52 protein-coding genes and 2 pseudogenes are annotated in these 56,248 nt (G+C 68.2%); 39 read left to right on the top strand and 15 right to left on the bottom strand.

Annotated features, from left to right (window positions below; genetic code table 11):
* The 4 genes from ABNQ40_RS32670 to ABNQ40_RS32685 all read left to right on the top strand — a co-directional run bounded on the left by ABNQ40_RS32670 (nt 1) and on the right by ABNQ40_RS32685 (nt 4,507).
* Nucleotides 1–1,473, top strand: a complete 1,473-nt coding sequence (locus ABNQ40_RS32670) for an aldehyde dehydrogenase (RefSeq protein WP_109049164.1) — start codon at nt 1–3, stop codon at nt 1,471–1,473.
* 27 nt (nt 1,474–1,500) lie between these two features.
* Nucleotides 1,501–2,544 (top strand): tartrate dehydrogenase, encoded by a 1,044-nt coding sequence (locus ABNQ40_RS32675; RefSeq protein ID WP_109049163.1) that lies wholly within the window; start codon nt 1,501–1,503, stop codon nt 2,542–2,544.
* A 44-nt stretch (nt 2,545–2,588) separates the two neighbouring features.
* Nucleotides 2,589–4,046: an NAD-dependent succinate-semialdehyde dehydrogenase gene (locus ABNQ40_RS32680; protein ID WP_109049162.1), complete on the top strand. Its 1,458-nt coding sequence runs from the start codon at nt 2,589–2,591 to the stop codon at nt 4,044–4,046.
* A 161-nt stretch (nt 4,047–4,207) separates the two neighbouring features.
* Nucleotides 4,208–4,507, top strand: a complete 300-nt coding sequence (locus ABNQ40_RS32685) for an AAA family ATPase (protein WP_109049161.1) — start codon at nt 4,208–4,210, stop codon at nt 4,505–4,507.
* Nucleotides 4,508–4,679: 172 nt separating this feature from the next.
* On the opposite strand, the pseudogene ABNQ40_RS32690 reads toward ABNQ40_RS32685, so the two are convergent.
* Both ABNQ40_RS32690 and ABNQ40_RS32695 read right to left on the bottom strand, forming a co-directional pair.
* Nucleotides 4,680–4,871: pseudogene (locus ABNQ40_RS32690) on the bottom strand (IS6 family transposase); the annotation flags it as partial.
* Between the two features lie 213 nt (nt 4,872–5,084).
* Nucleotides 5,085–5,465: a tautomerase family protein gene (locus ABNQ40_RS32695; protein ID WP_109047224.1), complete on the bottom strand. Its 381-nt coding sequence runs from the start codon at nt 5,463–5,465 to the stop codon at nt 5,085–5,087.
* A 94-nt stretch (nt 5,466–5,559) separates the two neighbouring features.
* Here ABNQ40_RS32695 and ABNQ40_RS32700 point away from each other — a divergent pair, with 94 nt between their 5' ends.
* On the top strand, nt 5,560–6,417 hold the full coding sequence (locus ABNQ40_RS32700) for a LysR family transcriptional regulator (RefSeq protein WP_391349368.1): 858 nt from the start codon (nt 5,560–5,562) through the stop codon (nt 6,415–6,417).
* A 127-nt stretch (nt 6,418–6,544) separates the two neighbouring features.
* Nucleotides 6,545–6,736, top strand: a pseudogene (locus tag ABNQ40_RS32705) (IS6 family transposase); the annotation flags it as partial.
* A 227-nt stretch (nt 6,737–6,963) separates the two neighbouring features.
* On the opposite strand, the gene ABNQ40_RS32710 reads toward ABNQ40_RS32705, so the two are convergent.
* Nucleotides 6,964–8,238, bottom strand: coding sequence for an FAD-binding oxidoreductase (locus ABNQ40_RS32710; protein ID WP_109050237.1), 1,275 nt, complete (start codon nt 8,236–8,238; stop codon nt 6,964–6,966).
* Nucleotides 8,239–8,285: 47 nt separating this feature from the next.
* Nucleotides 8,286–8,954, bottom strand: a complete 669-nt coding sequence (locus ABNQ40_RS32715; RefSeq protein ID WP_109050236.1) for a haloacid dehalogenase type II — start codon at nt 8,952–8,954, stop codon at nt 8,286–8,288.
* A gap of 357 nt (nt 8,955–9,311) precedes the next feature.
* Between ABNQ40_RS32715 and ABNQ40_RS32720 the strand changes: the two genes are divergently transcribed.
* The 8 genes from ABNQ40_RS32720 (at nt 9,312) to ABNQ40_RS32755 (ending at nt 18,167) form a co-directional block, all read left to right on the top strand.
* Complete coding sequence (locus ABNQ40_RS32720; protein WP_109050235.1) at nt 9,312–10,193, top strand: GNAT family N-acetyltransferase; 882 nt, start codon at nt 9,312–9,314, stop codon at nt 10,191–10,193.
* Nucleotides 10,194–10,206: 13 nt separating this feature from the next.
* The gene (locus ABNQ40_RS32725) at nt 10,207–11,583 is read left to right on the top strand and encodes an aspartate aminotransferase family protein (protein ID WP_109050234.1); all 1,377 of its coding nucleotides are present in this window, start codon (nt 10,207–10,209) and stop codon (nt 11,581–11,583) included.
* A gap of 251 nt (nt 11,584–11,834) precedes the next feature.
* The gene (locus ABNQ40_RS32730) at nt 11,835–12,569 is read left to right on the top strand and encodes an HAD-IA family hydrolase (RefSeq protein WP_109050233.1); all 735 of its coding nucleotides are present in this window, start codon (nt 11,835–11,837) and stop codon (nt 12,567–12,569) included.
* 65 nt (nt 12,570–12,634) lie between these two features.
* Nucleotides 12,635–14,257 carry an ABC transporter substrate-binding protein gene (locus tag ABNQ40_RS32735; RefSeq protein ID WP_109050232.1) on the top strand — a complete coding sequence of 541 codons (1,623 nt, stop codon included), beginning with the start codon at nt 12,635–12,637 and terminating at the stop codon, nt 14,255–14,257.
* 106 nt (nt 14,258–14,363) lie between these two features.
* Nucleotides 14,364–15,314 carry an ABC transporter permease gene (locus ABNQ40_RS32740; protein ID WP_109050231.1) on the top strand — a complete coding sequence of 317 codons (951 nt, stop codon included), beginning with the start codon at nt 14,364–14,366 and terminating at the stop codon, nt 15,312–15,314.
* Complete coding sequence (locus tag ABNQ40_RS32745; protein WP_098734890.1) at nt 15,311–16,165, top strand: ABC transporter permease; 855 nt, start codon at nt 15,311–15,313, stop codon at nt 16,163–16,165. Before ABNQ40_RS32740 ends, ABNQ40_RS32745 begins: the two co-directional genes overlap by 4 nt.
* The gene (locus tag ABNQ40_RS32750; RefSeq protein ID WP_109050230.1) at nt 16,165–17,814 is read left to right on the top strand and encodes an ABC transporter ATP-binding protein; all 1,650 of its coding nucleotides are present in this window, start codon (nt 16,165–16,167) and stop codon (nt 17,812–17,814) included. The genes ABNQ40_RS32745 and ABNQ40_RS32750 overlap by 1 nt, the downstream gene beginning before the upstream one ends.
* 149 nt (nt 17,815–17,963) lie before the next feature.
* Nucleotides 17,964–18,167 (top strand): hypothetical protein, encoded by a 204-nt coding sequence (locus ABNQ40_RS32755; RefSeq protein ID WP_109050229.1) that lies wholly within the window; start codon nt 17,964–17,966, stop codon nt 18,165–18,167.
* A gap of 44 nt (nt 18,168–18,211) precedes the next feature.
* Here the strand turns inward: ABNQ40_RS32755 and ABNQ40_RS32760 are convergent, their stop codons facing one another.
* From ABNQ40_RS32760 to ABNQ40_RS32770, 3 genes are all read right to left on the bottom strand, one after another.
* Nucleotides 18,212–19,591, bottom strand: coding sequence for an aspartate aminotransferase family protein (locus tag ABNQ40_RS32760; protein ID WP_109050228.1), 1,380 nt, complete (start codon nt 19,589–19,591; stop codon nt 18,212–18,214).
* A 42-nt stretch (nt 19,592–19,633) separates the two neighbouring features.
* Nucleotides 19,634–21,127: an NAD-dependent succinate-semialdehyde dehydrogenase gene (locus ABNQ40_RS32765; protein WP_109050227.1), complete on the bottom strand. Its 1,494-nt coding sequence runs from the start codon at nt 21,125–21,127 to the stop codon at nt 19,634–19,636.
* A 143-nt stretch (nt 21,128–21,270) separates the two neighbouring features.
* A complete protein-coding gene (locus tag ABNQ40_RS32770) occupies nt 21,271–21,777 on the bottom strand; it encodes an Lrp/AsnC family transcriptional regulator (protein ID WP_109050226.1) in 507 nt (168 codons plus the stop codon).
* 89 nt (nt 21,778–21,866) lie between these two features.
* On the opposite strand from ABNQ40_RS32770, the gene ABNQ40_RS32775 reads away from it, so the two are divergent.
* From ABNQ40_RS32775 to ABNQ40_RS32885, 23 genes are all read left to right on the top strand, one after another.
* Entirely contained in the window at nt 21,867–23,252 is a 1,386-nt protein-coding gene (locus ABNQ40_RS32775; protein ID WP_109050225.1) for a PLP-dependent aminotransferase family protein, read from the top strand.
* A gap of 122 nt (nt 23,253–23,374) precedes the next feature.
* Nucleotides 23,375–24,160 carry an ectoine/hydroxyectoine ABC transporter ATP-binding protein EhuA gene (gene ehuA, locus ABNQ40_RS32780; RefSeq protein ID WP_109050224.1) on the top strand — a complete coding sequence of 262 codons (786 nt, stop codon included), beginning with the start codon at nt 23,375–23,377 and terminating at the stop codon, nt 24,158–24,160.
* Nucleotides 24,161–24,241: 81 nt separating this feature from the next.
* On the top strand, nt 24,242–24,901 hold the full coding sequence (ehuC, locus tag ABNQ40_RS32785) for an ectoine/hydroxyectoine ABC transporter permease subunit EhuC (protein WP_109050223.1): 660 nt from the start codon (nt 24,242–24,244) through the stop codon (nt 24,899–24,901).
* 11 nt (nt 24,902–24,912) lie between these two features.
* Nucleotides 24,913–25,569 carry an ectoine/hydroxyectoine ABC transporter permease subunit EhuD gene (gene ehuD, locus ABNQ40_RS32790; protein ID WP_098734882.1) on the top strand — a complete coding sequence of 219 codons (657 nt, stop codon included), beginning with the start codon at nt 24,913–24,915 and terminating at the stop codon, nt 25,567–25,569.
* Nucleotides 25,570–25,610: 41 nt separating this feature from the next.
* Nucleotides 25,611–26,396: an ectoine utilization protein EutA gene (gene eutA, locus ABNQ40_RS32795; protein WP_109050222.1), complete on the top strand. Its 786-nt coding sequence runs from the start codon at nt 25,611–25,613 to the stop codon at nt 26,394–26,396.
* Complete coding sequence (eutB, locus tag ABNQ40_RS32800; protein WP_109050221.1) at nt 26,393–27,379, top strand: hydroxyectoine utilization dehydratase EutB; 987 nt, start codon at nt 26,393–26,395, stop codon at nt 27,377–27,379. Before eutA ends, eutB begins: the two co-directional genes overlap by 4 nt.
* Nucleotides 27,367–28,371: an ectoine utilization protein EutC gene (gene eutC, locus ABNQ40_RS32805; protein WP_109050220.1), complete on the top strand. Its 1,005-nt coding sequence runs from the start codon at nt 27,367–27,369 to the stop codon at nt 28,369–28,371. The genes eutB and eutC overlap by 13 nt, the downstream gene beginning before the upstream one ends.
* Nucleotides 28,372–28,405: 34 nt before the next feature.
* The gene (gene doeA / locus ABNQ40_RS32810; RefSeq protein ID WP_109490973.1) at nt 28,406–29,593 is read left to right on the top strand and encodes an ectoine hydrolase DoeA; all 1,188 of its coding nucleotides are present in this window, start codon (nt 28,406–28,408) and stop codon (nt 29,591–29,593) included.
* Nucleotides 29,594–29,595: 2 nt separating this feature from the next.
* A complete protein-coding gene (gene doeB / locus ABNQ40_RS32815; protein ID WP_109050219.1) occupies nt 29,596–30,618 on the top strand; it encodes a N(2)-acetyl-L-2,4-diaminobutanoate deacetylase DoeB in 1,023 nt (340 codons plus the stop codon).
* A 144-nt stretch (nt 30,619–30,762) separates the two neighbouring features.
* Complete coding sequence (gene ehuB / locus ABNQ40_RS32820) at nt 30,763–31,608, top strand: ectoine/hydroxyectoine ABC transporter substrate-binding protein EhuB (RefSeq protein WP_109050218.1); 846 nt, start codon at nt 30,763–30,765, stop codon at nt 31,606–31,608.
* 311 nt (nt 31,609–31,919) lie between these two features.
* The gene (locus ABNQ40_RS32825) at nt 31,920–32,879 is read left to right on the top strand and encodes a flavin reductase family protein (protein ID WP_109050217.1); all 960 of its coding nucleotides are present in this window, start codon (nt 31,920–31,922) and stop codon (nt 32,877–32,879) included.
* Nucleotides 32,880–32,915: 36 nt separating this feature from the next.
* Entirely contained in the window at nt 32,916–34,427 is a 1,512-nt protein-coding gene (locus ABNQ40_RS32830) for an aldehyde dehydrogenase (RefSeq protein WP_109050216.1), read from the top strand.
* Nucleotides 34,428–34,473: 46 nt separating this feature from the next.
* Nucleotides 34,474–35,589 (top strand): LLM class flavin-dependent oxidoreductase, encoded by a 1,116-nt coding sequence (locus ABNQ40_RS32835; protein WP_109050215.1) that lies wholly within the window; start codon nt 34,474–34,476, stop codon nt 35,587–35,589.
* Nucleotides 35,590–35,591: 2 nt separating this feature from the next.
* A complete protein-coding gene (locus ABNQ40_RS32840) occupies nt 35,592–36,419 on the top strand; it encodes an alpha/beta fold hydrolase (protein ID WP_109050214.1) in 828 nt (275 codons plus the stop codon).
* Nucleotides 36,412–36,810 carry a carboxymuconolactone decarboxylase family protein gene (locus tag ABNQ40_RS32845; RefSeq protein ID WP_109050213.1) on the top strand — a complete coding sequence of 133 codons (399 nt, stop codon included), beginning with the start codon at nt 36,412–36,414 and terminating at the stop codon, nt 36,808–36,810. The genes ABNQ40_RS32840 and ABNQ40_RS32845 overlap by 8 nt, the downstream gene beginning before the upstream one ends.
* Entirely contained in the window at nt 36,807–37,121 is a 315-nt protein-coding gene (locus tag ABNQ40_RS32850; protein WP_109050212.1) for an NIPSNAP family protein, read from the top strand. Before ABNQ40_RS32845 ends, ABNQ40_RS32850 begins: the two co-directional genes overlap by 4 nt.
* Before the next feature lie 157 nt (nt 37,122–37,278).
* Entirely contained in the window at nt 37,279–38,490 is a 1,212-nt protein-coding gene (locus ABNQ40_RS32855) for a glycine betaine/L-proline ABC transporter ATP-binding protein (RefSeq protein ID WP_109050211.1), read from the top strand.
* Nucleotides 38,483–39,418, top strand: coding sequence for a proline/glycine betaine ABC transporter permease (locus ABNQ40_RS32860; RefSeq protein WP_109050210.1), 936 nt, complete (start codon nt 38,483–38,485; stop codon nt 39,416–39,418). The genes ABNQ40_RS32855 and ABNQ40_RS32860 overlap by 8 nt, the downstream gene beginning before the upstream one ends.
* A gap of 83 nt (nt 39,419–39,501) precedes the next feature.
* A complete protein-coding gene (gene proX, locus ABNQ40_RS32865; protein WP_109050209.1) occupies nt 39,502–40,539 on the top strand; it encodes a glycine betaine/L-proline ABC transporter substrate-binding protein ProX in 1,038 nt (345 codons plus the stop codon).
* A gap of 98 nt (nt 40,540–40,637) precedes the next feature.
* Nucleotides 40,638–41,231 carry an amino acid synthesis family protein gene (locus ABNQ40_RS32870; protein WP_109490972.1) on the top strand — a complete coding sequence of 198 codons (594 nt, stop codon included), beginning with the start codon at nt 40,638–40,640 and terminating at the stop codon, nt 41,229–41,231.
* A 62-nt stretch (nt 41,232–41,293) separates the two neighbouring features.
* Nucleotides 41,294–42,241, top strand: coding sequence for a glyoxylate/hydroxypyruvate reductase A (locus tag ABNQ40_RS32875; protein ID WP_247879829.1), 948 nt, complete (start codon nt 41,294–41,296; stop codon nt 42,239–42,241).
* Complete coding sequence (locus tag ABNQ40_RS32880) at nt 42,241–43,503, top strand: MFS transporter (RefSeq protein WP_109050208.1); 1,263 nt, start codon at nt 42,241–42,243, stop codon at nt 43,501–43,503. Before ABNQ40_RS32875 ends, ABNQ40_RS32880 begins: the two co-directional genes overlap by 1 nt.
* A gap of 81 nt (nt 43,504–43,584) precedes the next feature.
* Nucleotides 43,585–45,393 (top strand): helix-turn-helix domain-containing protein, encoded by a 1,809-nt coding sequence (locus ABNQ40_RS32885; protein ID WP_109050207.1) that lies wholly within the window; start codon nt 43,585–43,587, stop codon nt 45,391–45,393.
* 42 nt (nt 45,394–45,435) lie between these two features.
* On the opposite strand, the gene ABNQ40_RS32890 is transcribed toward ABNQ40_RS32885, so the two are convergent.
* The 3 genes from ABNQ40_RS32890 to ABNQ40_RS32900 form a co-directional block, all read right to left on the bottom strand.
* The gene (locus ABNQ40_RS32890) at nt 45,436–45,759 is read right to left on the bottom strand and encodes a cytochrome c (RefSeq protein ID WP_109050206.1); all 324 of its coding nucleotides are present in this window, start codon (nt 45,757–45,759) and stop codon (nt 45,436–45,438) included.
* Between the two features lie 72 nt (nt 45,760–45,831).
* Nucleotides 45,832–47,049, bottom strand: coding sequence for a PQQ-dependent sugar dehydrogenase (locus ABNQ40_RS32895; protein WP_391349434.1), 1,218 nt, complete (start codon nt 47,047–47,049; stop codon nt 45,832–45,834).
* A gap of 385 nt (nt 47,050–47,434) precedes the next feature.
* Nucleotides 47,435–48,238: an NAD(P)H-dependent oxidoreductase gene (locus ABNQ40_RS32900; protein ID WP_109050204.1), complete on the bottom strand. Its 804-nt coding sequence runs from the start codon at nt 48,236–48,238 to the stop codon at nt 47,435–47,437.
* A 124-nt stretch (nt 48,239–48,362) separates the two neighbouring features.
* Here ABNQ40_RS32900 and ABNQ40_RS32905 point away from each other — a divergent pair, with 124 nt between their 5' ends.
* Nucleotides 48,363–49,301 (top strand): LysR family transcriptional regulator, encoded by a 939-nt coding sequence (locus ABNQ40_RS32905; RefSeq protein ID WP_109050203.1) that lies wholly within the window; start codon nt 48,363–48,365, stop codon nt 49,299–49,301.
* Nucleotides 49,302–49,344: 43 nt separating this feature from the next.
* On the opposite strand, the gene ABNQ40_RS32910 is transcribed toward ABNQ40_RS32905, so the two are convergent.
* Nucleotides 49,345–49,821 carry an Lrp/AsnC family transcriptional regulator gene (locus ABNQ40_RS32910; RefSeq protein WP_109050202.1) on the bottom strand — a complete coding sequence of 159 codons (477 nt, stop codon included), beginning with the start codon at nt 49,819–49,821 and terminating at the stop codon, nt 49,345–49,347.
* A gap of 248 nt (nt 49,822–50,069) precedes the next feature.
* Here ABNQ40_RS32910 and ABNQ40_RS32915 point away from each other — a divergent pair, with 248 nt between their 5' ends.
* Nucleotides 50,070–51,395, top strand: a complete 1,326-nt coding sequence (locus tag ABNQ40_RS32915) for an FAD-binding oxidoreductase (RefSeq protein WP_109050201.1) — start codon at nt 50,070–50,072, stop codon at nt 51,393–51,395.
* A 29-nt stretch (nt 51,396–51,424) separates the two neighbouring features.
* Here ABNQ40_RS32915 and ABNQ40_RS32920 read toward each other — a convergent pair whose 3' ends face one another.
* The 4 genes from ABNQ40_RS32920 to ABNQ40_RS32935 all read right to left on the bottom strand — a co-directional run bounded on the left by ABNQ40_RS32920 (nt 51,425) and on the right by ABNQ40_RS32935 (nt 56,026).
* Entirely contained in the window at nt 51,425–52,321 is an 897-nt protein-coding gene (locus ABNQ40_RS32920; protein WP_109050200.1) for a LysR family transcriptional regulator, read from the bottom strand.
* 39 nt (nt 52,322–52,360) lie between these two features.
* Nucleotides 52,361–53,353 (bottom strand): DUF4862 family protein, encoded by a 993-nt coding sequence (locus tag ABNQ40_RS32925; RefSeq protein ID WP_109050199.1) that lies wholly within the window; start codon nt 53,351–53,353, stop codon nt 52,361–52,363.
* 90 nt (nt 53,354–53,443) lie between these two features.
* The gene (locus ABNQ40_RS32930) at nt 53,444–54,844 is read right to left on the bottom strand and encodes an MFS transporter (protein ID WP_109050198.1); all 1,401 of its coding nucleotides are present in this window, start codon (nt 54,842–54,844) and stop codon (nt 53,444–53,446) included.
* Nucleotides 54,845–55,039: 195 nt separating this feature from the next.
* Nucleotides 55,040–56,026, bottom strand: a complete 987-nt coding sequence (locus ABNQ40_RS32935) for a 2-hydroxyacid dehydrogenase (protein WP_199235342.1) — start codon at nt 56,024–56,026, stop codon at nt 55,040–55,042.
* Between the last annotated feature and the right edge of the window lie 222 nt (nt 56,027–56,248).

Here is a 56,248-nt window from a genome sequence, read left to right on the forward strand (position 1 = left end):
ATGAGCCTGTCCTTCGATCCGGACCGCCTGCCGCTGCCGATCGGTCACTTCATCGGTGACCGCCTGATCCCGGCGGAGGACGGGCTGCCCCGGCTGCCGATGCACCGCCCATCGGACGGCCGGGCTTATGCCGACTGCCCGGTCGCCTCGGCCGACCTCGTCGATCAGGCTGTCGCGACCGCGCAGGCGGCGCTGAAATCCAGCAACTGGGGCGGCCTGCGCCCGCGGGACCGCACCGCCGTGCTCCAGCGCTGGGCCGCCCTGATCGAGGAGGAGGCGGAAACTCTGGCGAAGGTGGAGGCGCTGTCCTCCACCCGCCCGGTCGGCCAGCTGGTGGCTGGCGACGTGGCGGTCACCGCCGAGCAGATCCGCTTCTTCGCCGAATTCGCCGACAAGGAGGGCGGCGACCTCGTCCCCACCGACGACGGCAGCCTCGGCATGGTGATGACCGAGCCCTATGGCGTCGTCGGCGCCATCACGCCCTGGAACTTCCCGCTGTCGATGGCGGGGTGGAAGCTCGGCCCCGCACTGGCCGCCGGCAACGCGGTGGTGCTGAAGCCGTCGGAGATGACGCCCTTCTCCACCGTCCTGCTGGCGCAGCTGGCGGTGAAGGCGGGGGTTCCCGCCGGGCTGATCAACATCGTCCAGGGCGACGGCCCGACCACGGGCGCCGCCATCACCCGCCATCCCGGCATCGCCAAGGTCAGCTTCACCGGATCCACGGCGGCAGGCTCGGCGATCATGGCCGACATCGCCCGCAGCGGAGTCAAGCCGATGACGCTGGAGCTGGGCGGGAAGAGCCCGCAGATCGTCTTCGCCGACGCCGACCTCGACAAGGCGGCGGCGGCCATCGCCACCAGCGTCCTGTCCAACGCCGGACAGGCCTGCGTCGCCGGGTCCCGCCTGCTGGTCGAAACATCGGTGGCCGAGCCGTTGATCGAGCGGATCCTGGGCCATATGCGCGCCGTCCGCCCCGGCCCGACCTGGGACGCGGAGACGCGCTATTCCCCAATCATCTCCGAACGGCAGCGCGCCCGCATCCACGCCATCGTGTCGGCGTCGCTGACCGGGCCGGTGGAGTGCCTGACCGGCGGCGGCCCGATGGACGCCGAGGGGTATTTCTACGCGCCGACCCTACTGGCCGGGGTCGATCAGACCTCCCCCGCCGTGGTGGAGGAGATTTTCGGCCCGGTGCTGACCGTGCAGAGCTTCGACAGCGAGGAGGAGGCGATGGCCCTGGCCGACCATCCCACCTACGGGCTCGCCGCCGGCCTCTACACCCGCGACCTGTCGCGCGCCATCCGCCTGACCCGGCGGCTCCAGGCCGGAACGGTGTGGGTCAACCGCTATGGCCGCTCCCGCGACCACATCCTGCCGACCGGCGGCTACAAGCGCTCCGGCATCGGCAAGGATCTGGGACGCGAGGCCTATCTCGCCAACCGCCGCAGCAAAAGCGTGCTGATCGGCCTGTAATCCAATCAAAAAGACAGGGGACGTTCGATGAAGACCCACAACATTGCGATCATCAAGGGCGACGGCATCGGGCATCCCGTGGTCGACGCGGCCTGGGAGGTGTTGCAGGCCGTGGCGACGCAGTCGGGCTTCGCGCTGACCGGCACCGAACTGCCCTGGTCCTGCGCCCATTACAAGGAAACCGGCGTGATGATGCCGGCCGACGGCATCGACACGCTGCGTAAGTACGACGCCATCCTGCTGGGGGCCGTCGGCTGGCCGGCGGAGGTGCCGGACGCGGTGTCGCTGCACGGGCTGCTGCTGCCGATCCGCAAGGCGTTCGACCAGTATGCCAATGTCCGCCCGCACCGGCTGCTGCCGGGGGTGGAGGGTCCGCTTCGCCGCGGCGGCTTCGACATCCTGTGCATCCGCGAGAACACCGAAGGCGAATATGCCGGCGCCGGCGGGCGCATCCATCAGGGAACGCCGCAGGAGGTGGCGGTGGAGACCGGAATCTTCACCCGCATGGGGGTGGAGCGGATCCTGCGCTTCGCCTTCGCCCAGGCCCGCGCCCGGCGCGGCAAGCTGGCCTCCGTCACCAAGTCGAACGCGCAGAAATACTCGATGGTGTTCTGGGACGAGATCACCCGCCAGCTGGCCGCCGAACATCCGGACGTCGAGGTCACCAGCTATCACGTCGACGCCATGGCGGCGCGCATGGTGACGGCACCGGAAAGCCTGGACGTGGTCGTCGCCTCCAACCTGTTCGGCGACATCCTCACCGATCTGGGGGCGGCGATCCAGGGCGGGCTGGGCTTCGCCGCCTCGGCCAACCTGAACCCCGACCGCAAGGCGCCGTCGATGTTCGAGCCGGTGCACGGATCGGCCCCCGACATCGCCCATCTCGGCATCGCCAACCCCATCGCCGCCATCTGGTCGGGTGCCATGATGCTGGAGCATCTGGGGGAAAAGGCCGCCGCCGACCGCGTCATGGCCGCACTGGGCGACACCACGGGCCGCGGCATCGGCACCGTTCCCGGCAAGGACAGGACGGACGCGATCACCGCCGCCGTGCTGTCGGCCCTCTCCTAACGCCGGCTCCCTCCCCAACCACACGCAGCGGAAAACACAAGACCATGATCCATCACCTGACGGACTCCTCCCTGTTCCGCGAACGCGGGCTGATCGGCGGCCGCTGGTGCGACGGGGCTGCCGGCCGGACCATCGGCGTCCAGAATCCGGCGACCGGCGGCACCCTCGGCAGCGTTCCCGACATGGACGGAACGGATGCCCGCGACGCCATCGCCGCCGCGGCCGAAGCCTACCCCGCCTGGAGGCGGCGCACCCATGCCGACCGTGCCGCTCTGCTGGAGCGCTGGCACGCGCTGATGATCGAGAATCTGGAGGATCTGGCCCGCATCCTGACGCTGGAGCAGGGCAAGCCGCTGGACGAGGCGCGCGGCGAGATCCGCTATGGCGCCTCCTTCGTCAAGTGGTTCGCCGAAGAGGCGCGCCGGATCGGCGGGACCACCATCCCCTCCCCCACCCCCGACCGCCGCATCGTCGTGCTGAAGGAGCCGGTCGGGGTCTGCGGCATCATCACGCCGTGGAATTTCCCCAACGCGATGATCACCCGCAAGGTCGCCCCGGCGCTGGCCGCCGGCTGCACCGTGGTCATCAAGCCGTCGGACTTCACGCCCTATTCGGCGCTGGCGCTGGGCGTGCTGGCCGAGCGGGCGGGCATCCCGGCCGGCGTGGTCAACATCCTGACCGGCCGGCCGGAAGCCATCGGCGAGGAGCTTCTGGCGAACGAGACCGTCCGCAAGATCTCCTTCACCGGCTCCACCCGCGTCGGCTCGCTGCTGATGCGCGGCGCCGCCGACGGCATCAAGCGGCTGAGCCTGGAGTTGGGCGGCAACGCGCCCTTCATCGTGTTCGACGACGCCGATCTGGATCAGGCGGTGGAGGGGGTCATCCTCTCCAAGTTCCGCAACGGCGGGCAGACCTGCGTCTGCGCCAACCGCATCCTGGTGCAGTCGGGCGTCTATGAGGCGTTCCGCGACCGGCTGGTCGCCCGCGTCAATGCCATGCGGGTGGGATCGGGGCTGGAAGCGGGGGTCGCCATCGGCCCGATGATCAACGCCGCCGCCGTCGCCAAGATCGAGCGCCACGTCGCCGATGCGGTGTCCAAGGGGGCCAGCATCGCGTCGGCCGCCGTCGCGGCGGCGGGTGCGCAGTATGTCGCCCCGGTGGTGCTGACCGACGCCACCACCGACATGCTGCTGGCGCATGAGGAGACCTTCGGCCCGGTGGCGCCGCTGTTCCGCTTCGAGACGGAGGAGGAGGCCATCGCACTCGCCAACGCGACGCCTTTCGGGCTGGCCGCCTATTTCTACACGCAGAACCTCGCGCGGTCCTGGCGGGTGGGAGAGGCGCTGGAGGCCGGCATGATCGGGCTGAACACCGGCGCGATTTCCACCGAAGTCGCCCCCTTCGGCGGCGTCAAGCAGTCCGGCCTGGGCCGCGAAGGCGCGCAGGTCGGCATTGAAGAATATCTGGAAATGAAGACCTTCCACATCGGCGGGCTGGGGTGAGCGGCGTCATAGGCCAGTGACGATCCCACAAAGGCGCCCGGCACGCCGGGCGCCTTTTCTCCAGTCGGCTTTCTCCAGTCGGGCAACCGGCTTTTTCCACGATATCTAATAGCCTTTTTCCGCTGTCCTGACGTTGGGCAGAGTGGAACGCGAGCAGGATCATGGCACCCATCCCGAGGCATCTCATACCCAAGGTCGAGCGGGCGCTCGCCTCGTCCCGGGTCGTCAACGTCATCGGTCCACGCCAGGCCGGGAAGACCACCCTCGTCCGCGACCTCATCGACTCCGCCGTCTACGTTACGCTCGACGCAGACGATCTGCGCTCTTCACTCGACAGCGACCCTTATGGGCAATTGCAACTGCTATCCAAGGAAGGCGCGGCCAAGCAACTGCCCATAGTGATCGATGAAGTGCAAAGGGTGTTGTCGACTTCGCTGGCTGAAGACGAACTGAAAGTTTGAACAACCTGCTTTCGGTTCCGCTCAGGCGGCCAGCGCGAGACCGACCGCCTCGCGCCACGCAGTGAAGGCGCGAGCGCGGGCGGCGCGGTATTCGGAGGCGGAGAGGCGGTGACGGCGCAGTTGGAAGCGGTTATGGATTGGGCTGTGGGTAGAAAGAAACCGTTGGGTGGGTGTTGGCGAACTCCCGTCCGAAGCGCAGACCCCACTCCCGGATCGTCTCGTAGCTCACTTCGATGCCGCGCGCCGCCAGGATCAACTCGACCTCCCGCAGGCTCAGACTGAAGCAGTGGTACAGCCACACGGCCTCGCTGATGATCTCGGCCGGGAAGCGGAAGCCGCGGTAGGGGTTGCGGGTCGTGTTCATGTCCGCGAACATGCCACGAGAGTCCCGCTCCCGCCAATCTGACAGCACCTTGCCACGATGCCAAGCCGGCCACACCATCCGATGCCGCCGACGTCCAGCTTTCAGCACGCGGCCCACTGCTCCCGCAAGGCAGCCCACAGGCGACGCTTACGATGCGGCCGTCTTCGAAGCACTTGATTTTATCCGCCTTGCGGTGGGAACAGACTCTCCGCTTCAAGCATATTGCGCGACGCCGTTCCCGAGCGACCAATTTTCCTTTGCCACTTCAACGATGTTCACGAAGACATCCTGTGGCCGTATGCCAGGGTTCTCGCCGAGCAGTTCCATAATCCGCTGGAATAGCGCCTTCTTCTGCTCCACGGTCCGAGTGTTGTTCGCAGTGATCTGGATGTAAACGAGGTCGTCGCTTCGATCGACTCCAAGATAAGATGCGCCATAGCGGAAGTTTGTGGCGCCGTGCTCAGTGATGGCCATGAACTGATCGTCTTCGGGCACGTTGAAGGTCTCGTGCATTGCGCGGTATAGACCATCGAAGATTGCCTGCCGATACGCTTCCGATTTTCCGGCGCGCAGTGAGATGTGAACGAGTGGCATTGTAAGTCCTTTCCGTTATGTCGGCCTTGACAATAGCCATGGGGCAGTCATTTTCATATGCTATGAGTTTCAATATCTGAGATAACGTTTTGAAATGATTGGGGCGCCTCTCGACCTTGATGCGGTGCGGGCTTTCGTACGCATCGCCGAACTGGAGAGCTTCACGCGCGCGGCAGAGGCCACCGGGACGACGCAGGCCGCGGTTAGCTTGAAGCTGAAGCGCCTTGAAGAGCGGCTCGGCTGCCGCCTCTTCGAGCGGACGCCGCGTTATGTTCAGCTGTCGGCACGCGGCGCCGCCTTCCTGGATCATGCCCGCGACTTGTTGGAGGCCCATGATCGTGCGCTTGCCTCGCTGACGCGGGGACGCCAGCGCATCGCCATCGGCATCAGTGACCATGTAGCAGGACCGGAGCTCCCCGCGCTGATCGCCCGGATGAACGCACAGGATCCGCAGTTGGTGATCGAAATCCGGATTGGATCATCGGGTGACCTGCTTCAGAGCTTTGACCGGCGGGAACTCGACACGGTGATCGTCCGCTTGCACGCCGGGAGAACCGACGGGGATCTCCTCACCGAAGAGCAGTTCGGCTGGTTTGCGGCGCCAAGCTGGCAACATCGGGCGGACGAACCGTTGCCGATCGCCACGATGGCCGAGCCCTGTGGAGTGCGGGCGTTGGCGGGGGAGCTTCTCGACACGGCAGGCATGCCATGGACGGAGATTTTTGTCGGCGGCGGCGTGACCGCGGTGGCGGCAGCCGTGATGGCCGGTCTCGGCATCGCGGCATTGTCGCCGCGCATGGTACCGTTCGGCGCCGTCGACGTCGGTCCGCGGCTGGGGCTTCCGGCCTTGCCGCGCCTGCCCGTGATCCTGCACACCAGGGTCAGAGATGGACAACCGCGTGCCGCGCTCGCTGCCCTGTCGGCAGCCTTCAGGAGCGCGGTTCGAGGCTGATGAGCTCCTTCAGCAGCGCACGTTTCGTTAAAAGGCCCGCCAGTCGTTCGATCATACGGTCGGCCATGGGCTGCGATACGGTGCTGTCAGGTTGGCGGGAGCGGGACTCTCGTGGCATGTCGCGGACATGAACACGACCCGCAACCCCTACCGCGGCTTCCGCTTCCCGGCCGAGATCATCAGCGAGGCCGTGTGGCTGTACCACTGCTTCAGTCTGAGCCTGCGGGAGGTCGAGTTGATCCTGGCGGCGCGCGGCATCGAAGTGAGCTACGAGACGATCCGGGAGTGGGGTCTGCGCTTCGGACGGGAGTTCGCCAACACCCGCCCAACGGTTTCTTTCTACCCACAGCCCAATCCATAACCGCTTCCAACTGCGCCGTCACCGCCTCTCCGCCTCCGAATACCGCGCCGCCCGCGCTCGCGCCTTCACTGCGTGGCGCGAGGCGGTCGGTCTCGCGCTGGCCGCCTGAGCGGAACCGAAAGCAGGTTGTTCAAACTTTCAGTTCGTCTTCAGCCAGCGAAGTCGACAACACCGCCTCCCGCCGATCACTGGATGCGGTCGAGCGCCTTGTAATACAGCCCGACCAGCGGCAGGAACCAGGGCTTGCCGAAATGGCCGGGGACGGCGGGCCAGGACATATCCTTCAGCGGGTTCCGGTCCTCGCGCCCCAGGATCGCGTCGGCCATGGTCATGCCGAGATGGGTCGACAGCTGCGCCCCGTGGCCGGAATAGCCCATGGCGTACCACAGCCCGTCCTGGTAACCGGCGCGCGGGTAGCGGTCGCTGGTCATGTCCACCAGCCCGCCCCAACAGTAATCGATGTCGATGCTGGCGATCTGCGGGAAAATCCTTGCGAGGCTCGCGCGCAGGATCGCCCCGCTCTTGGCGTCGGACTGCTGATCGGACGTTGCCGAGAAGCGGGCGCGGCCGCCGAAGATCAGCCGCCGGTCGGGCGACAGGCGGAAGTAGTTGCCGATGTTCATCGATGTGACGTAGGTGCGGTTGCCCGGCACCACCGATGCGATCTCGCCGTCGCTGAGCGGACGGGTGGCGATGATGAAGCTGCCGACCGAGATGATGCGGCGGCGGAAATGGCTGAAATTCGGCGTGGTGTAGGCGCCGGTGGCGACCAGCACCTCCCTGGCGGTGACCGTGCCGCGCGGCGTGGTCAGCGTGTGGCGGTCGCCCGTGCGGGCGATGGCGCCGACCGGCGCGTTTTCGACCAGAACCGCGCCATGGCGCTTGGCGGCGTCGGCCAGCCCGACCACGAAGCGGCCCATATGCATCATGGCGCTCTTGCGCGACAGCATCGCACCAAAGAACGGCGAGCCGACCTCTTCCTTCAGCTCTTCGGCGGTCAGCAGGGCGGTGTCGGGATCGACCTCGCGGTGTACCACCTCGAAGTTGCGGGCGATGGCGTCGAAATGCGCCGGCTTGGAGGCCAGCTTCAGCTTGCCGGCGCGGCGGAAGCTGCAATCGATCCCCTCTTCGGCGATCAGCGCCTCCAGCGTGTCGATGGACTGGTCGAAGGCCCGGTAGAGCGCGACGGCGCGCTCCGTCCCCAGCGCGGTCTTGGCGGCGATGAAGCTGTGGGCCAGACCGTTGTTGAGGTGCCCGCCGTTGCGCCCCGAAGCGCCGCCGCCGATGCGGTCGGCCTCCAGCACGATCACCCGCGCCCCGGCCTTGGCGAGCTGGCGGGCGGCACCCAGGCCGGTGAACCCTCCTCCGACGACGGCGACGTCGTAATGGCCCTCGACGGTTCCTTCGGCTCCGCCCGTGAAGGCCGGGGCGGTGTCGTGCCAGTAGGAGACGAATTTCATGACCTGGGTCCTTGTCGTTGCAGCCCGAACCTCGAAAGTTCCGCCCCTTACAGACCGACCACGCCGGGCAGGCCGGAAATGTCGGAAATCTCGACATAGCCGTAATAGGGATTGGCCGGTTCGTGGCCGCGGTTGACCCACACCTTGTTGCGGATCCCCAGATCGTGCGCCGACATCAGGTCGTAGCGGAAGGAGGAGGAGCAGTGCAGGATGTCCTCCGGCCCGCAGCCGAGCATGTCGAACATGTATTCGAACGCCTGGAAGCGCGGCTTGTAGGCCTGCGCCTGTTCGGCGGTGTAGACGGCGTGGAAGGGCGCGCCCAGCTTCGCCACGTTCGACGGGATCTGGTCGTTCATCGCGTTCGACAGGATGACCAGCGGGATTTCCTTGGCGACCTTGGCCAGGCCGGCCGGCACGTCCGGGTGCGGCCCCCAGGTGGGAACCCGCTCGTAGACCATGCGCGCATCCTCGTCGCGGAAGACGACGTTGTTGCGCTTGCAGCTGCGCTCCAGCGAATTGTGCACGACCTCGGCATAGGGCTTCCAGGCGCCCATGATCTCGTCGAGACGGTAGGCGGCGAAGTTTTTGATGAACTCCGTCATCCGCGCTTCGTCGAGGATCGACCCGTAGAGGTCGCGCGCCGCTTCGGCCATCTGAAAGTTGATCAGCGTGCCGTGGCAATCGAAGGTGACGTATTTCGGCCGGAACTGGCTCATGGCTGCTTCCTTGAGATGGAACGACGTGGGAGGGGCGAATTAGGTTAGGGCGTGACCAGCCCTGCCCCACGATCCTAACGTCGCCGCGAAGCCGGGCCTGACCGAATTGCCGGGCGCGAAAGCACAAAGTTCCGTTTCCGTCTCGGTCCTCGGCATTTGGTTGGGAGGGAAACGGCGCCAGGGCGCCCGGAACGGGGGATGGACGCCCCGTCCGCCGGTTCGGCCGCCATCGCCGCGGCATAAGATGCGGCAGGCTGCCAGAGCAAAGGTGAAAGATGTCGCGGCGGGTGTCGCCTTCAGACAAACGTCCGGGGCCGCTGCGCACACTCTTGGAGGCAGAGGGTGAAAGGACTGCCCATGAACAAGAATACGGTTCCCAAGAGAGCGATCGACTGCGCGGCGTTCGAGCCGAAGCATCTCGACGATGCGCTCGCCCTGTCGCGGCAGGCGCAATGGCCGCACCGGCTGGAAGACTGGTCGCTGCTCCTGTCGCTGAGCCGGGGGCTGGTCGCCGTGGATGCCGGATCGGGCCGGCTGGTCGGCACCGTGCTGATGACGCCCTATGGCGAGGATGCCGCCACCGTCAACATGGTCATCGTCGACGAGGGCTGGCGCGGGCAGGGCCTCGGCCGCCGCCTGATGGACGAGGCGATGGCGCTGGCGGACGGCCGCCCCCTGCGCCTCGTCGCCACCAGCGAGGGGCTGCCGCTCTACGAAAAGCTGGGCTTCCGCGAGGTCGGCACCGTCCTCCAGCACCAGGGCGAAGCCGGTGCGGTTGCGCCGGTGGCAGTGGCGGTGGCGGCGGAGGACGTCGCCCCGGCCGGCGCCGAGGATCTTGCGGCCATCGCCGCGCTGGACGGCCAAGCCTTCGGCGCCGACCGCCGCCTGCTGCTGGAGCGCATCGCCGGGGTCGGGTCCTTCACGCTGCTGCGCCGGAACGGCGTCCCCGCCGGCTTCGCCGCTCTGCGCGATTTCGGCCGCGGGCAGGTCGTCGGCCCGGTGGTCGCCCCCGACGCGGACGGCGCCAAGGCCCTGATCGGCCCGATCCTCGCCGCGCATCCGGGAAAATTCCTGCGGGTGGACACCACCGCCGACACCGGCCTCGCCCCATGGCTGGCCGATTGCGGTCTGCGTCCTGTCGGCGGCGGCATCGCCATGCGCCGCCCGGCACCGGCGGCAGCTCCCGCTTCGCCCGCCCCCGTTTCGACTTTCGCGCTCGCCAGCCAGGCACTCGGCTGATCCGGAGAGGACCATGCTCAGCAATTCCCTGATCGAACTCGACCGTGCCCATCTGGTCCATCCCGTCGCCTCCTATCGCGGCCATGAGAAGGCCGGGGTGCGGGTGATCGCCTCGGGCGCCGGGGCGACGGTCACCGACGCCGCCGGCCGCCAGCTGGTCGACGGCTTCGCCGGCCTGTGGTGCGTCAACGCCGGCTACGGGCAGCAAAGCCTGATCGACGCCGCCACCCGCCAGATGCAGGAACTGCCCTACGCCACCGGCTATTTCGGGCTTGGCAGCGAACCGGCGATCCGTCTGGCCGCGGCACTCGCCGAACGGGCGCCCGGCGACCTGAACCATGTCTATTTCACGCTCGGCGGGTCGGATGCGGTGGACAGCACCATCCGCTTCATCCGTTACTACTGGCTGGCCAAGGGGCAGCCGCAGCGCGACCAGTTCATCTCCATCGAGCAGGGCTATCACGGCTCCTCCACCGTCGGGTCGGGGCTGACCGCGCTGCCCGCCTTCCATGCCGGCTTCGGCGTGCCATTCGACTGGCAGCACAAGATTCCGTCACACTACGCCTACCGCAACCCGGTGGGCGACGATGCCGATGCGATCATCGCCGCCTCGCTCGCCGCCCTCGACGCGAAGATCGCCGAGATCGGCGGACCGGAGCGGGTCGCCGCCTTCTATGCCGAACCGATCCAGGGGTCGGGCGGCGTTCTGGTGCCGCCCGACGGCTGGATGAAGGCGATGTGCGACCGCTGCCGCAGCCTGGGCATCCTGTTCGTCGCCGACGAGGTCATCACCGGCTTCGGTCGCACCGGCCCGCTGTTCGCCTGCACCGACGACGGCGTGGTCCCCGACATGATGACCACGGCGAAGGGCCTGACCTCCGGCTATGTGCCGATGGGCGCGGTTTTCCTGTCGGACGCCGTGTACGATACCATCGCGGACGCCGCCGGCAGCAGCGCGGTCGGCCATGGCTACACCTACTCCGCCCACCCCGTCAGTGCCGCGGTGGGGCTGGCGGCTTTGCGCCTGTACGAGGACAGCCTGCTCGCCAACGGTGCCAGGGCCGGGGCGCGGCTGATGGCCGGGCTGCACGCTCTGCGCGATCATCCGCTGGTCGGCGACGTCCGTGGGCGCGGCATGCTGGCCGCCATCGAACTGGTGGTGGACAAGGAGCGCAAGACCCCCCTGCCCGCCGCCGCCGAACCGTCGCGCCGGATTTTCGACCGGGCCTGGTCCAACGGTCTGGTGATCCGCGCCTTCGCCAACGGCGTGCTTGGCTATGCCCCGCCGCTCTGCTGCACCGACGACGACATCGACGCGATCCTGGAGCGGACGGCCCAAACACTGGACCAGACCCTGGACGATCCCGACGTCCGCCGGGCGATGCGCTAGACGAAAAAGGGGGTGTCCGCGGAAAAAACCGCGAATACCTCCGTATCCAGCATTTTCTGCTGTCCAGCACCGAAGATTCGGAGACCCACACCCACCCCTTGGACCACACTGGAGGGGAAGAAGACCGAATCTCCAGGCCAGTTCAAGAGAGACCAGCTCCAAAGACATCCCGGCGGAGGTTGCCGCCGGACCTGAAACGCCCCGCCGGACCGGAACGGTTCCCCTGCGGTCCTTGATGAGGAGATGGTGCGTTGACCAAGAGTCTGCTGAGCTTCAAATATCTGACCTTCGACGTCGTCGGCACCCTGATCGACTTCGAATCCGGCATCAAGGCCTGCCTCGCCGCAATCGCAGCGGAGGCCGGCACCGATGTGGACGGCGAGGCGGCGCTGACCCTCTACCGCGAGGCGCGCTATGCCGACAATGCCGACCTGTTCCCCGACGATCTGGTGCGCGTCTATTCGGTGATCGCCCCCAAGCTGGGGCTGCCCGCCGGCACGCAGTACGGTGAACGCCTGCGGGATTCCGCGGCGGTCTGGGCCGGCTTCCCCGACAGCCGGGAGGCCATGGCGCGTCTGGCCAAGCGCTACAAGCTGATCGCGATGACCAACGCACGGCGCTGGGCCTTCACCCATTTCTCCCGCGAGCTGGGCGATCCGTTCTTCGCCGGCTTCACCGCCGACGACACCGGCGTCGAAAAGCCCGACCCCGCCTTCTTCCAGCAGGTGTTCGAGTTCGTCGAGCGCGACGGCGGCAGCAAGGACGACATCCTGCACGTCGCCCAGAGCCAGTATCACGACATCGGCGTTTCCCGCCGCCTCGGCATGACCAACTGCTGGATCCAGCGGCGGCACGCCCAGAAGGGCTATGGCGGCACCATCGAGCCCGCCGAGTTCACCGAACCGGATTTCCATTTCCGCTCGATGGCGGAACTGGCAGACGCCGTCGAACAAGCGGCCGCAGAGCCGAAGACGGCTTCCGCGTAACCGGACCAAACCGGAGCGCGCTGAAAAAGAAATGAACGAACAATCCTGAACAGAGTGAGGCAGACATGACCAAGACGCCTGAAACCCGGACTCCCAAAAACTGGACTGGGGCCGACGACAGCATGGTCGAAAGCGCCATCCGGCGCGGGGCCACGCGCCGCGACCTGATGAAGATGCTGCTGGCCGGCGGGGTGTCGCTGGCTGCCGCCGACCTCGTTCTGGGCCGCGCCGGCATGGCGCTGGCCGCCACGCCGGTGAAGGGCGGTGCGCTGAAGGCTGCCGGCTGGTCGTCCTCGACCGCCGACACGCTGGACCCGGCCAAGGCGTCGCTGTCCACCGATTATGTCCGCTGCTGCGCCTTCTACAACCGCCTGACCACCCTCGACCAGAACGGCATCCCGCAGATGGAGCTGGCCGAAAGCGTGGAATCGGGCGATGCCAAGACCTGGACGGTCAAGCTGCGCAAGGGCGTCACCTTCCACGACGGCAAGTCGCTGACCGCCGACGACGTGGTGTATTCGCTGAAGCGCCACCTCGATCCCGCCGTCGGTTCCAAGGTCGCGAAGATCGCCGCGCAGATGACGGAGTTCAAGGCGGTCGACAAGAACACCGTCGAGATCACGCTGGCCAGCCCCAACGCCGATCTGCCGACCATCCTGGCCACCCACCACTTCATGATCGTGGCCGACGGCACCACCGACTTCTCGAAGGGCAACGGCACCGGCGCCTTCACCTGCAAGAGCTTCGAGCCCGGCGTGCGCTCCATCGGCCTGCGCAACCAGAATTACTGGAAGGGCGGACCGAACGTCGACTCCTTCGAGTTCTTCGCGATCAGCGACGACAATGCCCGCGTCAACGCGCTGCTGTCCGGCGACATCCATCTCGCCGCGTCGATCAACCCGCGCTCCACCCGTCTGGTGGACGGACAAAAGGGCTTCGCCCTGTCGAAGACGACGTCCGGCAACTACACCGACCTGAACATCCGCCTGGATATGGAGCCGGGCAGCCGCAAGGACTTCGTCGATGGGATGAAGTACATCGTCAACCGCGAGCAGATCGTCAAATCGGCCCTGCGCGGCTTCGGCGAGGTGGGCAACGACCAGCCGGTCTCGCCCGTCAACCCGTACCACAACGCCGCCCTGAAGCCGAAGGCCTACGACCCGGAAAAGGCGAAGGCGCTCTTCAAGAAGGCCGGCGTCCTGGGTCAGTCGATCCCGGTGATCACGTCGGATGCTGCATCGTCGGCCATCGACATGGCGATGGTGATCCAGGCCTCCGCCGCCGAAATCGGCATGAAGCTCGACGTCCAGCGCGTGCCGTCCGACGGCTATTGGAGCAACTACTGGCTGAAGTCGCCGATCCATTTCGGCAACATCAACCCGCGCCCGACGCCGGACATCCTGTTCTCCCTGCTCTACGCCTCCGAAGCGCCGTGGAACGAGAGCAAGTACAAGTCCGAGAAGTTCGACAAGATGATGATCGAAGCGCGCGGCATGCTCGACCAGGCCAAGCGCAAGGAGATCTACAACGAGATGCAGGTGATGATCGCCGAAGAGGCCGGCACCATCATCCCCGCCTACATCTCCAACGTGGACGCCATCAACGACAAGTTGAAGGGCCTCGCCCCCAGCCCGCTGGGCGGCATGATGGGCTACGCTTTCGCCGAGTATGTCTGGCTGGCCGCCTGATACAGTGGGCGGGCGGAACGGGACGGCCGCAGGGCCGGCCGCTCCGGCCCGTCGCGGCCCATTCGGGCAACCCCTCCGGGGGCGCCTCGCCTTGCGGAGGCCAAGCATGACATCACGCGTTCCGTCCCTCATCCTTGGTCGGCTGCTCATCGCACTGGTCACGCTGACGATCGTGTCCTTCGCCGTGTTCTTCGCCACCACCCTGCTGCCCGGCGATACGGCGACCATCCTGCTGGGGCAGGCGGCGACGCCGGAAGCCGTCGCCGGCCTGCGCACGGCCATGCATCTCGACGAGCCGGCCCTGCTGCGCTTCGTCTACTGGATCGGCGGCCTGTTCCAGGGCGATCTCGGCACCTCCTACGCCAACCATATGCCGGTGGCCGCGCTGATCTCCGGCCGGCTCGCCAACACCCTGAAGCTGGCCGGGCTGACCACCCTGGTTTCGGTGCCGCTGGCGCTGACGCTGGGCATCACCGCCGCCATGTGGCGGCGCACGCTCTATGACCGCATCGTCACCATCGCCACCATCGGCGTCATCTCGGTGCCGGAATTCGTGCTGGCGACCCTGGCCGTTCTGGTGTTCGCCGTTTACCTGAAATGGCTGCCGGCCCTGTCCTTCACCTACAACGTCGACAGCTTTTCCGGTCTGCTGCGGGCTTACGCCATGCCGGTCATCACCCTGACCTTCGGTGTGTCGGCGCAGATGATCCGCATGACCAGGGCCGCCGTGATCGAGACGCTGAACACGCCCTATGTCGAGATGGCGCTGCTGAAAGGGGCGTCGCGCCCCCGCATGGTCCTGCGCCACGCCCTGCCCAACGCGCTGGGGCCCATTTCCAACGCGGTGGCGCTGTCGCTCTCCTATCTGCTGGGCGGCGTGATCATCGTCGAGACGATCTTCAACTATCCGGGGATCGCCAAGCTGATGGTCGATGCGGTGTCCACCCGCGACCTGCCGCTGATCCAGTCCTGCGCGATGATCTTCTGCTTCGGGTATCTGATCCTGATCACCACCGCCGACATCGTCGCCATCCTGTCGAACCCGAGGCTCCGATGAAGACACATTCTTCCACCGGCTCGCTGGCGGCGTGGTCGGGCTACCGGATCAATCTGGTCGGCCTCGCCGCCTTCTCCGTCGTCCTGTTCTGGGCGCTGGTCGCCCTGTTCGCCCCCTACATCACGCCCCATTCGGTGGGCGAGATGATCGACCTCGATTATTTCGGCCCGATGCGGCCCGGCCTGTGGCTGGGGTCGGATTATCTCGGCCGTGACATGCTGTCCCGCATCATCTACGGCGCCCGCTACACCGTCGGCATCTCGCTGGCCGCGGTGTCCATCGCCTGCTTCACCGGCGTGGTGCTGGGCATGACCTCGGCGGTGCTGCGCGGGCCGGTGGACATGGTGGTCAGCCGCATCCTCGACGCCATGAACTCCATCCCCAGCAAGCTGTTCGGCCTGATGGTGGTGGCGGCGGTGGGCTCCTCCATCCCCGTGCTGATCCTGACCCTGTCGGTGATCTATGTCCCCGGCGCCTACCGCTTCAGCCGGGCGCTGGCGATCAACATCGACACGATGGATTTCATCATGGTCGCCCGCATCCGGGGCGAAAGGCTGCCCTATCTGATCGCATCGGAAATTCTGCCCAACATCATCGGCCCGGTGCTGGCCGACCTCGGCCTGCGCTTCGTCTTCATCGTCCTGCTGCTGTCGGGCCTGTCCTTCCTGGGGCTGGGCGTCCAGCCGCCCTATGCCGACTGGGGGGCGCTGGTGCGCGAGAACATCGGCGGCCTGCCCTTCGCGGCACCGGCGGTGATCGTGCCGTCGCTGGCCATCGCCACCCTGACCATCAGCGTCAATCTGCTGATCGACAATCTTCCGCAGAAGATCCGGGACCGGAGTGCTTCCTGATGACGAACCTTGTCGAAATCCGCGGCCTGACGGTCGAGGCCACCACCGATTCCGGCCGCTGGATCCAGATCCTGAAGGGCATCGACCTGGACATCGCCGCCGGCGAGACCGTCGCCTTCATCGGCGAAAGCGGCTCCGGCAAGACCACCGCCGCCATGACGCTGCTCGGCTACGCCCGTCCGGGCTGCCGGATTTCCGGCGGAACGGTTAAGGTCGACGGCCATGACATGGTGACGCTGCCGGAAAAGGAGCGGGCCGCCCTGCGCGGCACCACCGTGGCCTATGTGCCGCAGAGTGCCGCCGCCGCCTTCAACCCGGCCTCGACCATCATGGAGCAGGTCATTGAGGTGACGCGGATCCATCGCCTGATGCCGCCGGACGAGGCCCGCCGCCGGGCGGTCGCCCTGTTCCGCGCCCTGTCCCTGCCCAATCCCGACAGCATCGGCGACCGTTACCCGCATCAGGTGTCGGGCGGCCAGCTGCAACGGCTGGCGGCGGCGATGGCGCTGATCGGCGATCCCAAGGTGGTGATCTTCGACGAGCCGACGACGGCGTTGGACGTCACCACCCAGGTGGAGGTCCTGCGCGCCTTCAAGGCGGTAACCGCCCAGCACCGGATCGCCTGCGTCTATGTCTCCCACGATCTGGCCGTGGTCGCCCAGATCGCCGACCGCATCATGGTGCTGCGCAACGGCGCGGTGCAGGAAACCGGCAGCGTCCACGACATCCTGACGCGCCCGACCCACCCCTACACCCAGGAATTGCTGCACGCCTTCCACCCCGACACCGGTGGGCGCGAGGCGCTGCCCGCCGCCGACAGCGGCGCTCCGCTGCTGGAGATCAACACGCTGAGCGCCGGCTACGGCCCGCCGCAGTCGAACGGGCAGCCGCTGGTTCTCGCCGTCAAGGGGGTGAGCCTGCAGGTGAAGCGGGGCACCAACCTCGGCATCATCGGGGAGTCCGGCTGCGGGAAATCGACCTTGGCACGCGCCATCGCCGGGATCCTGCCGGCCTGCAAGGGCGACATCCAGTTCAATGGCAAGGAGCTGTGGCACAGCGCCCGCCAGCGCAGCCACGACCAGCTTCGTGACCTGCAGATCGTCTTCCAGCACGCCGACACCGCGCTCAATCCGGCCAAGTCCATCGAGGACATCCTCGGCCGTCCGCTGACCTTCTATCACGGCCTGCGCGGCAAGGCCCGCGATACGCGGGTCGATGCGCTGCTGGACATGGTCCGTCTGCCCCGCGCCCTGCGCCACCGCCGTCCGGCCGAATTGTCGGGCGGCCAGAAGCAGCGGGTGAACTTCGCCCGTGCGCTCGCCGCCGAGCCGAAGCTGATCCTGTGCGACGAGATCACCTCGGCCCTCGACACCGTCGTTGCTGCGGCGGTCATCGACCTGCTGAAGGAACTGCAACGCGAGCTTGGCCTGTCCTATGTCTTCATCAGCCATGACCTGTCGGTGATCGAGGCGATCTGCGACGAGATCGTCGTGATGTATCGCGGACAGACGGTGGAGACCATCATCCCCGCCAACCGGCAGCAGCCGCAGCACCCCTATTCGAAACTGCTGTTCTCGTCGGTTCCGAAGCTGGATCCGACCTGGCTCGACACGCTCAACATCGACGCCGACCGGATGCGGGTGGCCTGACCCGCCGGCCTGACCCGCCGGTTGAGCGATCATTCGGCGAGCCGACAGACTGGGCTATTTGTGGGTAGGCGGTCACATACTGCCATATGTTCATGTCTCGTTAAGTGCGGCGGTCCACCCTGCGGCATGATGTCGAGGAGGGCGTCCAAATGACCTGTTCACAGCAGAGTGTCGCGGTCGACGGCTTCACGGCGACAATCACCGACCATGGGGATCGCCGGGAAATCACCGTCGTGCGTGCGGGGCTCGGTCCCTGGGTCTACCACGAGACCACCCTGGCGAGCCTCTCGGCCTGCGTCGAGCGGTTCACCGGGCAGTCAGCCTCGCGTCACCACGCCGATCAGCCCCGCTAGGCTGTTACCGGCGCACTGACGGAGCCCCGTTCAGAGTTCGGCGTTCAGAGCTCGGCCGCGACCGCCTTCACCGCCCTGGCCGTCGCCGCCACCACGATGTCGGCCTCCTCCCGCGTCAGGCAGAGCGGCGGGGCGAAGCCGAGGATGTCGCCCTGGGGCATGGCGCGGGCGATGACTCCCCGCTCCAGAAGTGCTGCGGACAGGCGCGGCCCGACCTTCGCCTCGGCGGGGAAGAAGCGGCGCTCGTCCCGGTCGGCGACGAACTCCACCGCCGCCAGCATGCCCTCGCCGCGCACCTCGCCGACCATCGGATGCCCGCCCAGCGCGTCGGTCAGCGCCGCGCGGAAATAGCCCCCGGTCTCGCGCGCGTTGGTCACCAGATCGAGCGTGTCGATCAGCTCCAGATTCGCCACCCCGGCGGCGGCGCAGAGCGGATGGGCCGAATAGGTCCAGCCATGGCCGATGGGGCCGAGCTGGTCGGAGCCCTGCTCCAGCACCTTCCAAACCCGGTCGCCGACGATCACCCCCGACAGCGGCGCATAGGCGGAGGTCAAGCCCTTGGCGATGGTGATGAGGTCGGGCTTGATGCCGTAATGGTCGGAGCCGAACATGCTGCCGAGCCGGCCGAACCCGGTCACCACCTCGTCGGCGATCAGCAGGATGTCGTGCTTGTCCAGGACGGCCTGGATCTTCTCCCAATAGCCGGCGGGCGGCGGAACGATGCCGCCGGTGCCCAGCACCGGTTCGCCGATGAAGGCGGCGATCGTCTCCGGCCCCTCCGCCTGGATCAGCGCCTCCAGCCGGTCGGCGCAGTGCTGGGAGAACTGCTCCTCGCTCATGCTGCGGTCGGCCCGGCGGAAGTAATAGGGGGCTTCGGTGTGCAGCACCGGCGGGCGCGGCAGGTCGAAGGCCTTGTGGAACAGCTCCAGCCCGGTCAGGCTGCCGGTCATCACCCCCGACCCGTGATAGCCGCGCCAGCGCGAGATGATCTTCTTCTTCTCGGGCCGGCCGAGGATGTTGTTGTAATACCAGACCAGCTTGATGTTGGTCTCGTTCGCGTCCGATCCCGACAGGCCGAAATAGACGCGCGACATCCCGGCGGGCGCCCGGTCGACGATCATCTTGGCCAGCGTGATCGACGGTTCGCTGCCATGCCCGACATAGGCGTGATAATAGGCGAGCTTGCCGGCCTGCTCGGCGATGGCGTCGGCGATCTCGCGGCGGCCATAGCCGACATTGACGCAATAGAGGCCGGCGAAGGCGTCCAGGCTGCGCTTGCCGTCACGGTCGGTGATGTAGACGCCGTCGCCGCCGGTGACGACGCGGGTCGGCGTGTCGCCGCGGGCATGCGCCGCCATGTGGGTCGACGGGTGGAAGAAATGGTCGCGGTCCCAGGCGGTCAGCTCGTTGGTCAGGTCGGTCATGGCGTTTCTTTCCCGATAAGAAATTCGCTTCAGGCGGCGGGGTCAGGCGGCGTCGAGGCAGACGTATTTCAGCTCGGTGAAGGCCTCCATCCCATGGCGCGAGCCTTCGCGGCCAAGGCCGGATTGCTTGACCCCGCCGAAGGGAACCGGCGCGCCGGTGATCTTCACCCGGTTGACCGCCACCATGCCGTAGTGCAGCGCCCGCGACAGGCGGAGGATCCGGCCGGAGTCACGGGTCACCAGATAGGCGACGAGGCCGTAGTCGGTGTCGTTGGCGCGGGCCACCGCCTCCGCCTCGTCATCGAAGGGCAGGATCGCGGCGACCGGGCCGAAGGTCTCCTCGCGCAGGATCAGCGAGTCCGGCGCCACGTCGGCCAGCACGGTCGGACGGTAGAACAGCGGGCCGGCGGGATGGACCTCGCCGCCGGTCAGGCAGCGGGCGCCGCGGTCGAGCGCGTCGCGGACATGGCGGGCGCATTTGTCGACCGCCCGGCCGTTCATCAGCGGGCCGATCTGCACCTCCGGTTCCAGCCCCGGCCCGACGCGCAGCGCGGCACTGCGGGCGGTGAAGGCGGCGCAGAAGCTGTCATAGAGCGGGCGCTGCACATAGATACGGTTGGCGGCGAGGCAGTCCTGGCCGGAGGTGGCGAACTTCGCGTCGATGGCGATGTCCACAGCCCGTTGCAGATCGGCGTCGGCGAAGACCAGCAGAGGCGCATGGCCGCCCAGCTCCATCACCAGCCGCTTCATGGTCGGGGCGCAGCGCGCGGCGATGCGGCTGCCGATTTCGGTGGAACCGGTGAAGCTCATGGCACGGACGCGGGCGTCGTCGCACAGCGCGCCGACGAGCGGCTCCGGATCGCCGGTCAGGACGTTGAACACGCCGGCGGGGATGCCCGCCCGCTCCGCCAGTTCCGCCAAAGCCAGCGCCGACAGCGGCGTCTCGGACGACGCATGCGCCACCACGGTGCAGCCGGCGGCCAGCGCCGCCGCCGCCTTGCGCGTCAGCATGGCCGACGGGAAGTTCCACGGCGTCGCCATGCCGACCACGCCCAGCGCCTCCCGCCGCAGCAGCATTTCGGCGCCGGGCAGATGGCTTGCGATGCCCTCGACGCCCACCCGCTTGGCTTCCTCCGCGTACCATTCGACGAAGGAGGCGGCGTAGTCGATCTCCCCCCGCGCTTCGGCGAGCGGCTTGCCCTGCTCCAAGGTCATCAGCAGGGCCAGATCCTCCCTGGCCGCGGCGATGCGGTCGAACCAGTCGCGCAGCCGGGCGGCGCGGTCCTGGGGCAGCCGGGCGCTCCAGGCCGGGAAGGCAGTGAAAGCGGCGGTGACGGCGGCGGTCGCCTGGGCGGCGTCCAGCGCCGCGACCTGGGCGAGGGTCCGCCCGCTGGCCGGGTCGGTCACCGCGAAGGTGGAGCCGTCCGGTGCCGCGGTCCAGCGTCCGCCGACATAGGCGAGTTCACGCAGCAACCGGCGGTCGCTCAGGCGGCCGACGGCGTCGTGACGGTCCAGGCGGGACAGCTGCGCGGTCATGGACACCTCCGGAATAAGGGGGGCAGCGCCGAAGCGCCGGTATTCCGGAGTCTAGCGGGGATGCGGTGGAGACTGTGTCCGAACTGGGCCTGCGTGGCGGAGAGTGTCTCTTTCCCAAGGTGGGCAGAAAGAGAAAGTCTCTATCAGGGTGGGACGGACCCGCCCGGCTCCTCCATCAGCGCCTCCAGCGGCATCGCCGCATCGTCCTTCACCGTCCGTGTGACGATGTAGGTGAAATAGCGGTCGATCCCGGCGTCGCCGTCCAGCAGCCGGTCGATGATCCGCTGATAGGCATCCACGTCGCGCGCCACCACCCGCAGGACATAATCGACCCCGCCGCCGACCGACCAGCAGGAGACGATGCCGGGCTCGGCCTTGACCGCCCGTTCGAAGCGGTCGAAATCGACCTGCCGGTGGCTGCCCAGCGTCACCTCGACCAGCGCCATCGCGAAGGGCGTCACCTGCCGCAGCGCCAGCCGCGCGTGATAGCCGACGACGATGCCGGCCTCCTCCAGCCGGCGCAGCCGCACCCAGCACGGCGTCGGCGACAGCCCCACCCTGTCGGCCAGAGCCAGCTTGGTGATGCGGCCGTCCCGCTGGATTTCCGAAAGGATGCGCAGGTCGATGGAATCGAGCTTCAGGTCGGGCATGGGGCGGGACGCCTCTGGAAAATGACGACCCGACGATGTCCGCGCTTTCCGCCATTGTCAAATGTGGTGATTTCCAGCAGAAATGTTGCATGACAAAGTGGCACCCCGATGCATCGGCTTTGAGCAGGCCCGTCTATCTCTCGCTGGCCGATCAGGTGCAGCGGGCGATCGTGCAAGGCCAACTGGCGGTCGGCGACCAGCTGCCCACCCACCGGCAGCTCGCCGACGAATTGGGCATTTCCGTCCAGACCGTCAGCCGCGCCTACGAGGAGCTGATCCGGCGCGGTCTGATCAGCGGGGAGACCGGGCGCGGCACCTTCATCCGCGCCGTCCAGACCGAGGTCGATCCGCCCTACATCCCGCAACGCACCGACGAGGTGATCGACCTGTCGATCCTGAAGCCGGTGTGCGAGCCTCTGCATGTGGAGGCGATGCGGGGGGCGCTGGTGGAGCTTGCCGCCAGCCTGCCGCCGGCCGTGGTGCTGTCCTTCCGTCCCAACACCCTGTTCGCCCGCCACCGGGCGACGGCGGTGTCCTGGCTGCGCCGGTGCGGGGTGGAGACGACGGCGGCGAACGTCACCCTGACCAACGGCGCCACCGCCGGCATGACCATCGCCCTGATGGCCGCCGCCCCTCCCGGATCGACCGTGGTGACGGAGGAGGTCGGGCACCATACCCTGCTGCCGCTCGCCTCCTATCTCGGCATCAAGCTGCGCGGCGCCGCCATCGACGAGGACGGGATCCGGCCCGACGCCCTCGATGCCGCCTGCCGCGACGGCACGGCCAAGGCCCTGTTCGTCATGCCGAATCCGATCAACGCCACCGCGACCCACATGGGCGAGGACCGGCGGAGGGAGATCGCGCGGCTGGCCCAACGGCACAATCTCTCCATCGTGGAGAACGACCCGCTCGGACCCTTGCTGAGCGACCGGCGCCCGCCGCTGGCGGCCCTGGCGCCGGAACGGACCCTCTACGTCACCAGCTTCACTAAGACGGTGATGCCGGGCCTGCGCACCGGCTATCTGGTGGTTCCGGACCGGCTGCTCGCCGCCGTCACCAACCGCCATCTGGTGACCAACTGGATCGCGACGCCCATCGTCGCCGAGATCGCCACCCGCTGGGTCGAGAGCGGATTCGCGATGGAGATGGTGGAGTGGCAGCGCAAGGCCCTGCACCGCCGCCACGCGCTGGCGGCGGAGATCCTGAAGGGCATTCCCCATCGCAGCCATGCCGAGGGGCTGCATCTGTGGCTGCCGCTGGGGGAAGGACGGCCGGAGGCGACCTTCGTGTCGCATGCCCGCCATCAGGGGGTGGCGCTGGCGCCGGGCTCGGCCTTCGCCATCGGTCCCGGAACGCGCCCCGACGCGCTGCGCGTCTCCATCGGCTCCACCACCGAGGCGGAGCTGCACACCGGCCTGCGCGTGATCGTCAATCTGCTGAACAGCGACCCGGAGCCGGTTCTGCTCGCCATGTGACCGTTCCGAGCCTACCTCCTCCGGAATTGTCATGATTTGATTTTCCGGATTGACATGATTTAAGCGGTCCCGCATCGTTTGCGCACATCCACGGTCGCTAACCATTGCAAGGGAAGACCGGTGTGACCGACGCAATCATCGACATCGACCGGGTCACGAAGCGCTACGGCTCGCACACCGTGCTGCAGGACCTGTGTTTTTCAGTCCGGCCGGGTGAGAAGCTGGCGCTGATCGGGCCGTCCGGCTCCGGCAAGACGACGATCCTGCGGACGCTGATGACGCTGGAAACCATTGAAAGCGGGACCATCCGCATCGATGGCGAGCATCTGTTCCAGATGGAGCGCAACGGCAGTCTGGTCCCCGCCGACGAGGCGCATCTGCACCGGATGCGGACCAGGATCGGCATGGTGTTCCAGCTGTTCAACCTGTTCCCGCACAAATGCGTGCTGGACAACGTCACGCTGGCGCCGATGCTGACCAAGGGCGTGAGGAAGGCGGATGCCGAACGCCGGGCGATGGAGCTGCTGGACCTCGTCGGCCTCGCCGACAAGGCCCGCGCCATGCCGGCCCAGCTGTCCGGCGGCCAGAAGCAGCGGGTGGCCATCGCCCGCGCCCTGGCGCTGCAACCGAGGATCATGCTGTTCGACGAAGTGACCTCCGCCCTCGACCCCGAACTGGTGGAAGAGGTGCTGAGCGTCATGCGGATGCTGGGGTCCACCACCGACATGACCATGTTGCTGGTCACCCACGAGATGAGCTTCGCCCACGATTTCGCCGACCGCGTGCTGTTCTTCGACCGCGGCCGCATCGTGGAGGAAGGGCCGCCCGACGTGCTCTTCACCAATCCGACGCACGAGCGGACCCAGGCCTTCCTGAAAAAGATCATCGCTGCCGGACAGCGGATCTGACGGTTCAGCGTATCTGAAGGCTCGGCGCATCCGACTGCGTCCGTTTCCGCTTTTTCCCCGAACGCAGGAGATCTCGGCTTCATGGCTGATTGGGCCGGCTATCTGGGCTTGATGCTGGACGGCGCGCTGGTGACGGCGAAGCTGACTGTGCTCGGCTGCGCGCTGGCCCTGCCGGCCGCCTTCCTCGCCGGGCTGGGCCGGCTGTCGCGCTATTCCACGGTGCGCGCCCTGTCGGTCGCCTATATCGAGTTCTTTCGCGGCACGTCGATCTTCGTCCAGCTTTTCTGGGCCTATTTCGTCCTGCCGCTGATCGGGGTGACGCTGACGCCGCTGCAAGCCGGCGTGCTGGCGCTCGGGCTGAATGTCGGCGCCTATGGCGCAGAGGTGGTGCGGGCGGCGGTGCAGTCCATCGGGCGCGAACAGCACGAGGCCTGCGTCGCCCTGAACCTGACGCGCTGGCAGAGCCTGCGTCACGTGCTGCTGCCGCAGGCGGCGGTGGTGATGGTGCCGACCTTCTGCAACAACGCCATCGAACTGCTGAAGGCGACCTCGGTCGTCTCGCTGATCTCGCTCAGCGACCTCACCTTCCAGGCGCAGGTCGTCCGTTCGCAGACCGGCAGCACCACGCTGCCCTTCCTGACCGTGCTGGTCATCTACTTCGCCTATGCCAGCCTGATCTCGGCCGGCATGAAAGCCCTGGAGCGCCGCATGACCCGCGGCCTCGACGGGCTGCGCACTTAAGGAAACCAGCCATGGAATGGGATTGGGAGTTCGTCCGCGAGATCATGCCGATGCTGCTGGACGGCCTGCGCATCACGCTGCTGGCCACCCTGCTCGGCTCCATCCTGGCCGCCGCCGCCGGGCTGGGCTTCGCCCTGCTGCGCCGCTCGAAAAGCCGGCCGGTGGCGCGCATCACCGGCTTCGTGGTGGAGTTCATCCGCGGCACCCCGCTGCTGGTGCAGCTGTATTTCCTGTTCTACGTGCTGCCGGAGCTGGGACTGCTGCTGTCGCCGCTGACCGCCGGGGTGGTGGGCTTGGGCCTCCATTACGCCACCTACACGTCGGAGGTCTTCCGCGCCGGCATCGACAACACGCCGCGCGGCCAGTGGGAGGCGGCGAAGGCCTGCAACCTCACGCCCTACCAGACCTGGCGCCACATCATCCTGCCGCAGGCGATCCCGCCGATGATCCCGGCGCTGGCGAATTATTTCGTCGCGATGTTCAAGGAAACTCCGCTGCTCTCCGCCATCACGGTGATCGAACTGATGAGCGAGGCCCGCGGCGTCGCCAACAGCAATTACCGCTATCTGGAGCCGATGACGATGGTCGGCGTCCTGTTCCTGTGCATCAGCCTGATCGCCGTGCCCGCCCTGCACCTGCTGGAACGCCGGTTCCGGCCACCCCGCTGACCGCCGACGCGCTGACACGCCGATCCCGGAGTTTTCGAGCCATGTCCTCCCTCCCCATCCTGCGCTCGGCCACTGCGCTGGCCTTCGACCACCGCCCGGTCGAAAAGCGCGTCGGTCTGGTCGTGCTGGCGACCGACCACACGACCGAACCGGACTTCCGCCGCATGGTCGCCAGCGACCGCATCGGCATCTACACCGCGCGCATCGCCTACGCCAACCCGACGACGCCGGAGAATCTGCGCCGCATGCAGCCGCGCCTCGCCGAAGGGGCGGCGCTGATCCTGCCTGACGAGCCGCTCGACGCCATCTGCTATTCCTGCACCTCGGCCAGCGTCGTGATGGGCGACGACGCCATCGAGCAGGCCATCGCCTCGGCCAAGCCGGGCGCTCCCGTCATCACGCCACCCGCCGCCGCCCGGCACGGCCTGACGGCGTTCGGTGCCCAGCGCATCGCCGTGCTGACCCCCTACACCGAACAGACCAGCCGGCCGATGGCCGCCTATTTCGGCGTGCATGGCTTCGACATCGCGCGCTTCACCTGCTTCGGGCTGGACGACGACCGCGAGATGGCGCGCATCGCGCCTGCCAGTCTGGTGCGCGCCGCCATCGAGGCGATGCCGCCGGACGCCGAGGCGCTGTTCATCTCCTGCACCGCCCTGCGCTCGGCCGGCGTCGCCGCCGAGATCGAGGACGCCATCGGCCGTCCCGTCGTCACCAGCAACCAGGCCACCGCCTGGGCCGCGCTGCGCCTGTGCGGCGACGACCGGCCTCGTCCCGAAGGCGGACGACTGATGACCCTGCCGCTGCCGGGGAAGGCTTGGTCATGAGCGGGCACGGCATCGGCCTGGAGGACGTCTTCCGCGCCCGCGCGCGGCTGGCCGGGCGGATCGTGGCGACGCCGACCGTCGCCTCACCCAGCCTGACCGCCCGCTGCGGCGCCCCGGTCTTCCTGAAGCTGGAAACCCGCCAGACCACCGGCAGCTTCAAGCTGCGCGGCGCCACCAACGCGCTGTCGGCCTTGCCGCGCGAGGCCTTGGCGACGGGGGTCGCGGCGGCCTCCACCGGCAATCATGGCCGGGCGCTCGCCCATGCCGCCGCACAGGCGGGCGTCCGCTGCGTCGTCTGCATGTCGGCGCTGGTCCCAGCCAACAAAATCGAGGGCATCCGGGCGCTGGGGGCCGAGATCCGCATCGTCGGCCGCTCCCAGGACGACGCACAGGTCGAGGTCAACCGGCTGGTCCGCGAGGAGGGCTTCGCCACCGTCCCGCCCTTCGACCATGCCGACGTCATCGCCGGACAGGGCACGCTGGGGCTGGAGATCATCGAGGCGGTGCCCGACGCCGAACTGCTGCTGGTGCCGCTGTCGGGCGGCGGCCTGATCGGCGGCGTGGCGCTGGCGGCCAAGGCGCTGCGGCCAGGCCTGCGGGTGATCGGCGTGTCGATGGAACGCGGCGCCGCGATGCATGCCAGCCTGAAGGCCGGACGCCCGGTCCAGGTCGAGGAGCTGGAGACGCTGGCGGATTCGCTCGGCGGCGGCATCGGGCTCGACAACCGCCACACCCACCGCCTTGCCGCCAGTCTGCTCGACGACGTGGTCCTGCTGACCGAGGCGGAGATTGCCGCCGGCATCGAACACGCCTATTCCGCCGAGCAGGAGATCGTCGAAGGCGCCGGCGCCGTCGGCATCGCAGCACTGCTCGCCGGCAAGGTGACGCCGCGCGGCCCGGCAATCGCGCTGCTGTCCGGACGCAACATCGCCATGGACCTGCACCGCCGCATCATCACCGGAGCTTATCCATGCCCCGCATGACCATCCTGACCGAGGCGGAGCTGCGGCGGATCGTTCCGCTCGACCGCGATGCCGTCGCCTGCATCGAGGACGCCTTCCTGGCGCTGGCAACCCGCCCGGTGGCGATGCCGCCGATCCTGCGGCTCGACATCCCGGAATTTGCCGGCGGTAGCGGGGGAGAGGTCGACGTCAAGACCGCCTATGTCCCCGGTCTCGACGGTTTCGCCATCAAGATCAGCCCCGGCTTCTTCGGCAACCCGGCGCTGGGCCTGCCCAGCGTGAATGGGCTGATGGTGCTGCTGAGCAGCCGGACCGGTCTGGTCGAGGCCCTGCTTCTCGACAACGGCTATCTGACCGACGTGCGGACCGCGGCGGCGGGGGCGGTCGCCGCCAAACACCTGTCGCGTCCCGACAGCGCCGTCGCCGCCGTCTTCGGCGCCGGGGTGCAGGCGGCGTTGCAGCTGGAGGCGCTGACCCTGGTCCGCCCGATCCGCGAGGCCCGCCTCTGGGCGCGCCAGCCCGAACGCGCCGCCGCCACCGCCGCCCGCCTGTCGGAGCGGCTGGGCTTCCCCGTGCGCGCCGCGACGGAGAGCAGGGCGGCTGTCGCCGGCGCCGACATCGTCGTCACCACGACGCCGGCCGACCAGCCGATCCTGATGGCGGACTGGCTCGAACCCGGCCAGCACGTCACCGCCATGGGGTCGGACGCCGAGCACAAGAACGAACTCGATCCCGCCATCCTGTCCCGTGCCGACCTCTATGTCGCCGACCGCCTGACGCAGACCCGTCGGCTGGGCGAACTGCATCACGCGATTGCCGCCGGCACGGTCGCCGCCGACCGGGAGTTTCCCGAACTGGGCGCCGTCATCGCCGGGCAGGCCGCGGGCCGCCCCTCCACCGATGCCATCACCGTCTGCGACCTCACCGGAACCGGGGTGCAGGACACCGCCATCGCCACGCTGGCGCGCGGCCGGGCCCTGGCGGCCGGTGCCGGCACCGTCTTCGACGCCTGAACATCCCTCCTCTTACGAGAGAGACCCCGACATGCTGGAACCGACGCTGAACTTCAGCCGGGCCGAATATGCCGCCCGGCTCGACAAGACCCGTGCCGCCATGGACAAGGCCGGCATCGAGCTGCTGATCGTCACCGATCCGTCGAACATGGCCTGGCTGACCGGCTATGACGGCTGGTCCTTCTACGTCCACCAATGCGTGATCGTGCCGCCGCACGGCGAGCCGATCTGGTACGGACGCGGACAAGACGCCAACGGCGCCAGGCGCACCGCCTATCTGGCCCATGACAGCATCATCGGCTATCCCGACCATTACGTGCAATCGACCGAGCGCCACCCGATGGATCTGCTGTCGACGATCCTGGCGGATCGCGGCTGGGGCGGGCTGTCCATAGGCGTCGAGATGGACAATTACTGGTTCACCGCCGCCGCCTACCAATCGCTGACCACCCACCTGCCCAACGCCCGCTTCCAAAACGCGACGGCGCTGGTCAACTGGCAGCGCGCGGTGAAGAGCCCGCAGGAACTCGACTACATGCGCAAGGCCGCCCGCATCGTCGAGGCGATGCACGCCCGCATCGTCGAGCGCGTCGAGCCGGGCATGCGCAAATGCGACCTCGTGGCCGAGATCTACGACGCCGGCATTCGGGGCATCGGGGGGGCGGACGGCTTCGGCGGCGACTATCCGGCCATCGTCCCGCTTCTGCCGTCGGGGGCCGACGCCTCGGCCCCGCACCTGACCTGGGACGACCGGCCGATGAAGCTGGGCGAGGGCACCTTCTTCGAGATCGCCGGCTGCTACAAACGCTATCACTGCCCGCTGTCGCGCACCGTCTTCCTCGGCACGCCGACGCAAGTCTTCCTCGATGCCGAGAAGGCGACACTGGAGGGAATGGAGGCCGGGCTCGCCGCCGCCAAGCCGGGCAACAGCTGCGAGGACATCGCCAACGCCTTCTTCGCCGTGCTGAAGCGCTACGGCATTACCAAGGACAACCGCACCGGCTACCCGATCGGCCTCAGCTATCCGCCGGACTGGGGCGAGCGCACCATGAGCCTGCGCCCCGGCGACCGCACCGAACTCCAGCCCGGAATGACCTTCCACTTCATGACCGGCCTTTGGCTGGAGGATATGGGGCTGGAGATCACCGAGAGCATCGCCATCACCGACACCGGCGTCGAATGCCTGGCCAATGTGCCGCGCAAGCTGTTCGTGAAGTCCTGACCATGGCGCCCGCCGCACTTGCCCCCTCACCCATAACCCCGACGGTCGATTTCGACCGCGACGGCGTGCAGCACGGATTTCTGCGGCTGCCCTACAGCCGCGACGATTCGGCCTGGGGGTCTGTGATGATCCCGGTCACCGTGGTGCGCAACGGCAGCGGGCCGACCGCCCTGCTGACCGGCGCCAACCATGGCGACGAGTACGAGGGCGCCGTCGCCCTGTTCGACCTCGCCCAGACCCTCACCGCCGACCGGGTCGCCGGCCGGGTCATCATCGTTCCGGCGATGAATTATCCGGCCTTCCAGGCGGGAACCCGAACCTCCCCCATCGACAAGGGCAACCTGAACCGCAGCTTTCCCGGCCGCCCCGACGGCACGGTGACGCAGAAGATCGCCGATTACTTCGCCCGCGAACTCCTGCCGCTGGCCGATCTGGTGATGGACATCCATTCCGGCGGCCGGACGCTGGACTTCGTTCCCTTCGCCGCCGCCCACATCCTGCCCGACAAGGACCAGGAGGCGCGCTGCTTCGCTGCCGTGGCCGCCTTCGCCGCGCCCTTTTCCATGCGCATGCTGGAGATCGACGCGGTCGGCATGTACGACACGGCGGCGGAGGAGCTGGGCAAGACCTTCGTCACCACCGAACTCGGCGGCGGCGGCACCGGGCGGGCGGAGACCATCGCCATCGCCAAGCGCGGCGTCCGCAACGTCCTGCGCCACGCCGGAATCCTGACGGACGGCCAAGCGGCGGATGGGCAGGCGGTGCAAGCCAGCCGCTGGCTCGACATGCCGTCTGCCGACTGTTTCCGCTTCGCCGAGGACAGCGGCCTGATAGAGGCCTGCGTCGATCTGGGCCAGCCGGTGCGGGCGGGCGATCTGCTCGCCCGCATCCACCCCATCGGCCGCACGGGGCTGGCGCCGGCCGAATACCGGGCGGCGCTGGACGGCATCCTGGCGGCCCGCCATTTCCCCGGCCTCGTCAAGGCCGGCGACTGCATCGCGGTGGTCGGAACGGTCGAGAGCTGACCACTGCCGCCGCCTGTCGGAACCCGCCTCGGCAGAAGGCGGGCAAGTTGCAAGAACGGTAACCACACCGACCAAACAGGGGCCGGCGCGCCGACGGGAGCGCCGGCCGGGCACTCACCAAGTCACGAAAAAGGGACGGCCGACATGAAACACCTCAAGATCGCCAAAGGCTTCGGCATCGCCGCGGCACTCCTCACGCTCGCCGCGCCGGCCTTTGCCGCCGAAACGCTGGAGACGCTGCGCGAACAGGGATTCGCCCGCATCGGCATCGCCAACGAACCGCCCTACACCGCCGTCAAGCCGGACGGCACCGTGTCGGGTGCCGCCCCAGACGTTGCGCGCGCGGTGATGAAGAAGCTGGGGATCAACGACGTCGTCGCCTCGATCTCCGAATACGGCGCGATGATTCCCGGCTTGCAGGCCCGCCGCTTCGACGCCGTCACCGCCGGCCTGTTCATGAAGCCGGAGCGCTGCAAGGCCGTCGCCTATTCCGAGCCGATCCTCTGCGACGCCGAATCCTTCGCTTTGAAGAAGGGCAACCCGCTGAAGCTGACCTCCTACGAGGACATCGCCAAGAATCCGAACGCCAAAATCGGCGCTCCCGGCGGCGGCACCGAGGAGAAGCTGGCGTTGCAGGCCGGCGTGCCGCGCGACCGCGTGATCGTGGTGCCCGACCCGCAGAGCGGCCTGAAGATGCTGCAGGACGGCCGCATCGACGTCTATTCGCTGCCGGTCCTGTCGATCCACGATCTGGTCGGCAAGGCCAACGACCCGAACATCGAGGTGGTCGCCCCGGTCAAGGGCGCCCCGGTCTATTGCGACGGCGCCGCCTTCCGCAAGCAGGACACCGCGTTGCGCGATGCCTTCGACAAGGTGCTGGCCGAAATGAAGGCGTCCGGCGAGTTCGCCAAGATCATCGAGCCCTACGGCTTCTCCGCCGAGGCTGCGAAGCAGACCTCCCGCGAGAAGCTCTGCGCAGCATCCAACTGATCGGGCCGGCGGCTGCGCGTGGATTGAAGTCGGACGTTGGCCTGAGCTGGGGCGGGGCAGGAAATCTGCCCCGCCCCAGCCGCATTTCCATCTGCCCATAACCCCTGTCCGCCAGCCATCGTCACCGCCTCGGCAGGGCCCATTCCTTGGAATCGATGGGACAAAATGTCGCACATTCCTCTGTAGAGGAGGAAGATGGCGGTATCCGCCCAGGGTAGCCTCGTCTTCGTAATGGAAGGGAGGCTGACGTGACATTCTCTTCGAATGACCCATCGCCCATCAATCAAAGAGACCTTCGAAACGCCTTCGGCATGTTCCCGACCGGAGTTACGGTCGTCACCGTGCTCGACGAAGACGGAAATCCCCGTGGGATAACGGCCAATTCCTTCACATCCGTTTCGCTCGATCCGCCGCTGGTCCTTGTCTGTATCGGAAACCGATCGTTCAGCTTTCCGATATTCTGCAACACACCATCCTTCGCCGTGAATCTGCTGCACGCGGGACAGGCCGACGTCTCCGGCCTTTTCGCCTCCCGTTCGCCCGAGAAATTCCAGTCGACCGGCTTCGGCCCGAAACACACCGGCGCGCCGGTCCTGACCGATTGCCTCACCTGGTTCGATTGTACGGTGCATGACCGCGTGATGGCCGGCGACCATCTGGTTCTCATCGGCCGCGTGCAGGCCTTCGGCCCCGGCGGAAGCCCAGGCGGGACCGCCGGTGTGACGGCAGGCCGGACAGCCCCGCTCGGCTTCTGCCAGGGCCGGTACGCGACGGTGCACGAAGCCCCGAACGCCGGTGGGGAGATGCCGCACGGCATGCAGGTCGGCTACCTCGTCGAAGCGGACGACGGCATCCTGCTGCAATCCGACGGAACGGGCGGCTGGCGCCTGCCGGGCGGGCGCAGCCGCAAGGCCGAACGGGCACTGCCCCTGGCGGACGGCAGCACGCTGCCGCTGCGGCCGGACGACAGCTTCCTTTATTCGGTCTTCGACGTCGCCGGGCAGGACGCCGGCTGTCTGGTCTATCGCACCCGCCTCGCGGCCGATGCGGCCACCACGGTCCTGCCGCCCGGCCTCCGCGTCTTCGCGCTCGACGCCCTGCCCTTCGAGGCGATGGCGACGCGCGAGACCCGGGCGATGCTGCGCCGCTATGTCCGGGAACGGCAAGCGGACCGCTTCGGCATCTACATCGACTCAAGCGACGGCGGGCGGCTGGCGATGGTCGACGGCCGCCCCTCTCCCTGGCCCGGCGCCCTCGCCGAAAACGGCTGATCCCTCGCCGCCCCTTCACAAAAATACGAGACCGCGATGCACACCACCTGCAGGTCGCTCGAAGGCACCCGCCGCGCCCTCTATATCGGCGGACGGTTCGTCGAACCGAAAAGCGGCCGCTACATCCCGAGCTACGACCCCACCACCGCCGAGCCCTGGTACGAGCTGGCCGACGCCGGTGCTGAGGACGTCGATGCCGCCGTCGCCGCGGCGCGGGCCGCCTTCATCGATCCGGCCTGGCGGCGGATGACCCAGAGCGACCGCGGCAAGCTGGTGCGCCGTCTGGCCGAGCTGATCCTCGCCAACGCCGAGGAACTGGCGCTGATGGAGACCCGCGACAATGGCAAGCTGATCAAGGAGATGCGCGCCCAGATGCGCGCAATCCCCGACAGCTACGTCTATTTCGCCGGAATGGCCGACAAGCTGCAAGGCGACACCATCCCGGTGAACAAGCTGGACATGCTGAACTTCAACCTGCGCGAACCGCTGGGCGTCGTCGGCATGATCACGCCGTGGAACTCGCCGCTGATGCTGCTGACCGGCACGCTGGCGCCCTGCCTCGCCATCGGCAACACGGTGGTGATCAAGCCGTCGGAACACGCCACCGCCTCCACCCTGGCGCTGGCCGAGCTGGTCACCGAGGCCGGTTTCCCGGACGGCGTCGTCAATGTGGTGACCGGCGGCGGCGCCACCGCCGGCGAGGCACTGACCCGCCACCCCGGCATCGCCAAGATCGTCTTCACCGGCAGCACCCAGACCGGCAGCCGCATCGCCGCCACCGCCGCCGCCAACCTCGTGCCCTGTCAGATGGAGCTGGGCGGCAAGTCGCCCCACGTGGTGTTCGGCGACGTGGACATCGAGCGGGCGGTGAACGGCGTGGTCGCCGGGGTCTTCGCCGCAGCCGGGCAGACCTGCGTCGCCGGGTCGCGCTGCTTCGTCGAGGCCGCCATCTACGACCGCTTCGTCGAGGCGCTGGTCGCCCGCACCGGGCGCATCACCGTCAACCACCCGATGGAGGAGACCACCGACATCGGCCCGCTCGCCCTGTCGGCGCAGCTCGCCAAGGTCGAGGACTATGTCGCCTCGGGCCAGCGAGACGGCGCCCGGCTGGCCGCCGGCGGACGGCGGCCCCAGGCGGCGGGGCTGGAGAAGGGCTGGTACTTCGAGCCGACGGTGCTGGCCGACGCGCGCAACGACATGGGCTTCATGCAGGACGAGATCTTCGGCCCGGTCGTCGGCGTGGTGCCCTTCGCCTCGGAGGACGAGATGATCGCCATGGCGAACGACACCCGCTATGGCCTCGCGTCGGGCATCTGGACCAGCGACATCGACCGCGCCATGCGCTTCGCCACCCGGATCGACGCCGGCACCGTCTGGATCAACACCTACCGCGCCGCCGCCTACATGTCGTCGAACGGCGGCTTCAAGCAGAGCGGCTACGGCCGGCGCGGCGGCTTCGACGTGATGCGCGAGTTCTCGCGGTCGAAGAACGTCGTCATCGATTACTCCGGCGCCATGCAGGACCCCTTCGTCATCCGGCTGCGCTGATCCGCCCCGACCGGGCTTCTCCTCCCCCCGAGAAAAGGACAAGGACATGAAGTTCGCCGTCGCGCTTTCCATGGAGCGCTTTTCACCCGACACGCCGATGAGCGACGTGACCGGCACCATGCTGGAGCTGGTGAAGATGGCCGACCAGGGCGGTTTCGAGACCCTGTGGACCGCCGAGCACCACACCATCGAGTGCACGATCTCCCCCAACCCCTTCACCATCCTGACCTGGCTCGGCCAGCACACCGAGCGCATCCGGCTCGGCACCGCCACCATCGTCGCCCCCTACTGGAGCCCGATCCGGCTGGCCGGCGAAGCGGCGCTGTGCGACCATCTGACCGGCGGCCGGCTGGAGTTCGGCATCGCCCGCGGCGCCTACCAGTACGAGTTCGACCGCATGGCCGGCGGCATGCCCCAGCAGGAGGGCGTCGCCTACATGAAGGAGCTGGTGCCGGCGGTGCAGAAGCTGTGGGCCGGCGATTACGCCCATGACGGCCATTACTGGAAGTTCCCGCTGGCGACCTCGGTGCCCAAGCCGTTGCAGGCGCCGCACCCGCGCATCTGGGTGGCGGCCCGCGATCCCGGCACCTTCGACTGGGCCGTCGGCATCGGCGCCAGCATCCTGTCGACGCCGCTGGCCGCCCCGGCGGCCGAGATCGCCGTGCTGGGCGAGAAGTTCCGCAAGGCGGTGGCCGACCATCCGGAGGTGCCGCGCCCGCGCTTCATGATGCAGCGCCGCACCTGCTGCTACGAACGGCCGGAGGAGGCCGAACTGGCGGTGCGGCACAGCATCGACTATGGCCGCAGTTTCGAGAACCTGTTCCAGAACATCGGGACGGTGACCAACGGCTTCCCGACCGCGGTGTCCTACGAAAGCGTCGCCGGCCGCGACAACTATAAGCCGGAGAACGTCCTGAAGAACCTGATGTTCGGCACGCCGGACGAGGTGATCGAAAAGCTGCTGGACTACGAGGCGGCCGGCGTCGACCAGTTCTCGCTCGGCCTGTCCTTCAACCTGCCGGTCGAACTCCAGCGCAAGACGCTCGACCTGTTCACCCGCGAGGTGCTGCCGGTCTTCGCCGCGCGCGAACGCGACCGCCGGTTCGAGGAAGAGCGCCACCTTGCCGCGGCGGCGCCGCTCCTGGCTGCGGCGGGGCGCTGACCATGGCCGACTCCCGTCACTTCACGGTCGGGCCGGTGACGCTGAACTACCGGCTCGACGGCCGGGGGCCGGAGCCTCTGGTCTGCATCCACGGCGTCGGCTCGTATCTGGAGGCCTGGAGCGGTGTGGTCGAGCGGCTCGCCGACCGCTTCACCATCCTGACCTTCGACCTGCGCGGCCATGGCGGCTCCACCCGGATCAAGGGCCGCTACGAGATCGACGATTTCGTCGGCGAGACGCTGGCGCTGGCCGACCATGCCGGCTTCGGCCGCTTCAACCTGGCGGGATTCTCGCTGGGCGGGTTGATCGCCCAGCGCCTGACCCTGACCCATCCGGAGCGCGTCAAGCGGCTGGTTCTGCTGTCCACCGTCGCCGGCCGCAATCCGGAGGAGCGCCGGCGGGTGCTCGACCGTCTGGCGGCCCTGCAGGCCGGACAGCCGGGCTCGCACTACGACGCCTCGCTGTCGCGCTGGCTGACCGAGGACTTCCAGGAACGGAACCCGGAACTGATCCGGGGCCTGCGCGAACGCAACGCCGGGAACGACCCCGACTGCTACGCCGCCGCCTACCGCGTCCTGGCGGAAACCGATTTCGGCGGTTTCCTCGACCAGATCCGCTGCCCGACCCTGATCGCGACCGGGGAGGAGGACATCGGCTCCAACCCGCGCATGGCGCGCACCATGCACGACAGCATCCCCGGTTCGGCTCTGCACATCCTCCCCGGCCTGCGCCATTCGATCCTGATCGAGGCGCCGGACGCGGTGGCGGGGCTGATGGGACGCTTCCTGACGTCCGCCGAGCAGCCGAAGGAGGGCGCAAGCCATGGATGAACCCCTGCAACGGGCGGGCGAACGCGTCCGGCGCGACGTGCTCGGCGACGCCTATGTCGACCGCGCGATGGCGGCGGCCGACGATTTCTCCCGGCCCTTCCAGCAGATGGTCAACGAATATTGCTGGGGGCAGTGCTGGGCCGACGACGCGCTCGACCGCCGCCAGCGCAGCCTGCTCAACCTCGGCATGATCGCGGCGCTGGGCCGCATGCACGAGTTCGAGCTGCACCTGCGCGGCGCCATCCGCAACGGCCTCTCCGATGCCGAGTTGCAGGCGGCGCTGATCCAGATCGCGGTCTATTGCGGCATTCCCACCGGCGTCGAGTGCTTCCGCATCGCCCGCAAAATCCGCCAGGAGATCGCCGGGGACGGCACGGGAGGCACGCCATGATCGTCGAGGAACGCATCTACCGCATCCGTTCGGGCAAACTGCGCGAGTATCTGGCGCTGGTGCAGAGCGAGGGGCTGGCGATCCAGCAGCCGATCCTCGGCAATCTGATCGGCTACTTCGTCAGCGAGATCGGCCCGCTCAACCATGTCGTCCACATGTGGGGCTATGCCGATTTCGAGGACCGCACCGCCCGCCGTCAGCAGCTTTCCGATGATCCGCGCTGGCAGGCCTTCATCCCGAAGCTGGCGGCGCTGATCGAGACGGCGGAAAACCGCATCCTGCTGCCGACCGCCTTCTCGCCCCTGAAATGACGAACTGGCAGCGTCATGCTCCGTTTCGCAGGAACGATAGGGCTGCTTTTCCTATGTTTCGCAGGAAGACAGGAAGACGCGCAAGTCTTCCTAATGGGCACAAGTAAAAATCTTAAAGACAGGGAAAGCCCACCGAACACAACGATGGGAGACGGTTGTGACAGAACGACTGAGGGTAGAGAATCTCTATAAAGTTTTCTCCAAATCTCCCGATCCAGCCCTGCGGATGTTGGCCGCAGGTGCAAAAAAAGCTGAAGTTCTGGCAAAAACCGGAATGGTTGTAGGGTTGAACGACGTTTCATTGTCGGTTCCGAGCGGTGCCATCTATATGGTGATGGGGCTGTCGGGATCGGGCAAATCCACCCTGGCGCGCTGCATCAACCGGTTGAACGAACCGAGCGCCGGCCGCATCCTGCTGGACGGCCGCGACATCGTCGCCGCCGGCGAGGCGGAGCTGCGCGACATCCGTCGCAAGCGCATCTCCATGGTGTTCCAGCATTTCGCCCTGCTGCCCAACCGCACCGTCGCCGAGAACACCGAGTTCGGCCTGAAGCTCCAGGGGGTCTCCCCCCAGGCCCGGCGGCGCCGGGCGGAGGAGGTTCTGTCGATCGTCGGGCTGGCGCGCTGGGGCAACCACTACCCCCACGAGCTGAGCGGCGGCATGCGCCAGCGGGTCGGGCTCGCCCGCGCGCTCGCCACCGATGCCGACGTGCTGATCATGGACGAGGCGTTCAGCGCGCTCGACCCGCTGATCCGCACCGAGATGCAGGACGAACTGCTGCGCCTCCAGCGCACGCTGAAGAAGACCATCCTGTTCATCACCCACGATTTCCAGGAGGCGCTGAAGCTCGGCACGCGGATCGCCATCATGGCCGACGGCGAGCTGGTCCGCGAAGGCACGCCGCAGTCCATCGTGCTGGAGCCGGGCAGCGACTACGTCGCCGCCTTCACCCGCGAGGTCGACCGCTCGCGCCTGTTCGACGCCCGCTGGGCGATGACCCCGGTGCAGCCCGTCCCGCTGGCCGCCGGCCTGTGTCTCGCCGAGACGGGCGACGGCGGCGGGCTCGTGCTCGACGACGGCGGCCATGTCGTCGGCGCGCTCGACGCCGACACGCTTCGGGGCCTGCGCGACACCGCCGGGCTCGGGACCGGCGGCCTCGCGACTGGCGGCTTGGGCGCCCTGCGCAAGGACTTCGTCACGGTGCGCGAGTGCGACAGCCTTCTCGACGCCGCCCGCGCCCACCGGGCCGGACGGCCGATGGCGGTGGTCGACGAGGACGGCCGGCTGACCGGCACGCTCGCCGCCGACCGCATCCTGGCGGGCATCGCCGCCGCCCCTCCTCACCCAGCGGGAGGCCTGCATGCTTGACGCAAACGACCTCAACGTCTTCCCGGTCGACGCCTGGATCCAGGACGGCGTCGCGTGGATCGCGCTGAACCTTCGCCCGCTCTTCCTCGCCATCAAATGGCCGGTCGAGTATGTCCTGAACCTCAACATCTTCCTGCTCCAGGAAATCCCCTTCCTCGCCATCGTGGCGGTGGCGGTGCTGCTGGCCTGGCGGCTGGCCGGCCTGGGGGTCGCCTGCTTCAGCGCCGTCGCCCTGGTCGCCATCGCCGCGCTGGGCGTCTGGTCGGAGGCGATGACCACCCTGTCGCTGATCACCACCGCCATCGTCATCTGCGCGGCCGTCGGCATCCCCATCGGCATCGGCTGCGCCCGCAGCGACCGGATGTGGGGCGTCGTCCGCCCGATCCTCGACATCATGCAGACCACGCCGACCTTCGTGTATCTGGTGCCGGTGGTGATGCTGTTCGGCGTCGGCACGGTGCCGGGCGAAGTGGCGGTGGTGACGGCGGCGGCCCCGCCGCTGATCCGCTTCACCAACCTCGGCATCCGCATGGTCGAGACCGAGATGGTCGAGGCCGGCCTCGCCTTCGGCGCCACCAGGCGGCAGCTGCTGTGGGAGGTCCAGCTTCCGCTGGCCGTGCCGACCATCCTCGGCGGCCTGAACCAGACGGTGCTGACCGCGATGGTGATGTCGGTCGTCGTCGCCATGATCGGGGCGGAAGGTCTCGGGCTGGTGGTGCTCCAGGGCCTCGGGCGGCTCGACGTCGGCCGCGCCGCGGTGGGCGGCATCGCCATCGTCCTGCTGGCGATGATGCTCGACCGCATCACCCAGAAGATGGCCCAGCCCGGCGGCCCCGGCGGACGCCCGCTTCTCCGCAGCCTGCGCGCCCTCGTCCGCTCCAGCCGTCCGGCCACCTCCAAGCCGGCGATCTCCAGTCCGGACCAGTGATCCCCCCCGGTCCGCTCCCTGGCCCCAAACCGCAAGCCCCGCTCCACCCGAATCCCGTCCCGACCCCGTTCGAGGAAACCGCCATGCCCTTCTTCACAAAGTCGGTCGCCAAGTCCCTCTCCGTCACCGCCTTCCTCGCCGCGGCCTGCGTCCAGCCGTCGCTGGCCGCCGACCAGCCCGGCAAGGGCAAGACCATCCGCTACGCCCAGTCGGACAGCCTCGGCGCCAACTACGTCACCGCCCAGATCGTCACCGCCGCCTTCAAGGAACTCGGCTATTCGGTCAAGCTCAGCACGCTGAGCACCACCCTGTTCTTCCAGGCGGCGGCGCAGGGCGACCTCGACATCGCCACCGACATCAACTTCCCGCAGCGCGAGCCCGCCTTCCGCAAGGTGGAGCAGCAGGCGACCATCGTCGGCGGCGGCCTGATCAGGGAGGGCGGGGTCAACGGCTACCTGATCGACAAGAAGACGGCCGACGCCCACCACATCACCTCGCTGGAGCAGATGAAGGACCCGAAGATCGCCGCGCTGTTCGGCAAGGGCGGCAAGGCGGATCTGGTCAACTGCGATCCCGGCTGGAGCTGCGGCGACGTGGTCGACTTCCAGCTCGACAAGTTCGGCCTGAAGGACACGGTGACCTCGGTGCGCGGCAAGTACGAGCCGCTGATGGTGGAGGCGGTCGCCCGCGTCCGCCGCGGCGAGCCCGCCTTCTTCTATGCCTGGAGCCCGTCCTGGGTCACCAACACGCTGGTCCCCGGCAAGGACGTGGTCTGGCTGCCCACCCCGTTCGACGCCCTGCCCCCGTCGGTGCCCAACAAGGGCACGGCCCTGGTCAGCGGCGTGTCGGGCTGCGCCGGCGGCGCCGACCCCTGCCGGATGGCCATGGCCTCCTGGAACTGGAACACCGTCGCCAACCGGGACTTCATCGCCGCCAACCCGGCGGTGAAGGCGCTCGTCGAGACCATCGGCTTCCCGCTGCAGACCTGGGCCGGGTGGGAACGCAGCATCAGCGAGAAGGGCGCCAGCGAAAGCCATATCCGCGCGCTCGCCCAGGAGTGGCTCGCCGCCAACAAGCCGACCTTCGAGCAGTGGGTCGCCAGCGCCAGGGCGGCGAGCTGACCCGACATCCAACGCTCCCCAGTTTCCACCCCCCGAAGCCGCCGGCCCCCGGTCCGGCCGGCTCCGGGACCGGACATCAGAGAATCGGACAGGACATGATGGACATCGGACTGCGCAAGATCTCCACCTTCATCGAGGAGACCATCGTCGAGGGCGGCAAGCCGGCCGAACGGCCGATCACATCGGTCGTCGTCGCCGCCGTGCTGCGCAACCCCTGGGCCGGCCAGGGTTTCGTCGAGAATTTACGGCCGGAGATCCTGCGGGTGGCCCCGGTGCTGGGGGCCGAGATGACGCGGCGTCTGGTCGCCCTGATGCCGGCCGCGCGCATCGAGGCCTATGGCAAGGCCGCGTCGGTCGGCGTCAACGGCGAGATCGAGCACGCCTCCGCCCTGATCCACACGCTGCGCTTCGGCAACATGTTCCGCGAAGCGGCGCAGGGAACCACCTTCCTCAGCTTCACCAACACCCGCAACGCCCCCGGCGCCCTGCTCGCTCTGCCGATGATCCACAAGACGGAGACCGGCAAGCGGGCGCATTTCCTGACCGCCAATTTCCAGGTTCCCGACTCCCCCGGCGCCGACGAGCTGCTGGTCGCCATCGGCGCATCGGACGGCAGCCGCGCCCATCCGCGCATCGGCGACCGCTTCCTCGACATGGAGGAGATGGAAGCGGAAAAGGCCGGCGCCCGTTGAGGCTCCAGCGCGCCCGCTCCCGCCCACGCCCGGCTTTTCGAACGGATCGAGGCTTTACCGACATGCCGCTGCAACGCAGCCCGATGACGCTGCTGTTCTGTTCAGGCATCGACAATGCCGACCTGTGGCGGGAGGCCCTGCACCGCCGCCTTCCCGACGTGACGCTGCGGGTCTGGCCGGAAATCGGCGACCCGGACGACATCGACATGGCGCTGGTGTGGCAACCGCCGCCCGGCATCTTCGCCGGACTGGCCAACCTGCGGCTGGTGATGTCGCTCGGCGCCGGGGTCGAGACGCTGCTGGCCGACCCGTCGCTTCCCGACGTGCCGCTCGTCCGCATGGTGGCGGACAGCCTGAGCGACGACATGGCCGGCTTCGTCGCCCTGCAAGTGCTGCGCTGGCATCGCCATTCCGACGAGTTCGACGCCGCGCAGGCGGCGGGGGTCTGGCGGTGGCTGCCCTACCGGCCGGCCCGCGAGGTCACGATCGGGCTGCTCGGGCTGGGGGAGCTGGGACGTGCCGCCGCCGTCGTGCTGGAGGCTCTGGGATACCGCGTCCTCGGCTGGAGCCGGTCGCCAAAGCGGCTGGACGGCGTGGAGTGCTTCGCCGGCCCCGACGGGCTGGAGGCGATGCTGCCACGGTGCGACCAGCTGGTCTGCCTGTTGCCGCTGACCGCCGACACCCGCGGCATCCTGAACCGGCGCCTGTTCGCCCGCCTGCCGGCCGGGGCCGTGCTGGTCAATGCCGGGCGCGGCGACCATCTGGTCGAGGCGGACCTGCTCGACGCCCTCGATTGCGGCCGGCTGGGCGGCGCCAGCCTGGACGTGTTCAGCGAGGAACCGCTGCCGGCCGGCCATCCCTTCTGGCGGCATCCGCGCATCCGCGTCTCCCCCCACAGCGCCGCCGCCACCCACCCGGCGCAGGCGGTGGAACAGGTGGCGGCGACCCTGGCGGCCTTCCGCGACGGGCGGCCGCTGGCCAACCGGGTCGAGCGGGGGCGCGGCTATTGATGATGCCGCCGCTGCTGCCGGTGATGGCCGCCGCCGTCCTGATGCAGGCCGGCAACGGTCTGCTCCAGGCCCTGCTGCCGCTGCGCATGCAGGCGCAGGGCCTGTCGGCGGCCGACATCGGCATGGTGGCGTCCGCCTACGGCGTCGGCTTCGCCGCCGGCTGTCTGGCGGCGCCGAGGGTCGTCCGCCGGCTCGGCTTCGTCCGCGCCTATGCCGGGCTGGCGGCGCTGATGGCGATCCTCGCGCTCGCCCTGCCGCTGGCCGGCGGCAGCGTCGGCTGGGTCCTGCTGCGCGCGCTGACCGGCGTCGGCTTCGCCGGGCTGTTCACGGTGATCGAGGGGTGGATCGGCGCCGGAGCGCAGGACGGCAACCGCGGGCGGATCCTGGCGGTCTACATGGTCACCACCAAGCTGGCGCTGATGGCCGGCCCCCTCCTGCTCGACCCCGGCGGCGACCAGCCCTTCCGGCTGCTGATCCTGCTGATCCTGCTGTCGGTCCTGCCGGTCGCCGTCACCCGGCCGGTCCGCCCGGCCCTGCCGACCGCCGTCTCGCTCGACCTCAGCGGGCTGTTCAGGCTGGCGCCGTCGGCCCTGGTCGGTTGCTTCGCGGTCGGTGTGGTGACCGGCACGATGATCGCGTTCGCCCCGCTGTATGGCTTGCGCATCGGCCTGTCGGAACCGGCCGCCGCCGCCCTGCTCGTCGCCCTCCAGGGCGGCAGCCTTCTCGCCCAATGGCCGCTCGGCGCGCTGTCGGACCGGCGGGACCGCCGCGTCGTGATCGCCGCCGTGGCCGTGACCGGCGCCGTCCTGTCCGCCGGGCTGGCGCTGCTGCCGGCCGGCAGCCCGGCCTGGCTGGTGTGGGCGGGGTTCGCGCTGTGGGGCAGCCAGGTCCTGTGCATCTACGCCCTGTGCGTCGCCCACGCCTGCGACGTGGTGCCGCCGGGCCGCATCGTCCCCACGGTCAGCGGCCTGCTGGTGGTCTGGGCCGCCGGGGCGATGGTCGGTCCGGTGCCTGGCGCCCTGCTGATGGACAGGCTCGGCCCGTCGGGATTGTTCGTCTACGCCGCCGCCGGCTGCACCGCGCTGGCCGCCTTCGTCCTGATCCGCCGCGCCGTGCGGGAGCGGGATCGGGCGCCCGGCCCGCCGGCCTTCCGCCCGCTGCCGCCGGACAGCCTGACCGGAGCGGCACTCTCCGGCCCCCGGACGACTGTTGAGTCCTCTGACATCGGGCCACCGGATGCCGGGCCGCCGGAAGGGCGCTGACGTTCCGCTTTTTCCGAGTGCCGTCATCGGGTTAGAGTCGGTCGAAACCGGGCCTGGGCCCATCCCTTCGCCGGAGGAACAGTGGTCGAGACGTCGCGCATCCAGTCGCTGCGCGTGGTGGCGAGCCTGATCAATTCGGGCGGGGATCTGGCGACGGTGCTTCAGCGCCTGGTCCTGGCCGCCTGCCGCCATGCCAACTGGTCGATGGGGTCGATCATGGCGGTCGATGTCGAGCATGGCTACGCCCTGGTCGTCGTCCGCCACGACCCGACGCTGATCCAGCGCCCGCTGCCCGACCGCTGGGAGCTGGCGACCAGCCCGTCCCTGGTCGCCCTGCGGCGGAACGAGCCGATCTTCATCCCCGACGCCCGGGTATCGGAGGAGTTCCCCGGCTATCGCCGGGAGGCCTTCGAGCGCGACTACCACAGCGTGCTGGTCATGCCGATGAACTGCACCGACGACAGCGGCCGGCCGCTGGTGCTGAGCGTCGTGTCCCGCGACATCATCGAGGTGAGCGAGGAGGATCTGGCCTTCATCGGCATGATCGTCCAGCTCGGCGAGATCGCGGTGGAGCGCCAGCACCGGCTGCGCGCCGAGACGCTGGCCGCCGAACGCCTGCAACGGGCGCTGGAGGTGAACACCTCGCTGCTGCGCCAAGCGCTGGAGGACGGGGCGATGGCCACCCTTCTGCCCCGCATCCGCGATCTGCTGCCCTACTCCATCGTCATCGTCGACTTCACCGCCAACCTCGTCACCGCCGACCGGGCGCCCTGCGGCAGCGACATCGGCGACGCCGACTGGCAGGCGGCGGTCGCGACCGACCTCGGCCCCTCGATCATGAAGGCGGCGCGCGATGCCATCGACCATCCCGCCGCCACCGGGCCCGCCGCCACCGGGGCGACCCTGTTCTGGGAGGTCAACGGCAAACGCATCCGCACGGCGCCGCGCATCGACCCACTGACCGCCGACGGCGAGGTGGTCGGCGTGCTGATGATCTTTCCGGGACCGCAGCCTTACGGCCAGGCCGATCAGCTCCTGCTCGACGGCATCAAGCACGCCCTCGGCATCCAGATGCTGCGCAACGTCATCCGCTTCCGCTACGAGAACCGGACATTGACCGAGCTGTTCCTGGAACTGGTGGAGCGGCGATGGCGGGATCCGCTGGACATCGGACAGCGCGCGCTGCGGCTCGGCCTCAACCTCGATCTGCCGACCCAGATGATCCTGGTCGGGCTGCCCGGCCGCAGTCCGCGGGCAGTGAGCGCGGCGGCCGATCTCCAGCTCCCGATCCAGCGGCTCCTGTCGCTGCACGGGATCGCCGGCACGCTCGTCACCGTTCCGGCCGGTCTGGTCTGCCTCATTCCCGCCGTCGACGAGCGGAGCCATGGACCGGTCAAGCGGCTGATGGCGCAGATCGCACGGTCCGTCGCCGACATCCTGCATGCCGAGCCGTTCGTCGTGCTGACGAGCCGCTGCATGGCCCCGCCGGACTATGCGGAGGCGTGGGACCGGTCCTGGCGGATGATCCGGATCGCCGAGGAGTTCGGCCGCCCCGGCGTCCTCGATGCCCGGCAGTTCGGCCCGCTGCCCATGCTGCTGGCCGCCGCCAACACCCACGAGGTGCGCGGTTACGTCGCCGACAGCATCGGCGCCCTCATCGAATACGACCGTCAGCATGGGACGCCCTATCTGGAGACGCTTTCCGCCTATCTGAAGACGGGGTGCCGCACCAAGGCCTGCTCCGACCAGCTCGGCGTGCACGTCACCACCCTGCGCTATCGGCTGACACGCATCGAAGAGCTGTTCGGCATCGATGTCGAAAGCCCGGATCGCCGCTTCTCGGTTGAACTCGCCATTCACCTGAGCGGGGTCATCGACCGGTCCCCCTGATCTCGAGAGGGCTCCGTCAGCTCCCGCACCGGTCCTGCGGCGCTACGGCGGCGTGACCTCGATCCGGATGGAACTGAAATAGGAGGCGAGATCGTCGATGTCCGCCTCGCTCAGCGACGGGGCGACCACCGACATCATCTCGTTCCTGCGGGCCCCCGTCTTGTAATCGGTGAGCGCTTTCCGGAGGTAGATTTCCGGTTGCCCGGCCAGATTGGGCGCTTCCGGAATCCTGGAGAGCCCGTCCAGCCCGTGGCAGGTCTGGCACTGGATGGCCTTCTTTCTTCCCGCCCCTGGATCTCCGGCATGGGCGCCGGCCGCATAGACGGCCAGTCCCAGCAGGATCGGCACGCTCCACCGGTATCGCATCCTCATCCTCCCGGCCGCCCCGATCCGGCCCGATCCGGTTTGGGGCAATCGGCCTGCTGTCCGCCCCGCCCCTCATTGCCCATAGGAGATCCGGTAGACGGCTCCTGCGAAATCGTCAGACACCAGCAGCGAGCCGTCGGCCATCACCGCCACGTCGACCGGCCGCCCCAGATATTCGCCGTCCGAGGTGAGCCAGCCTTCGGCGAAGACCTCGGTCTTGTCCGCGGTGCCGTCCGGCTTGAGGGAGGTGAACATGATCCGCGCCCCGATGGGCTTGGTGCGGTTCCACGACCCGTGTTCGGCGGCGAAGATGCCGCCGCGGTACTTCGCCGGGAACTGGGTGCCGCTGTAGAAGGTCATGCCGAGATCGGCCGCATGCGCATCGTATTCGACCTGCGGCGACACCGCGTCTGCCGGCGCCTGCTGATCCTTGTATTCGACGGTACGGATCTTGCCGCCCCCATAATAAGGGAAGCCGAAGTTCAGGCCCGGCTTTTCCGCCCGGTTCAACTCGCCCGGCGGGACATCGTCGCCCATGCCGTCCACCTGGTTGTCCGTGAACCAGAGCGCCTTGTCCTTGGGGTTGAAGTCCATGCCGACGGAATTGCGCACCCCCCAGGCATAGACTTCGCGGTTTTTCCCGTCGCGGTCCATGCGGACGATGCCGCCGATGCCCCATTTCCTGTAGAGGTCGAGCTTGTCGGATGCCGGCACGTTGAAGGGCTGCCCGAGCGCGATGTAGAGCTTGTCGTCCGGGCCCACCCGGCACACGCGGGCGGTGTGGTTGTAGCTTTCCTCCTCCTTCGGAATGAGTTCGCCGCCCTTGGCCACCTGGAAGGCGGCGACGTCGGCGCCCTCATAGAAGAACTCGGCGGCGGGAAAGGTGAGCACCCGGTTCTGCTCCACGACGAACAGGAATCCGTCCTTCGAGAAGCAGACCCCGTTCGGCACCGAGAAATTGATCGTCGGCGCGAAGACCTTCACTTCGTCGGCGACGCGGTCCTTGTCCCGATCGGTGACCGCGTAGACCTTGGTCTTGCGCGTTCCGACGAAGACAGCCACGCCCTGCGGCCCGACGGCCATGTGACGGGCGTCGGGCACGATGGCATAGAGCGCGATCTTGAAGCCCTGCGGCAGCTTGATCCGCGACAGGGTCTTGGTGATCGCCGCCGCCTTCGGACCGGATTGCGGAACGACCGGGATTTCGGTCACGTCGCCGGTGGTCTTGAATTGCTGCAACTTCTCGAGGTTGCCGGGCGGCTGCGGGTAGTCCTGGGCTCCGGCGGGCATCGTCAGGCATGCAACCGCCAGAAAAAGCGCGGTGTTCAGACCGGTTTTCATGATTCCTCCCAGTGTATCGCTCTTTTGGTCGTCGCACGGGTTCTGGGCCCGTGTTCTTGGGGCGTCGATTGCAGCACGGCGCCATCGGCCGGATGGACATGGAACAGGCTAGGGATCCGGGGCAAATCGGCCGCAGGTGGGCACCGGCAATTCAGGATCTTCGCAGCTGCTCCAAGGCTCATCTCCGTTTCATTTCGGGTTCTGAACCGTGCATCGGTGCGTCTCCAGCGTAGTTGCGGGCGTGCCGGACAAACCACACCCTCGTGGAGGTAGGCCCGAGAAATTCGGGGTATCGCGATTCCTGCGCCGCCCGTGGCAGCCTTGCGCCCTTACCTCAATCGATCTTGCCCGGATCGCCGTGCGTAAGGTGGAGCGCGAAACCGGCAGCGCCCGGAGCCTCGAGGCCCGGCCGGAGCTGCATGGACGGGATCAGATAATCGCCGCCGTTCTGACGCCGGAAGGGGAGTGGCGGTGTCGTCGCGAGCGTCCGCAGCCGCCCGCGCAGCCGCTCCGCGACCAACTCGAAGCCGGCCTCGTCCAGGCGGTCGGCACGATAGACCACGAACGGCGGAAGCACCTCGTAGCCCGGATAGTGGAGGATGCCGTGGTTGATCGGGAAAAGCAGGTCGTCCATCGGCCCGTTGATCCCACGCGGCGAATAATGGTCCTCCCAACCGCCTGCGGTTACGATCAGCATGGCGCGCTTGCCGGCCAAGGCTCCTTCGCCATAGCGGTCGCCCCAGCGCCGATCGCTGTGCTCGCCGACGCCATAGGCGAAGCCGTTGGCATAGACCCGGTCGACCCAGCCCTTGAGGATCGCCGGCATCGAGAACCACCAGAGCGGAAACTGAAGGATCAGCGTGTCCGCCCAACGCAGCTTGTCGATCTCGGTCCTGACATCCGCGGTCAGCGCCGCGGCATCGAAGGCGCTGCGCGACGAGCCGGGCACCTTCAGCCGGTCCCCGGCCGGAAGCGTCGGGAAGTCGTCCCGGTCGATCTCCGATTTCCAACCCATGTCGTACAGGTTGGACAGCCCCACCTCATGGCCCTGTGCTTCCAGGTCCTGGATGGCGACGTCGCGCAGCGATGCACTGAGCGAGTGCGGTTCGGGGTGGGCGAAGACAATGAGGATTTTCATGGCCGGCTCCGGCTGAGTGATGCAACCGTTGAGCAGGTATCATGGGGAGCAACGATCCGGTATATGGTGGGAATGGATATGATTATGCCGGAAAGCGGATAAATTGGATGTCACGCTTGAGCGTATGCGCACCTTCGTCCGCGTGGCCGAACGGGGAAGCCTGTCGGCGGTCGCCCGCGAACTGGGTGTCGGCCAGTCGACGGTGACGCGCCATCTGCGGGAACTGGAGACGGCCGTGGGCGTGCCGTTGCTGAGCCGGACGACGCGGCGGGTGACGGTGACGGACGAGGGCAGCCGGTTCCACGCACAGTGCGTGCAGATCCTGCGGCTGGTGGATCTGGCGAGCGAGGAGGCGCGCAGCACCCGCGGCGCGCCGGCCGGCACGATCCGCATCTCCTGTACGGCCGCGCTCGGTGTCCTGCATGTCAGCCGTCTGATCTTCGCGTTCCAGGATCTGTACCCGGACATCGCAATCGACCTCAGCCTCAGCGACGAGCGAATCGATCTCGTCCGCGACGGCGTCGACATTGCGCTTCGTCTCGGACCGCTCAGCGACAGCTCGTTGAAGCTGAAGCCGTTGGGCCAATCGAGGCGCCTGCTGGTGGCGGCGCCCCAGTATCTCGCGGTCAGCGGGGTGCCGACGCATCCGCGGGAGCTGGCGCGGGATCTGGGCACGCACGAAGGCATCCGGATGTCGAACATCGCCGGGAGCGACCTTCTCGTTCTCGAAGGGCGGGGGGAGCGCCACGCACTGCCCTTCGGCGGACGGCTGCAGACGGATCATGGGCTCGCCGCGCGCGAGGCGCTCGTGGCCGGCCGCGGCATCGCTCCCACACATCTTTGGCTTGTCGAGGACCTTCTCGCGGCCGGACGGCTTACGCGGGTGCTGCCGGATTACGCGCCGCCTCCCGTGCCGCTCAGCATGCTGATCGTGCCGGAACGTGCGGGCATCGCGCGTGTCCGGCTGCTGGTCGATTTCCTTGCCGAGCGGATCGCGCAGATCGCCGGGATCGAGACGGGCACCGCCCGCGGCGGGAACCGGCTGGAACCCCCTCTGTGCTAATTCCCGCGCGGCTCGGCGCCTCGCGGTTCGGTGCCGCGCAGAGTCACAACTGAAACAGCGTCGTCAGCGGCATGTGGGCGCGCACGATCGGCGACTTCAGCACGACATAGCTGAAGTATTTGTCGATGCCGATGTCCATGTCGGTCAGCTTTTCCATGATCTCCTGATATTCGCCGATGCCGGAGGTGACGAACTTCAGCATGTAGTCGTAGCCGCCGGAGACCAGATGGCATTCCAGAAGCTGTTCGATCTTCTTGACGGCGGCCAGGAAGCGGGCGAAATCGACCTGCCGGTGGTTCTTCAGCGTCACCTCGGTGAAGACGGTCAGGGTCTGGCCCAGTTTGCTGACATTGATCTGCGCCGTGTAGCCTTCGATGTAGCCTTCCGCCTGGAGCTTCTTGACCCGCATCAGGCAGGGGCTGGGCGACAGATTCACCAGTTCGGCCAACTCGACGTTGGTGATCCGGCCGTTCTTCTGGAGCTGATGCAGAATCTTGATGTCGATGCGGTCCAGCTTCATGGGGAACCCATCCGGTTCGAGGGCGGGAGAGCCGATATAACGGCAGCAGATAATTCTGCCGGGCATGCCGGGGCAGCTTAACACGCGCAGCCCGCCTGTCGACGGCCGAGTGGCTTTCTTTCGGCAGAACAAAGCATCGGGCTATCCGTCATCGACAGAAGATAATGCCGTTCAGTCGCCCAAAGCAGCGCCCGCCGATTCGCGCGCCATGGCTAGATGGTGTCACGCCGAAATCGGAGACCCGCGCCATGCCCGCCCCATTGCAAACCATCCCGTCCTCCCCGAGCCTGCCCGAACAGGCGGATGCCGTCGTGATCGGCGGCGGCATCGTCGGTGTCTGGGCGGCCTATTTCCTGGCCCGGCGCGGGCTGTCGGTGGCGCTGGTGGAAAAGGGACAGGTCGGGGCGGAGCAGTCCAGCCGCAACTGGGGCTGGTGCCGGCAGCAGAACCGCGACGCGCGCGAACTGCCGATGGCGACCAAAAGCCTGGATTTGTGGGAGCGTTTCGCCGCGGAGAGCGGCGAGGACACCGGTTTCTCCCGCTGCGGCCTGCTCTATCTCAGCAACGACGACGGGGAACTGGCGGGCTGGGCGCGCTGGCGCGATTTCGCCCGGACGGTCGGCGTCACCACCCACATGCTGTCCGCCGCCGAAGCCGCCGAGCGCGGCCGGGCGACCGGAAAGCCCTGGAAGGGCGGCGTCTTCTCACCGTCGGACGGCATCGCCGATCCGGCCCGCGCGGCACCCGCGGTGGCAAAGGCGATCATGACGCTGGGCGGCACGGTGCATCAGGGCTGCGCCGCGCGCGGGCTGGAAACCGCCGGCGGACGGGTCTGCGGCGTCGTGACCGAGAAGGGAACGATCCGCACGACGCTGGCGGTTCTGGCGGGTGGAGCCTGGGCGTCCTCCTTCTGCCATCAGATGGGCGTGCGGTTCCCGCTGGCCTCGATCCGCTCGTCGATCCTGTCGGTCGGTCCCAGCCCGTCCGGCCTGCCGGACGCCCTGCACACCGCCGCCGTGTCGATCACCCGGCGCGGCGACGGCGGGCACACGCTGGCCATCAGCGGACGCGGGCGCGTCGACCCGACGCTCCAGCAAATCCGCTTCGCGCCGCAATTCATGCCGATGTTCGCCCGGCGCTGGCGCAGCCTGATGCCCGGCGGGACGGAGGGGATGCGCTCCGGCCACGAGACGCTGCGGCGCTGGCGGCTCGACCGCCCGACGCCGATGGAGCGGGTGCGGGTTCTGGACCCCAGCCCGGACCGCAGCACCATCCGCCTCACCCACGAGCGGGCAACGGCGCTGCTGCCCGGCCTGAAGGGCGCGCCGATCACCGCCGCCTGGGCCGGCTACATCGACAGCACGCCCGACGGCGTTCCGGCCATCGGCGAGGTCGGCAGCCTGCCCGGCCTGATCCTGGCCGCCGGCTTCAGCGGCCATGGCTTCGGCATCGGCCCCGGCGCCGGACACCTGATCGCCGACCTCATCACCGATCAGGCGCCGATCGTCGATCCCAAGCCCTATCACCCCGACCGTTTCGCCGGCTTTTCCGCCGGCAAGGTCGCCGATTTCTGACCGGCAGCAGGGCCGCCCGGCCAAGCGCTTCAGGAGCCGTTCGGCTCAAGGGCGCGGGCGGCCTTGCGAATGCAGTCGCGCATCAGGGCGTGGCTGCCGGACAGCGGGCGCTCCTTGCTGGTCAGGATGGCGATGGGCATGCGGATCCTCGGCCTGAACGGCCGCTGGACGAGACCGGAAAACTGGGTCCAGGGCAGCAGCCCGTCCACCACCGCCACACCGATCCCTTCGCGCACGAAGGGCAGCGCGGTGATCGACAGGTCGATTTCCACCGCCGGGGCATAGACACCGCCCTCGGCCTCCAGCGTTCCGGCCAGCAGCCGGCCGGGCAGCGTGTCGACGCGGTAGGAGATCAGCGTCTCCTCCGCCAGATCGGCGAAGCCCAGTTCGGCCCGTCCGGCCAGCCGGTGCCCCTCGGGCATCAGGCAGACCAGTTCGGCATGCCCAACGGTTTCGACGTCGATGTCGTGATGGGGCATGTCGTCCATCGCCACCCCCAGCAGAACGTCGCCGCTGCGCAGCATGTCGCGGATGTTGGCGATCGGCGCGACCAGGGACCGCACGACGATGTCGGGGTGCGCCTCGCGGAATGCCGTCAACGCCTTGGGCACGATGGACATGGAGGGCGGAGCGGAGGCGGCGAGACGGACCAGACCGGTGCGGCCGTGACGCATGTCGACCGTTCGCCGGCGCAACGCCCCCAGTTCCGAGAAGATCCGCTCGGCCTCCGGATAAAGCTCGTTGGCCTCCTGGGTCGGCACCAGACGCCCGCGCACCCGGTCGAACAGCTTGAACCCCAGCTGATCTTCGGCATGCAGCAGGATCTGGCTCAAGGCCGGTTGGGAAATGTTCAGCATCCCCGCCGCCCCGGTCACCGTTCCACAGCGCATCAGCATGCAGAAGACTTCCAACTGGCGGGCTTGCATTCACGATCCTGGGCTCTGTTCGCCGGCCGACTATAGCGATCAACGAGCCCGAGGGTCGAGCGGTAAGGGCGACGTGCCATCGAGGGCGGCGAGCGTGCCGCGGATTGCGGCGATGCGATCCTTCACCGTGGTTTGCGGCGGCCGCACCGCGACCTTGACGCCGTCATAGAGCAGGCCGCTGCCGGCGGCTTCGAGCGTCGCCGCCACCTTGGACCGGTCCATGACAGAGTCGGGCATCTGCTCGCGGAGCGGCGGATGCACGTCGCTCCAGGCCATGCCGTAAGCGCCATCGCGATCCGTCGCGCCGGAGAACATCACTCCGCGCAGCAAGCCGGCGGAGCGCAGGCGATGCACATGCCGTTCGGGCGCCGTCGCGTCCCGCTCCTCGATTGCCGAGCGGCCCCAGTTCACCGCCATTCCCGTGGGTGTCGGCGACCTTGCCGCAGCAGCGGCCACGGCCTGGATCTCGATGTCGAGGGGAAGCAGGCCCTTCTGCCAGGGCAAGGTCGCGGTGCGGGCATCGCAATGTTCGAGGACGACGGCGATGCCACCCCAGTCCCACGCCAGAATCTCGCACAGCGACCGCTCCAATGCCTCTCCACCCAGCCCGGCATCGGCCTGCGCCAGCGTCGGAAACGAATGAAGCTCGACGGCGACGATGCGCTGTCCGCGCGCCAGGTAATCCAGGGCGGCCTCGCGGGCCGACGCGACCAGTTGGACCGCCCGCTCACGCCCGCCGGGATCGGGGGAGGCCAAGCCGACGGACGGAGCCCTGGCGGCCATCGTTGCCGCAGCCCCGATCAGGGTCAGCACATGCCCTCCCCGATTGCCGGGCCTATCGGACCCAAGCGCATCGGCCAGAAGCGGGGCATCCTGCTCCCAGCCGGGCGCGCCCCAGGAAATCTCCAGGCCGTCGACACCGGGAAGAGAGAGAACCTCCTCCAGAAACGCCCTGCGCTCATGAGCCTCATCCGGCTGGGCGGCATAGGCGCCGACGACGCGGAGGGGCTTGTCACGATGCTCGGTGGTCATGGCTGTCGCCCCTTCTCTCTCATGGGCAGTTTTTCACGGGTGCGGGGGGCGCAACCCCGGATCGCGCCCCCGCACCGGCTGTCGCAGGGTTCAGGCGCGGCCGGCGGAAGACCGGGCTTCGCCCCATTCGGCATCCGTCGGCGTGTTCAGGTCACGGTCGAGGGTTTCGGGCAGCGAGTAGGTGGCCAGGAACGACACCAGCATGGTGACGGCCATGTAGATCGCGACCGGAACCCAGGAATTGCCGTACCAGGCAAGCAGCGAGGCGCACAGCAGCGGGGCGATGCCGCCGCCGATGATCGACGAGAACTCCCGCCCCAGGGTCACGCCGGCATAGCGGTAGCGGCTGCCGAAGATCTCGGGGAAGAAGCTCATGTGCACGCCGGTCACGCCCTGGGCGGCGACCATGTAGCCGAACACGATGATGGCGGTGATCAGGACCGGCGAGCCGGTGTTGAGGCCGGGGAAGACCAGGAACGGCGTGACGACGAGGATCCCGGTCAGCACCAGCGTCATCCGCCGGCGTCCGAAACGGTCGGACAGGCTGCCCGTCAGGAAGGCGGCGAAGGACGCGGCGATGGCGGCGGCAAGCTGGACCGGCGGAACGAAGTGCGTGTCGACCCCCACCACATTGATCAGGTAGGAGATCATGAAGACCTGATAGGTGTAGGACTGGGTGGACACGCCCCAGTTCATCAGGATGACCTTGATGACGTTCTTCTTGCCATGCTTCGCGACGACGCGGAGCGGAGCCTGGTTCTTGACGTCCACCTTCTTCTTGAGTTCGAGGAACACCGGGCTTTCGGCGAGCTTCAGCCGGATGACGAAGGCGGCGACGGTGACGACGATGCTGCTCCAGAAGATCGCGCGCCAGCCCCAGCTCATCAGCGCTTCGTTGGGAAGCTGCTGTGCGCCGATCCAGGCGATGGCTCCCAATGCGGTGCCGAAGGCGGCGCCCACCATGATCAGCGACGACAGCCGTCCGCGCTGGCCCAGCGGGGCCGTTTCGGTCAGCAGCGTGGCGCCGCCCGACTGCTCGGCGCCCGCGCCGAAGCCCTGGAAGAAGCGGCAGAGCACCAGCAGCAGCGGCGCCCAGACGCCCGCCGTCTCATAGGTCGGCAGGCAGCCGATGGCGAAGGTCGCCCCGCCCATCAGGAACAGGGTGGTGACCAGCACCCATTTGCGGCCGAACTTCTCGCCGTAATGCGAGAAGAAGAGGCCGCCGAGCGGCCGTGCGAGGAAACCGATCGCATAGGCGCCGAAGGCGGCGATGATGCCGGCCGCCGGGGAGATCGTCGGGAAGAACAGCTTGCTGAAGATCAGGGCCGACGCGGTGCCGTAGATCACGAAATCGTAATTCTCGAGCATCGTGCCGATGAGGCCCGCCAGCGCGGCGCGGCGCACATTCCTGGCGTCGGCAGGCACGTCGGCGGGAGCGTCTGCCTGGGCGATCCGTTCGGTTTCCGCGATGGAGCTGGATATCTGAGACATGTCCTGCTTCCTTCATCAACCACCGCAGCGGTGGAGCAATGGGCGTGCGCGGCCTGAACCGCGCGATGAGGAGCCGCGCGATGAGGGGCGCGATCGTGAGGGTGCCGGCGATGGACAAACCGGCCGGTATGGCGCCAGCGGATAGGCGCGTCCGGGCTTGCCGCCGGGCAAGCCCGCGACGGTGTCAGCCGGCGTTCAGCGGGGGCTGACCGGATTGCGCAGCGGCTCTCCCGCCGCCAGCCGGGCGATGTTCGCGGCGACATCGCGCACGCGGCCCTGGAAGGTCTGGGTGGTGACGCCGGAGATGTGCGGCGTCATCAGAATGTTGTCGAGCGTGTCGAAGGGCAGCGCCGCCGGCTGGGCATGGGCGCCGCCGGTCGGGTACTGGTACCACACGTCGATGACGGCACCGCCGATGCGGCGTTCCTTCAATGCGTCGTAAAGCGCCTCGGGATCGACCAGCGGGCCGCGGCTGACATTGACCAGCAGGGCATCGGGCTTCATCGCCGCAAGCTGTGCCTTGCCGATGAGGTGGCGCGTCTCCGGCAACAGCGGCAGGCACAGCACGACGATATCGCTTTCCGCGAGCAGGCGGTCGAGACCGTCGGTGCCGGCGACCCAGTTCAACCCCTCCCCTTCGGCCCTGGCGGGCCGTGAGGTGACGGCGACGCCGGAGGCGCCGAACGCCCGCATCAGCCGCCAGACATGCGATCCGATGTGACCGTACCCGACGATGCCGACGGTGGCACCGGCCAACGACCCCAATTGAGAGCGCTGCGATTCGTAGACGGAGGAATCCCAGTGCCCCCGGCGCAGTTCGCGGTCCTGCTGCAAAAGCTGGCGGCGCATGACGACGCTGGTCGCCGCCACATATTCGGCAATCGAGGATTCGTGGCAGAACGTGTTGGCGCACAGCACGCCATCGGGCAGCGCCTTGCCATCGATGCCGTCATAGCCGGCACCGCCGACATGGACCAGCCGCAGGCTGTCGGCGGCGGCCCCCATCGCAGCGGTGAAGCGCGGACCGACGAAGACGTCGGCGCCCGGCAGGTCGGCGGCGATTGCCGCCTCGTCGAAGGCGGGATGCCAGGACACGACGGTACCTGCGGGAAGCTGCGCCTCCATCAAGGCGCGGTGGGGCAGGAAGTTTGCGTCGGCAATGACCACGCGGAGGGGGGACATGGGCGGAGCGGCGCCCCCGCCGACCTGCGATTTCCCCTTGGGCATAGCACTCATGGTTCCCCCTCGATGGTGTTCCCGCCGGCTTCCGCAGCGACGGAGCGCTGCGGCCAGCGGAATGGATTGATTGCCCGACCGGATCCGATGCCCTGCTCCGGTCCGCTCACGCTCCGGCCGGATGCTTCATGCTTCTTATCGCGGGCGGCGGCGCAAGGCACCCCATGC

This window comes from Azospirillum sp. A23, assembly GCF_042938965.1.
Lineage (GTDB): Bacteria > Pseudomonadota > Alphaproteobacteria > Azospirillales > Azospirillaceae > Azospirillum > Azospirillum melinis.

Excerpts from the sequence above, each read along its gene's own strand:
- ABNQ40_RS32670 (WP_109049164.1), top strand. The coding sequence starts at position 1 with ATGAGCCTGTCCTTCGATCCGGACCGCCTGCCGCTGCCGATCGGTCAC.
- ABNQ40_RS32675 (WP_109049163.1), top strand. The coding sequence starts at position 1,501 with ATGAAGACCCACAACATTGCGATCATCAAGGGCGACGGCATCGGGCAT.
- ABNQ40_RS32680 (WP_109049162.1), top strand. The coding sequence starts at position 2,589 with ATGATCCATCACCTGACGGACTCCTCCCTGTTCCGCGAACGCGGGCTG.
- ABNQ40_RS32685 (WP_109049161.1), top strand. The coding sequence starts at position 4,208 with ATGGCACCCATCCCGAGGCATCTCATACCCAAGGTCGAGCGGGCGCTC.
- ABNQ40_RS32695 (WP_109047224.1), bottom strand. The coding sequence starts at position 5,465 with ATGCCACTCGTTCACATCTCACTGCGCGCCGGAAAATCGGAAGCGTAT.
- ABNQ40_RS32700 (WP_391349368.1), top strand. The coding sequence starts at position 5,560 with ATGATTGGGGCGCCTCTCGACCTTGATGCGGTGCGGGCTTTCGTACGC.
- ABNQ40_RS32710 (WP_109050237.1), bottom strand. The coding sequence starts at position 8,238 with ATGAAATTCGTCTCCTACTGGCACGACACCGCCCCGGCCTTCACGGGC.
- ABNQ40_RS32715 (WP_109050236.1), bottom strand. The coding sequence starts at position 8,954 with ATGAGCCAGTTCCGGCCGAAATACGTCACCTTCGATTGCCACGGCACG.
- ABNQ40_RS32720 (WP_109050235.1), top strand. The coding sequence starts at position 9,312 with ATGAACAAGAATACGGTTCCCAAGAGAGCGATCGACTGCGCGGCGTTC.
- ABNQ40_RS32725 (WP_109050234.1), top strand. The coding sequence starts at position 10,207 with ATGCTCAGCAATTCCCTGATCGAACTCGACCGTGCCCATCTGGTCCAT.
- ABNQ40_RS32735 (WP_109050232.1), top strand. The coding sequence starts at position 12,635 with ATGACCAAGACGCCTGAAACCCGGACTCCCAAAAACTGGACTGGGGCC.
- ABNQ40_RS32740 (WP_109050231.1), top strand. The coding sequence starts at position 14,364 with ATGACATCACGCGTTCCGTCCCTCATCCTTGGTCGGCTGCTCATCGCA.
- ABNQ40_RS32745 (WP_098734890.1), top strand. The coding sequence starts at position 15,311 with ATGAAGACACATTCTTCCACCGGCTCGCTGGCGGCGTGGTCGGGCTAC.
- ABNQ40_RS32750 (WP_109050230.1), top strand. The coding sequence starts at position 16,165 with ATGACGAACCTTGTCGAAATCCGCGGCCTGACGGTCGAGGCCACCACC.
- ABNQ40_RS32755 (WP_109050229.1), top strand. The coding sequence starts at position 17,964 with ATGACCTGTTCACAGCAGAGTGTCGCGGTCGACGGCTTCACGGCGACA.
- ABNQ40_RS32760 (WP_109050228.1), bottom strand. The coding sequence starts at position 19,591 with ATGACCGACCTGACCAACGAGCTGACCGCCTGGGACCGCGACCATTTC.
- ABNQ40_RS32765 (WP_109050227.1), bottom strand. The coding sequence starts at position 21,127 with ATGACCGCGCAGCTGTCCCGCCTGGACCGTCACGACGCCGTCGGCCGC.
- ABNQ40_RS32770 (WP_109050226.1), bottom strand. The coding sequence starts at position 21,777 with ATGCCCGACCTGAAGCTCGATTCCATCGACCTGCGCATCCTTTCGGAA.
- ABNQ40_RS32775 (WP_109050225.1), top strand. The coding sequence starts at position 21,867 with ATGACAAAGTGGCACCCCGATGCATCGGCTTTGAGCAGGCCCGTCTAT.
- ehuC (WP_109050223.1), top strand. The coding sequence starts at position 24,242 with ATGGCTGATTGGGCCGGCTATCTGGGCTTGATGCTGGACGGCGCGCTG.
- ehuD (WP_098734882.1), top strand. The coding sequence starts at position 24,913 with ATGGAATGGGATTGGGAGTTCGTCCGCGAGATCATGCCGATGCTGCTG.
- eutA (WP_109050222.1), top strand. The coding sequence starts at position 25,611 with ATGTCCTCCCTCCCCATCCTGCGCTCGGCCACTGCGCTGGCCTTCGAC.
- eutB (WP_109050221.1), top strand. The coding sequence starts at position 26,393 with ATGAGCGGGCACGGCATCGGCCTGGAGGACGTCTTCCGCGCCCGCGCG.
- eutC (WP_109050220.1), top strand. The coding sequence starts at position 27,367 with ATGCCCCGCATGACCATCCTGACCGAGGCGGAGCTGCGGCGGATCGTT.
- doeB (WP_109050219.1), top strand. The coding sequence starts at position 29,596 with ATGGCGCCCGCCGCACTTGCCCCCTCACCCATAACCCCGACGGTCGAT.
- ehuB (WP_109050218.1), top strand. The coding sequence starts at position 30,763 with ATGAAACACCTCAAGATCGCCAAAGGCTTCGGCATCGCCGCGGCACTC.
- ABNQ40_RS32825 (WP_109050217.1), top strand. The coding sequence starts at position 31,920 with ATGTTCCCGACCGGAGTTACGGTCGTCACCGTGCTCGACGAAGACGGA.
- ABNQ40_RS32830 (WP_109050216.1), top strand. The coding sequence starts at position 32,916 with ATGCACACCACCTGCAGGTCGCTCGAAGGCACCCGCCGCGCCCTCTAT.
- ABNQ40_RS32835 (WP_109050215.1), top strand. The coding sequence starts at position 34,474 with ATGAAGTTCGCCGTCGCGCTTTCCATGGAGCGCTTTTCACCCGACACG.
- ABNQ40_RS32840 (WP_109050214.1), top strand. The coding sequence starts at position 35,592 with ATGGCCGACTCCCGTCACTTCACGGTCGGGCCGGTGACGCTGAACTAC.
- ABNQ40_RS32845 (WP_109050213.1), top strand. The coding sequence starts at position 36,412 with ATGGATGAACCCCTGCAACGGGCGGGCGAACGCGTCCGGCGCGACGTG.
- ABNQ40_RS32850 (WP_109050212.1), top strand. The coding sequence starts at position 36,807 with ATGATCGTCGAGGAACGCATCTACCGCATCCGTTCGGGCAAACTGCGC.
- ABNQ40_RS32860 (WP_109050210.1), top strand. The coding sequence starts at position 38,483 with ATGCTTGACGCAAACGACCTCAACGTCTTCCCGGTCGACGCCTGGATC.
- proX (WP_109050209.1), top strand. The coding sequence starts at position 39,502 with ATGCCCTTCTTCACAAAGTCGGTCGCCAAGTCCCTCTCCGTCACCGCC.
- ABNQ40_RS32870 (WP_109490972.1), top strand. The coding sequence starts at position 40,638 with ATGGACATCGGACTGCGCAAGATCTCCACCTTCATCGAGGAGACCATC.
- ABNQ40_RS32875 (WP_247879829.1), top strand. The coding sequence starts at position 41,294 with ATGCCGCTGCAACGCAGCCCGATGACGCTGCTGTTCTGTTCAGGCATC.
- ABNQ40_RS32880 (WP_109050208.1), top strand. The coding sequence starts at position 42,241 with ATGATGCCGCCGCTGCTGCCGGTGATGGCCGCCGCCGTCCTGATGCAG.
- ABNQ40_RS32890 (WP_109050206.1), bottom strand. The coding sequence starts at position 45,759 with ATGCGATACCGGTGGAGCGTGCCGATCCTGCTGGGACTGGCCGTCTAT.
- ABNQ40_RS32895 (WP_391349434.1), bottom strand. The coding sequence starts at position 47,049 with ATGCCCGCCGGAGCCCAGGACTACCCGCAGCCGCCCGGCAACCTCGAG.
- ABNQ40_RS32900 (WP_109050204.1), bottom strand. The coding sequence starts at position 48,238 with ATGAAAATCCTCATTGTCTTCGCCCACCCCGAACCGCACTCGCTCAGT.
- ABNQ40_RS32905 (WP_109050203.1), top strand. The coding sequence starts at position 48,363 with ATGCGCACCTTCGTCCGCGTGGCCGAACGGGGAAGCCTGTCGGCGGTC.
- ABNQ40_RS32910 (WP_109050202.1), bottom strand. The coding sequence starts at position 49,821 with ATGAAGCTGGACCGCATCGACATCAAGATTCTGCATCAGCTCCAGAAG.
- ABNQ40_RS32915 (WP_109050201.1), top strand. The coding sequence starts at position 50,070 with ATGCCCGCCCCATTGCAAACCATCCCGTCCTCCCCGAGCCTGCCCGAA.
- ABNQ40_RS32920 (WP_109050200.1), bottom strand. The coding sequence starts at position 52,321 with ATGCAAGCCCGCCAGTTGGAAGTCTTCTGCATGCTGATGCGCTGTGGA.
- ABNQ40_RS32925 (WP_109050199.1), bottom strand. The coding sequence starts at position 53,353 with ATGACCACCGAGCATCGTGACAAGCCCCTCCGCGTCGTCGGCGCCTAT.
- ABNQ40_RS32930 (WP_109050198.1), bottom strand. The coding sequence starts at position 54,844 with ATGTCTCAGATATCCAGCTCCATCGCGGAAACCGAACGGATCGCCCAG.
- ABNQ40_RS32935 (WP_199235342.1), bottom strand. The coding sequence starts at position 56,026 with ATGTCCCCCCTCCGCGTGGTCATTGCCGACGCAAACTTCCTGCCCCAC.